Origin of the sequence: Frankia sp. ACN1ag (genome assembly GCF_001414035.1) — a bacterium.
GTDB classification, from domain to species: domain Bacteria; phylum Actinomycetota; class Actinomycetes; order Frankiales; family Frankiaceae; genus Frankia; species Frankia torreyi.
In genome coordinates, this window is record NZ_LJPA01000003.1 from 261,216 (window position 1) to 318,886 (window position 57,671).

Here is a 57,671-nt window from a genome sequence, read left to right on the forward strand (position 1 = left end):
TCGGCGTGCGTCGTGATGCCGGAGAGCACGAGCACGGTGTCCATCCCGGCCTCCAGGCCGGCGACCACGTCGGTGTCCATCCGGTCGCCGATCACCACCGTCGTCTCGCTGTGCGCGGACAGGGTGTTCAGGGCGCTGCGCATCATCAACGGGTTCGGCTTGCCGACGAAGTACGGGGTGACCCCGGTCGCCTTTGTGATCATGGCGGCGACGGCGCCGGTCGCCGGAAGGAGCCCCTCGACCGACGGTCCGGTCGGATCGGGGTTCGTCGCGATGAAGCGGGCGCCGTCGCGCACCAGCCGGATCGCCCGCGTGATCGCCTCGAAGCTGTAGGTCCGGGTTTCCCCGAGCACCACATAATCCGGCGAGCTGTCGCTGAGCACATATCCGATGTCGTGCAGCGCCGTGGTGAGCCCCGCCTCGCCGACGACATACGCCGAGCCGCCCGGCCGCTGCGTGTGCAGGAACAGCGCGGTGGCGAGCGCGGAGGTCCAGATTCGCTCAGGCGGGATCTCCAGGCCCGAGCGGGACAGTCGCGCCGACAGATCGCGGGCCGTGTAGATCGAGTTGTTCGTCAGTACCAGAAAGCCGAGGCCCGAGGCGATGACGCCGGCGATAAACGCGTCCGCCCCGGCAATCGGGTGTTCCTCGTGGACGAGAACGCCGTCCATGTCGATGAGATAGTTCTCGATGATCCGTTCCGACATGGCCACTGATTCTGCCCGCCGGCCGGCCCGACGGCGGGCAGGGGCGGTTACTGGGAGGGGCGTCTCACAGCACCGCGACGCCGGCGGCCTGCTGGCTGGCCGGCAGCGTCAGACACAGGGCGGGGACGACGAGCCACTCCCGCAATCCCTCGTCGTGCGCGTACTTGTGCGCGTAGCCCGGGCTGCGGAACGGGCCGACCACCCCGCGCACCCGCCCGCCCGGGCCCCCGAGCACGACCACGGCCCAGGCGGCGGCGTCGTCGTCGTCGTCCGCCGCCCGGTCCGGCAAGGATGTGGATTCCCACCAGTACGGCCCACCCTCGACCATTCACGCCCCCTTATGCATGTTTTCCAGCGGCCACCCGTGATGGCGACACATGGTTCGGCAGGTCATCGCGCCGGGCGCGCACATTCGCGTCGCTGGATGTCGTTGCCGAAATGATCGTCGCCTGGTCCCTCCGGCCGGGCCGGCGATGCGCCACGATGCACGCCGACGCCGTGGATGGCCCCTCCGATATCGTGCGCCTTCCCGTCGTCTTGTCCATCGAAACAGCCGAATTTTTTCTCGGCGGTGTCCGACGGACAGCTCACGGAACGCGCATCTGCATTGGCTGGTGCACGGCCGTTCTCACTCGGCATACGTTCGCGGCGGTCCGGGCACGGCCGAATCGAAAATGTGACAAACATCGTCGAGTGCTCCGGCGACCCACCGCGGGGTGGCGCGAGGGTGGCGCCCGGCGTGGGCTCGGCGGGGTGCGATCGCGGTCCGGCGGGGATGCGATCGCGGTCCGGCGAGGGGTGGATCTGGCCGGGAGCGGCGGGCGGTCGGAGAGGTCTCGGGGCCGGCCGGCGGCGACCCGGGCGCAACGTCCGGGTTGATTCGGGCGTCTGTTCTGTCGGTTACTTCTCGCGATGTGGGGGATCCGTGCGCCGGCGCCGTAACGATTACCGCAACTGGGAGGAACTGTCCCGCCAGGAGCGCCGCCGGGGCCTCGCGATCCTGGGCGTGGCCGGCGCCGGTGCGGTGACCGCGGTGTACCTGATTGTCGGCGGCGGCGGAACACAGGCCGAGGCCGGCGCGGTGGTCCCGCCGACCATCGACGTGAAGACCCAGCTCGCCACCTGGTACGCCACCACTGCCGGGATCCGCGACGAGATCGTGGCGTCCGTCAACGTGGTGCGCACGGACATCCAGGCGTCCGACGGCACGGCGCTGAGGCCGGCGTGCGTCCAGCTCGGCCAGGCCGTGGACCGGATCGGTGCGCTCGGCGTGCCGCCCGTCGCCACCGCCAGCCAGACCTGGACCGACGGCGCCACCGCCTACGCCCAGGCCGTCACCGCCTGCGGGAACCTCTTCGACGGCACCGCCCTGCCCCCGCCGGTCCTGCTCCAGCGCACGACCGATGCCCTGAACACCGCCGACGGCCACTGGACGAGGCTGGCCGCCCAGATCGGCGCGCCGGCGCAGATCGTTGCGACGAACTAGCACGTCGCCCGTGGGCGTCTGCCCTGCCAGACTCGGGCAGGTGGACCATCTCGCGCTCATCGAGGCCGAGGGCGTCGCGTTGCTGGCGACGACCAGCGAGCATCTCGACAGTCCCGTGCCGACCTGCCCGGGTTGGAGTTCGCGCCGCCTTCTGCGGCACGTCGGACGCCTGCTGCACAGCGTCAGCGCCGTCGTGGCGCGGGGCACGACCGAGCCGCCGCCGCCGAATCCGCCCGCGCCCACCGACGACGAGGGACTGATCGCCTACTACCGGCGCTCCCTCGACGACCTGCTGCGCGTGCTGCGCGAGACCGATCCCGCCCGGCCGGCGTGGAACCACACCGGGGTGGCGCCGCCGGTCGCCGGGTTCTGGCACCGCCGCCTCGCCCAGGAGCTCACCGTGCATCGCTGGGACGCCGACAACGCCGTCGGCGCCGCTCGCCCACCCGCGGCGGAGGTGGCCGCGGACGGCGTGGACGAGCTGCTGACCATCCTGCTGCCCGGCGAGCGCGCCCGCGCGACGACCACCGGACTGGCTCACGGTGGCGTGCACGTCCACCTCACCGACGTCGAGGGGGAGTGGCTGGTCGCGCTGGCCGGCAACGACGTCACCGTGACCCGGGAGCATGCCAAGGGGGACGCCGCCCTACGTGGCCCCGCCGCCGCCGTGCTGCTCGCCCTGTGGGGCCGGCTGCCGTTCGACGATCCCGATCTCGCCGCCTTCGGTGACGTCGCTCTGCTCCCGGCGCTGCATCCCGGCGTCTGACCCGCCCGGGCACACCCGAGCGGCGGCCCCCGAGCGGCCGGGGCAGCACCACGGTGGTGCCACCCGGGTGTGCCGCCGGACGGCGCTACCGGGGGTGGCGGCCCGCCAACGGGATGGCATCGCGGTGCCGGCACTCACGTGCGGCCCGCGGGCGTCAGGAACCACCCTGGCGGGTGTCAGGAACCACCCTGCGGGCGTCAGGAACCACCCTGCGGGCGTCAGGAACCACCCTGCGGGCGTCAGGAACCACCCTGCGGGCGCCGGAACAGGGTCGCGGTGGGCGCGGCCTGGCTCAGGGTCGCCTTCGCCGGGGTGAACAGGAACGACTGCTGCGGCACGCCGTCCGGCCCGAGCAGGAACGCCCGCTCGATCGAGTCGACCGTGATGCGGGCCCCGCGGTCGATGCCCGCCCCGACGACGCGGGTGGCCTCGATCGTCGAGATGTCCTCGGCGACCGTGCCGGGGGGAAGCTCGACGGCGGTCGCGGCGGGGGNGTCCTGTTCGATCGCCCAGAGGGGATAGATCTTGTTCGACCGGTAGGTCTCGCTGTTGCCGGACAACCGCACGCCGACCGACAGACCGACCCAGTTGTTCTCCGTGTTCGGCGTCCCCACCGTGTTCTTACGGATGATCAGATAGAGGTAGTTGCGCGGGTCGCTGATCTTCGTGGTGGAGTTCGGCGCCTTGTTCTCGTCGACCTTGCCCTCGCGGGCGACCTCCTGCGCCATCACCCAGTAGGTCCACGGGTTGCGGTCCATCTGCCGCTCGCGGGCGTCGGCGTTCGGGTCGAGGGTGTCGGCGGCGGACAGGGCGAACCGCATCGGGCCGTCCGGGTTCTGGCACATGCCGTTGTTCAGCGTGCACGTCCCGAGCAGCGGGTGACCGCCCTCGGAGCGGCCGGTGAAGGGCTGCGTCGTGTGGTCGGGGCCCTGGATGACCGCGCTGCCGGGGATCGCGTTGCCGGCGGCGTCGATCTCCACCTGGTAGGTCCACTCGATGTCGGTGGTGCGGCCCCACTGCGCCATCAGCGCCGGGGCGGACGTGCCGCCGTCCTCGTTGCTCCAGACCATCGAGTAGGTCAGCAGCCGGTGTCCCGAGATCGCCGTCGGCGCCTCGGAGTGGAAGGCCAGCAGCGGCGTGTCCGTGATCGCGTTCTGGAACGGTCCGCCGGCCAGCGGGTCCGCCGCGGTCGCCGACGACGGCGCGCCCGCGTCGGGAGAACCGGCGGTGGGCAGCGGCACCGTCCGGCCGTACACCACCGGGGCGTGCGCCAATGCCTGGTAGCCGCTGTCCTGGGGCGTGACCGTCCGGAAGGTGAAGCCGGTCAGCCGGGCCGACGCGGCCGCCTGCGGCGAGCGGTCGGCGGCGAACTGCGCCCGCAGGGTGTGGTCCCCGGCGGCGAGGTGGCCCAGCGCCAGGCTCCGCTTGATCGGGAACGAGGCGGGGATGACGACGTCGGTGGCGTAGGTGTTGTCGACGAACAGGGACACCACGGCCGACTCGCTGCCCGGCGAACCCCACGACACGCCGGGCGCGGCGGTGGTGACGTCGAGCAGGACCTCGCCCTCGGCGCCGGTCCGGAACGGCATCGAGGTGTCCTGCCCCCGGTTCAGCACGACCTCCGCCGGCGGTGCCGGCGCCTTGTCACCGGAGCCGCACGCCCCGAGCCCGACCGTCAGTGCGGCTGCGGCCAGAGCCGCACCCACCGCCCGCCGCAGTCCCCTCGACACCCGCGTTCCTCCCCGAAATCGGGGAGGTCGCCACCCGCGCGGCCGTTCCCCACGTCCCCGATTCCCGTACACATCCTGCTCTGTAGTGAATTGTCGTCCTGCACCGGTACGGCCGGCGCCGAGCGGGTGGCCACGCGTCCGGTGGCGGCGATGATGGGCTGATGGCAATCCCGAGGCGGGCGAGTTGCTCAGGGCAGGGAGAGTGGGGACATGGCGCAGGGACGACACGGCGGGCCGGCGGGGGACGGGGCCGGCGAGGGCGGCGGGGTCACGGCCGGCACCGGTGGGTCGCCGCAGGCCGCCGGACCCGCCGGACCCGCGGGGATCGCCGCGGCCGATCCCTCGACCGCGGCGGCCCTCGCGGTGGGAATCACTCCGTGCCGGGTCTCCAGGAAGGAGTATGAGAGGGAACTCGACCGCCTGCAGACCGAGCTGGTTCGGATGCAGGAATGGATCCGGCATACCGGATTCCGGCTGGTGGTGGTCTTCGAGGGGCGGGACACCGCGGGCAAGGGCGGCACCGTCAAACGCATCCTCGAGCGGCTCAACCCCCGCCAGTGCCGGGTCGTCGCGCTGGGCACGCCGACCGAGCGGGAACGCACCCAGTGGTACTTCCAGCGCTACCTGGCGCACCTGCCCGCCGCCGGCGAGATCGTGCTGTTCGACCGGAGCTGGTACAACCGGGCGGGGGTCGAGCGGGTGATGGGATTCTGCACCGACGACGAGTACGACGACTTCCTGCGCACCTGCCCGCAGCTCGAGCGGGCGCTGGTCCGCTCCGGGATTGTCCTGGTGAAATACTGGCTGTCGCTCAGCGACGAGGAGCAGGAGCGTCGCTTCCAGGAACGCATCGACAATCCCGGCAAGCGGTGGAAGCTGTCGGCGATGGACCTGCAGGCACGGGCCCGTTGGGTGGATTTCGCGGCGGCCAAGGACGAGATGTTCGCCTACACCGACATTCGTGAGGCGCCCTGGTACGTGGTGGACGCCGAAGACAAGCGCACGGCCCGGCTCAACCTGATCAGCCATCTGCTGTCGGTCGTGCCGTACGGCGACGTGCCGCATGACCGCGTCGTGCTGCCCCCGCGGCAGGAGAAGGCCTACAAGCGACCCCCGATCGACAGCCAGACCTGGGTGCCGCGCCGCTACGCGCGGGGCTGAGCGGGCCGTCCGGCGGGCCAGGCGGCCCGCCGCGGGTGGCGCGCAGGTGCCACCTGATCAGGGTGAGACGGCCCTCGCACAACCGCCCTTTCGGTGCCGGTCGAGGACCTGCGCCGGCCGTCCGTCGGGTGGCGCCACCGGGTCGACGGGCCTGCCGGCGGTGGCCGTAACCTCCCGCTGCCCGCGGTTCTTCGGCACCCACCCGCGGCCCGTCACGCCGTTGACCAGGATCTGTGTCGTTGCCCACGCCGCATTCACGCGGGTGGCTGCCGGGTCGGCCCATTCGTTCAGCGGATACGGTACCCGGCAGGGAATGAACCGGACGACGGTCCGCGGCCGACCACCTGTGCGACCTGCGATTCGAGCGGGAGAGGGATTTCGTGCGCAAGTTCGTCATCATGGGAGTACAGGGCAGTGGCAAGGGAACCCAGGCGACGATGCTGGCACGGGATTTCGACCTCGTCCACATAAGCGTCGGCGACGTCTTCCGCTGGAACGTACAGAATCACACGAAGCTGGGCGCCCAGGTGAAGCGGACGGTTGCCGCCGGCCACCTGGTCGGCGACGACCTCGTCGAATCGGTGGTGCGCACCCGGCTGGCCGACCACGACTGGAACTACGGCTTCATCATCGACGGATTTCCCCGCAACGCGCGGCAGGCGGAGTTCTTTCTGGAGAGCTACGACATCGACGGGGTCATCTATCTGGATCTCCCGGACGACGAGGTCTACCGGCGGGTGCTGGCCCGCCGACTGTGCTCCCGCTGCGGCCTGGACTACAACCTGATAGCGAGCCGGCCGGTCATGCCGGACACCTGCGACGTCTGCGGAGCACGGCTGCGCAGGCGGGCCGACGACAATCCCCAGGCACTGGCCGTGCGGCTGCGTGACTATCACGAGAAGACCCAGCCGGTGATGGAGATCTTCCAGCGCAAGGAGTTCGTGGCCGTCGTCGACGCCCGCCGGGAGCCGCGGGCCGTTCAGACGGAGATCCGCGGGTACTTCAACCTGCCGGACCTGGCCCCCGCGCCGGTGTGATGCCCCGGCGGCGCCGGCCGCCTCGTCAGTTCTTCGTGAACACGATGGCGATCGCGTTGGACTGGCCGAGGCCCGCGGCGCCGAGGCTCCCGGTGACGCCGTGCCCGGTGAAGGCCAGCGCGCGGGCGACGCCGGGAAGGCCGACGTCCGAGGTGATCCGGTAGCCGGCCGGCGGCAGCGCCGTGCGGTAGAAGGCCGCCACCCGGTCGCTGGGCACCCCCGACAGCGTCACCGTCGAGGTCTTCCCGGTGGTCGTGCCGACCTTCACCCCCGCTCCGGGCGGCAGGGGGAAGTCCGCGGGGACGTTGGTGCCGTGCAGCGCGGCCGGTCCGGTCACCGTATCGATCTTCCCCACCCCGGGGATGGACGTCGACAACGAGCTGGGAAGGGCCGTCGGCAGGGCGGTCGGCAGGGCCGTGGGCAGGCCGCTCGGCAGGGCCGTGGGCAGCGCCGTCGGCAGGCTCGCGCTGGCGCTTGGGTCCGGCAGGTCGACGCCGTCCGAGCCGCAACCGGCCGTCAGACCGACGAACCCGGTCAGGGCGAGCCCCGCCATGAGCACCGTGGCCCGACGGGCACGGCGCTCCCCTGGGCGCGTCGCGTCGAGAGCCTGACTGTCGGCCACGGTGGGGTCCTCCCGTTGGTCCCGCGGTTCCCGGGCCCAACCGTCGCATCGCTCCAGGTAGCCGGTGAGGGCGTACGTGATGGCGATGTGCCTTGGTGCCGACGGATGGCGGCCCGGTGTCGGCATTCTGCCGTTGCGTCCTCGCCGACCCTAGTCGCGGCCGGACGCCGGCTGCCCGCGGTGTCGGCTGACCGTCACGATCATCGGTGCCGGGGGTACCGCAACCGCTGCGGGGCCACCCGAACGTGCTGCCTACAGGTGCCGGTTGCCCCCGCGTTCGGCGCCCGCGTGTTCCGCCGCCCCGGGCCGCCCGTATCCGGGCTGACCTGGGGTGAGGTCGACCCTCGACTGAAGATGGAGCAAAATTTCTGATTTGCGGCACGAAGGAGGTTTAGCGATGGTAGGGGCGGGGTACCCGGCAGGCGGGTACTTGCCCTGTTTGTCCGCTTCACCCGATCTCGGGAAGGATGGATCGACGTGCGGGATGCCGTAGGGGTTGCGGCCGGCGTGCCGCGAAGCTCGACCAACTGTCACACTCCGTCGCGATGCCGGGGCGGTCTGGTGAGTTGCCCACGGGGAGGGGTGCGTCGCGCCGAACGTGGCCGAGCGTCGCGCGCATCGTCTCGCGGGCCAGCGCGACTGGACGAGGAAGTCCAGGAACATGCCGAACTGGCATTCCGATTTCTTCCGATATAGCCAGGTTTATCGACACGGTGAGTGAGGGTATGTGTGCAGTACGAACTTCGGAGTGTCCCGCCCCGGTGTTCCGTGTTGAGCACCCGACACCTGTACGTTCTCTGAGCGTGGCGGTCACCAACAACGCGGTGATCGGTGTGGCCCTCGGCTACATCGAGGCGAACCCGGACGAGATGGACCTCATGCGGTCCTTGGTCGTGCTTGCCCTGCACGGGCCTGCCATCGCAGCCCGTAGCACGACGCCGGCTCACGTCACCTGCCGCGCCGCGATCGTTTCCCCCGACTGGCAGGTTCTTGAGATCACGGACTCGGCCACGTCCACCTGGCACCTGCCGGGCGGCCACGTGGACGCGGGCGACTCGTCCCTGCTCGGCGCGGCGCTCGGGCTCGCCGCCCGCCGTGCCGGAGTGGAGACGAACATGGTCATCCCCGACGGGATCATCCCCTTCGACGTCGAGGCGAGGATTGTCGAGGCCGCGCCGACGCGCGGGGAACCCGAACACGTCCACTACGAGATGACCTACCTGTTCCACGTCGAGGACCGCAGCCTCGCCGTGCCCGACTCCGTCAGCACCCGCGTCCGCTGGGTCGAGCCCGGGCAGGTCGCCGGCCAGCTCGGCGAGAAGCTCACGAAGGCGTCCCGCCAATCCCGCCTGGTGCCCTGATCCCGGTAGGCGGGGCCGGGTGCCCCGCCTACCGGGTCGGCTCCGGCCGCGCGGCGGCCGGACCTCGCAGGTACAGCGCGAACGCCGCCGCGAAACAGCAGGCCAGGGCGAGCTCCGACGCCGCGGCCGCCCGCGGGCTGCCGGCCCACAGCTCGCGGGCGAGGAACAGACCGAGCACGCCGCCGGCGACGCCGCCGGCGATGACGGTCACGGAGACGAACCAGGCGGTTATGCCGCCCGGTGGACGTGGGGCCTGCGCGCCCACCGGGGCGACCGGGGTGACCCGGCCGGTCCGGTCGCCGCTCCGGTCGCCGCTCCGGTCGCCGCTCCGGACGAAGGCCAGTACGCCCACCGCGGCGGCCACCAGGCCGGCGCCGCCCGGCCCGGTGACGTCGCCCGCGGGGTAACCCCCCGCCGCGAGCGCGAGGCCGAGCAGGCACAACGCCGCACCGATCACCGCCCCCAGCATTCCGCCGGCGCCGCGGGGACCGATCGGCGCCGGCTCGCCGTGGTTCGGGTGGTTCAGGTGGTTCGAGTGGCCCGGGCTGCTCGGCGTCGTGACCAGGTCCGAGTCCCCGGTCCTCGACTCCTCGATCCCCAAGCCGCCGATCCCCGAGTAGGCGATCCCGCCGCGCGGGCCACTGATCCAGTCGTCCGCGGCGCGGGTGGCCGTGGCGGGGACGGCCCGGCTGATCAGCGGGAGCGCCTGTGCGGGCCAGGGCCGGACGGCTGGCCGGGTCACCGGAACGCCCAGCTCCTGGATCTCGGCGGCCAGCCGGGACGCGGTCGGCCGGTCCGCCGGCCTCTTCGCCAGCGCCCAGCCGACCAGGTCGGCGAGGTCGCCGGGCAGGTTCGTCAGGACTGGTGGGGAGTCCGCGACGGCGGCGTAGGCGTCGTGAGGCGTCGCAGTGGGGAACGGTGGCGTCCCGGCGGCGGCGTAGGCCACGCAGCATCCCCAGGCGAAGACGTCGCAGGCCCGGGTGACGACGCCCGTGAAGCGTTCCGGCGCCATGAACGCCGGGACGCCGATGGGCGGGCCCTGGGTGGTGAGGCTTTCGTCGTCGGCCTGGACGCGAGCCAGGCCGAAGTCGATGACCTTGATGCCGTTCGGCAGACAGATGACGTTCGCGGGGTGCAGATCGCGGTGGACGATGCCGTGCGCGTGGATGTCGGCCACCGCCTCGGCGAGCTCGGCGGCGAGGGCCAGCAGGAAGCGGTCGCGGAAGACGCCGGCCTGGGCCACGACCTGGCCCAGGTTGGCGCCCTGGACGTATTCGAGCGCCACCCAGGGCGGGCGGCCGGTCACGTCGGCGGCGAGGAAGCGGACCACCCGTTCGCTCGTCAGCGTCCGGTGGGTCGCGACCTCCGCGACGAAGCGCTCGTAGGCCTGGGGGATCGGGTGGTCGCGGCCGAGGCTGCCCGGGATCTTCAGCGCGACCCGCCGACCGACGGAGTCGCGTGCCAGGTAGACGACGCCCATGCCGCCGGCACCGATGCGTTCCAGCAGCGTGTACGGCCCGATCTGGCGGGGGTCGTCCTCGCGGAGAGGGTCGTGCTGCGCCATCGAGACCTCCGGGAGCCGCGCCGGTCCAGCCGTCGGGCCAGAAGTCTCGCAGGCGGCGCCGAACCGGCCCACCCCCCTCGCCTGTCCGGAGGCTTCGGCGTCCGATTTGTCCCGCCGGCTGGGCGGGCGTGGGGACAAGCCGGCGCACAGGATGGCGGCTACGGGGTGTCGGTGGCGAAGCGGAGGTAGCGGTCGGCGGAGCGGCGCACGGCGGCCCGGCCGTCGGCGCGGACCACGGTCTGCCAGAACGCGCCGTAGACGGCGTCGAAGTCGAACGGTTCGAGCAGGGCCAGCGCGCGGCGGACGACGCTGGGCCGTTCCGGAATGTAGTTCGGGTAGCTGTACATGAAGCTCACCCACCGGCGGTCGAGGACCACCTGCAGGATGTCGCCGGAGAACAGCGCCCCCCGCCCGCCCTCGCCCTGCGCCCAGTGCAGGACCGTGCCGCCGGCGAAGTGCACCCCGCCGTTGATCAGGGTCAGCCCGGTGCCGATCGTCAGCGCGTCGCCGGACCACAGCTCGACGGCGCCGTCCGGCCGGCCGAGCCAGTCGGCATCCGCGGCGTGGACGTAGATCGGAGCGCCCCCGAACGCCCGGCTCCAGTCGACCATCGCCCCGTAGAAGTGCGGATGGCTGACCGCGATGGCGGTGACGCCGCCGAGCGCGGCGACCCGGCCGGCGAGCTCGTCGTCGAGGAAGGGCACGCAGTCCCACAGGATGTTGCCGGCGTCCGTCTGGACGAGCAGCGCCCGCTGCCCGATGGAGATCTTCGGTTCGACGCCGACGCCGGTCACCCGCTCGCCCTCCGGACGCAGCACGCCGCGGTAGCCCCCGGCGCGCAGCCGGGCCAGCGACGTCCACCGCTGCCCCTCCCACCCGACGTACTGCCGCTCGTCCTCGCAGACCGGGCAGTCGACCCGCACGGCGCCGTACTGCACCCCGCAGGTCAGGCAGATCGGCAGGTCGAGATCGAGGTCGGGAAGACGGAACGGCGGCACGGGCACCCCCGGGGACGGGTCGGCGGCTGGGGTTCGTGGATTCGGATTCGCGGCCTGGTCAGTGGGCCACGAGCTGGCGGAACCGGCTGCGGTGGAACACCAACGGTGTCACGTTCGGGTCCGAGCCGGGCGCCTGGACGCACAGCAGCGCAATGACCGTGATGGGAAAGTTGCTGCGGCGTAGGGAGAAACGTCTGGTTACGACGTTGCGGGAATGCTCGGGCGGCAGTCCGGATGATCCGCACGCGCACGCCCGGCAGGTGCCGTGGCCTGCGTGGGAGGCCGTCTGCGAGCGGAGCGGGGCGCCGGCTGAATCCTTTAGCTTTGCTACATTTTGTGTTTTCGACCGTGCTGATGGCGCTTTGTGGGGGTTGCTGGCCCGGGTACGCGCCGACAATGGAGTGTCGGCTCCGAGTCACGAGGTACCCATGAACCCACCCAGCAGGAACGTCGAACGGGGTGCCGCGACCCGGGAGCACCTGCTCGGCGTCGCCACCCGGCTGTTCGCCGAGCGGGGCTACGAGGGCACCTCGATCGACGCCGTCCTCACCGAGACCGGGGTGAGCCGCGGTTCGCTCTACCACCACTTCAAGGGCAAGGACGCGCTGTTCGACGCGGTGCTGGAGGCGGTCGAGCTGGACGTGGGCCGCCGGCTGGTGGCCGCCGTCGGCACCGACAGCTCGCGCGACCCCGCCACGGCGCTGCGCCTGGGCTGCATGGCCTGGATCGGCATCGCGGGCGACCCCGTCGTCCAGCGCATCCTGCTCATCGACGCACCGGGGGTCCTCGGCTGGGCACGCTGGCGGGAACTCGACGAGCGGCACGCCTTCGGCAAGATCAAGCAGACGGTCGCGGAACTCGCCCGGGACGGCGTGTTCGACGCCTCGATGGCCGACCTGTTCGCGCACGTGCTGCTCGCCTCGATGAACGAGATCGCCCTGCTCGTCGCCCGGGCCGACAACCAGCGCGCCGCGATCCGCCACGCCCGTGCCGCCGTCGACGAACTCCTGCGCCGCCTGCTGCGCCCGACCTGACCCCATCGCCCCCGCCGCGAGCCGGTGACACCATCACCGGGTGGATCCCCGTCCGCCGGCCCGGCCCGGCGCGCTGATCGGTCGGGCGGCCGTGCTGGCGAGGGCGCAGACGCTCCTGGCGGCGGGCGGGCGCGTCCTGCTCGGGATCGCCGGGCCGCCGGGCGCCGGGAAGAGCNCCCTCGCCGACTGGCTCGTCACGCAGCTCGACGCCCGCCACGGCACGAGCCCGAGGCTCGTCGCGCAGGCGCCGATGGACGGCTTCCACCTGCCGAACGGCACGCTCGCCCGGCTCGGCCTCGCCGACCGCAAGGGCGCCCCCGAGACGTTCGACGCCGCCGGTTACGCGTCCCTGCTGGCCCGACTGCGCGCCGGCGGACCGCAGGAGGTGGACGCGCCGTCGTTCAGCCGCCTCCACGACGCGCCGGTCCCGGGAGCGCACCGGATTCCGCCCACCGTGCGGCTGGTGATCTGCGAGGGGAACTATCTGCTGCTGGGTACCGGAGCCTGGGCGCAGGTGCGCGCATGCTGCGACGAGACCTGGTTTCTCCAGGTCGACGAGGAGGTCGCCCGGACCCGTCTGATCGCCCGGCACACCTCCGGCGGGCGCTGCGGACCGGCCGCGCGACAATGGGTCGAACAGAACGATCTTAACAATCTGCACCTGGTGGATGCGACGGCCCCGCGCGCCGATTACCTGGTCCGGCTCCCCCCGGACGAACCGCCGCCCGATCGGATCCGCCTGGCCGCTGACCGCTGAGGACTCACCCGCAACGCGGCGCCTCGCCTCGGGTCAGCCAGGAGCGCGTGCCGAAGCTCGTCACCGACCGGGCCGCGACCCGCGACGCCGCCCCCAGCGCGTCCACCAGCGCGTCGGTGGTGAGCTCGGGCGAACCCGCGATCGACCAGGCGAACGCCCCGTGAAACACGTCGCCGGCGCCGAGCGTGTCCACCGCGTGGACAGCCGGGGGCCGGACCTCCCCGCCGGCCTGGGCGGTCGCCCACCGGACCGGACCGGGACCGCGAGTCACCGCGGCGAACGAAGGCCCGTGCGCCAGCAGGTAACGCAGCACCTCGTCCGGGTCGCCGCCGACGCCCGGCGGCCGGAAGGCGGACCCGCACAGCGCCACGTCGACGTGGGGGAGCAGCCGCTCGGTCCCCGGCTTCCAGGAACCGCCGTCCAGCACCACGGGCGGCCACCCGGCCGGGCTCGCCGTCCCGGCCGGGCTCGTCGAGGCCGTGCGGGCCACCGATGCGGGCGCGGCCGTCGCTGTCGTCGGCCGCGCCCGGCGGGCCGCCAGGACGCCGACGGCGACGTCGGGCTGATGGCCGTCGACGAGGACGACGTCCGCCCCGGTGAGCAGGGCCCGCGTGGCGTCCGCGGCGCCCGGTGCGGCGCCCGGCAGCGCGCCGTGCGCCGACACCACCGCCCGCTCCCCGGCCGCGTTGACCATGATCGCCGAAACCGGCAGGACCTGCTCTCCCGGCCGCAGGTCGTGATGCCGGATTCCGAGCGCGGCGAGATCCGCCCGCGCCGCGGCGGCCAGCGGCCCGGAGCCGACCGCGCTGACGAGCGTGGCCCGACCCCCGAGATGGGCGAAGGCCACGGCCGCGCCCGTCGCCGGGCCGCCCGCGGCGACCACCAGATCGTCGGCGACGATCTTCTCGTCGGGCCCGGGTGGGTGTCGGACCAGGTAGATCGTGTCGAGGGTGGTGAGGCCGACGAACAGCCCCGCCGGCCGTCCGGCCACCTCCCCGACCGGCCGCGCCCCGCCCCCGTCTTCCTGCCTCGCCACGCGCTCTCCCGTCATCGGCCCGGAAACCGGTCTGGTCTGGTCTGCGCCGGGCAGGAATCGGTGCCTCCGTCCGAGTATTCGGGTAACTGCGTTTCGGCGCAAAGATGTCACCCTGCCGAGCTGGGATCTAATATGGTGCTATAACGCCTTAGCGTTCATCAAGTGTGAAACATCATTGTCGCCCTGCGGGTTCTGTTTGTCGTAGCGGTAAAAGATTGATGTCGTTTTCTTCCGTACTCTTCTTAAATTGGTCCGCCTTGGTTAGACAGGCGGCGTGCTTGAACGAGTGGCGCGCCGATGGGGCGCGAGTGTGGTGTTGCTGACTGTCACCGGTGTGGCCGGTGGCGTGATGTACTGGCCGGCGGGCGAGGCGCCCGGGTCGGCGGGGCTCGGCGGTCCGCTGGCTGTCGGTGCACCCGCCGCGGTGTCCGCACCGGCGTCGGCCGCGCGGGCGGGGGGCCTCGGGATCATCAGCCCGGCGCTGGTGCGACGTCGCGTGGAGGCCGTGGGGACGGGCGGTGCGGCCGCGCCGGCGACGGACGGCGCGCTCGCGACCAGGCAGGCCGGCGGTCTCGCCACGGTCGAACCGATCGCGGCGGTGCGCGGTGCCGCGTCGAGCGGCCTGGCGGCGCGGTTCCGCGGCTACCTCGCGGGCCGGCCGGGGCACGTCAGCGTCGCCATGTACGACGCGGTTGCCGGCACCACGGCCGTCTACACCGACCCGGCGGTCGCCGGCTACGAGACGGCGAGTTCGGTCAAGCTCGACATCCTCACGGCGCTCGTGCAGCGGGCGGGCGCATCGGGGCGGCTCACGGCCCGCGAGCAGGCGCTCGCCCGGCGGATGATCTCGGTCAGCGACAACGCGGCGGCGAGCGCCCTGTGGGCCGATGTCGGCGGCGCCCCTGCGATGAACGCCTTCTTCGCCCGGCTCGGCATGCACGCGACGACGGCGGGCCCGGGCGGGAAGTGGGGACTGACCCGGACCACCGGGGCCGACCAGCTCGCGGTGCTGCGCGCGATCGCCTACCCGGGCACCTTGTCGGCCGCCGGGCGCGCCACGGTGAGCAGCCTGCTGCGGACCGTGATCCCGGCGCAGCGGTGGGGCCTGACCGGCGGCGTTGCGGCGGGGGTCGCGGTGGAGCTGAAGAACGGCTGGCTGCCCCGCACCAGCGGCTGGGTGATCACCAGCCTGGCGCATGTCCATGGCGCCGGACGCGACTACATCATGGCCGTCTACACGAAGAACGGGCCGAGCATGCAGTCGGGCATCACCACGGTGCAGGGTCTGTCCACGCTGGCCTGGAAGGCGGCGAGAAGCTCGACGTCCGCCGGGTAGGGCGGCGGCGGGCTCGGGCCCGTCGGGCTCGGGCCGTCGGGCTCGGGGCGCCGGGCTCGGGGCGCCGGACTCGAGCCCGGCGCGGCCGTCGTCCCGCGGGACGGCCGTCGTCCCCCGTCGCGTGCTTTGGACCGGGAGCTGTACCTCGGCCCGCGACGGGGGTGCGTGGGTGCTGCTGATACTGCTGATGCTGGGGTCGCCGTAGCGGAGGGATCAGCCGCTGAAGCGGGCGACGGCTCGCATCTTGTTCATCGCGTCGAGCGCCGCGACCTTGTAGGACTCGGCCAGCGTCGGGTAGTTGAAGACGCTGTCGACAAGGTAGTCGATGGTGCCGTTGCACCCCATCACCGTCTGNCCGATGTGGATCAGTTCGGTGGCGCCGGTGCCGAACACGTGCACCCCGAGCAGGCTCCGGTCCTCGGGGCTGACCAGCAGTTTCAGCATCCCGTACGAGTCGCCCAGGATCGCGCCGCGGGCCAGCTCCCGGTACCGGGCGATGCCCACCTCGAACGGGATCGCGAGCTCGGTGAGCTCGTCCTCGGTCCGCCCGACGTAGGAGATCTCCGGGATCGTGTAGATCCCGATCGGCATGAGCTCCGCCCGCATCGCGTTGACGTTCTCGCCGCACGCGGCATACGCCGCCAACCGGCCCTGCTCCATCGAGGTCGCGGCGAGCGCCGGGAAACCGATGACGTCGCCGACGGCGTAGATGTGCTCGACCTCGGTGCGGAAGTCGGAGCCGACCTTGATCCGGCCGCGGTTGTCCGCGGACAGCCCCGCCGCCGGCAGGTTGAGGATGTCGGTGAGCCCCTGCCGTCCCGCCGAGTACATCACCGTGTCCGCGGGCAGCTTCTTGCCGCTCTCCAGCAGGGTGAGCGTCCCGCCGTTGTGCCGCTCGACCGACACCACCGACTCGCGGAAGCGGAACGTCACCGCCAGGTCCCGCAACTGGTACTTCAGGGCCTCGACGATCTCGACGTCGCAGAAGTCCAGCATGCGGTCCCGCCGCTCGACGACCGTCACCTTGGTGCCGAGCGCGGCGAACATCGAGGCGTACTCGATGCCGATCACTCCGGCGCCGACGACGACCATCGACCGCGGCAGCCGTTCGAGGGCCAGGATCTGGTCGCTGTCGACCACCGTCCGGCCGTCGAAGTCGACCGTGTCCGGCCGCGCGGGCCGGGTGCCGGTGGCGATGATGATTCGTTCGGCCTGGACCCGCCGGTCCTCGATGTCCCCGGCCGCCCGCACGCTCACCGTGTGCGGGTCGATGAAGCTCGCCAGGCCCGTCAGCAGCGTGACGTGGTTGCGGCTGAGCTGGTTGCGGATGACATCGATTTCGCGGCTGATCACATGCCTGGTCCGGGCGGACAGATCACCCACGGTGATGTCGTCCTTGACCCGGTAGCTCGACCCGTACAGCTCGCGCTGCGACATGCCGGTCAGATAGAGAACGGCCTCCCGAAGCGTCTTGGACGGGATCGTGCCAGTGTTGATGCTGACACCGCCGATCATCTCCCGCTTGTCCACGATCGCGACCCGCCGGCCGAGCTTGGCTGCCGCGATCGCAGCCTTCTGCCCGCCGGGTCCGGACCCGATGACGAGGACGTCATAGTCGAACACCGTCACCTCCCCGCATTCTTTCCGGCTCCCGGTGAAGCAGAGGCTATCTGGCCGGAGCGGGCGGATCGGCAAGTTGCACGGGCTTGTTACGTTTATTTCTTCTCCGCGCTTTCCCCCGGGGGTTTCAGCCACGCGATATCACGGAAAGTGTTCTTCTGTAAACCTTCTGTGATGACCGAGACGTGCCGGCGGTGGGTGGCACACCCGAGCCAAGCCGGTCCGCCGGCCGTACGCCGCTGGGGCGGATCGACCGCGCGACGGCGTCGAATGATCTTCGCGGGACCGCTCGAAATTCGTGTCGCCTTCACCCGTAACGAACGCGCCGCCGTCTCGTTAGACCTGGGGCGGGGGTCGTGGAGGCTGTCTGGGGGGTCTTCCACGACCCCCGCCGCGCCGCCGCCGCGTCGCCGTTGTCGGGACGGACGCCCACCCGTTGGCGGGAAGGTGCGCTGGGAGCGGTGACGGGCGAGGGGAACGGCGCCGGACGCCGGCTCCGGAGCGATCCTCCGGAGCCGGCCCGTCCGGCCGCTCGTCGCCGGGTGAGCCACCGACGAGCGGATCATCGGCGGATGGACCGCCTACGGGTGGGTCATCGAGAGCACGTCGAGGGCGGCGTCGAGCTGGTCCTCGGTGAGCTTGCCGGCCTCGATGTAGCCGCGCTCGATCACCACCTCGCGGATCGTCTTCTCCTCGGCGAGGGACAGCTTCGCGACCTTGGCCGCCTCCTCGTAGCCGATGTACTTGTTCAGCGGCGTCACGATGGACGGTGAGGACTCGGCGTAGCGGCGGCAGCGCTCGACGTTGGCGACGATCCCGTCGACGCAGCGGTCCGCGAGCAGCCGGCTGATCGTGGACAGGATGTGGATCGACTCCAGCAGGTTGCGCGCGATCACCGGCAGCATCACGTTGAGCTCGAAGTTCCCGGCCGAGCCGCCGAAGGCGACCGCCGCGTCGTTCCCGACGACCTGCGCGACGACCTGGCAGACCGCCTCCGGGATGACCGGGTTCACCTTGCCGGGCATGATCGACGAGCCGGGCTGCAGGTCCGGCAGGTGGATCTCCCCGAGGCCGGCCCGCGGCCCCGACGAGGCCCAGCGCAGGTCATTGGCGATCTTGTACAGCGAGATGGCGATGACCCGCAGCACCCCGGACGCCTCGACCAGGCCGTCCCGCGACGCCTGTGCCTCGAAATGGTTGCGCGCCTCGGTCAGCGGCAGACTCGTGCTGGCCGCCAGTTCCTCGATCACCGCAGCGGAGAAGCCGGGCGGGGTGTTGATGCCGGTGCCGACGGCCGTGCCGCCCAGCGGCAGCTCGCCCACCCGCGGCAGGGCCACGGTCAGCCGCTCGACGCCGAGGCGGACCGCCGCGGCGTAGCCGCCGAACTCCTGACCGAGCGTCACCGGCGTCGCGTCCATCAGGTGCGTCCGCCCGGACTTCACCACGTCCGCGAACTCGGTCTCCTTACGGCCGAGCGAGGCGGCGAGGTGCTCCAGCGCCGGGATCAGCTCCTGCACGATCCCCTGGGTCGCGGCCACGTGGATCGACGACGGGAAGACGTCGTTCGACGACTGCGACGCGTTCACGTGGTCGTTCGGATGCACCGCCCGGCCGAGCCGCTCGGACGCCAGCGACGCCAGCACCTCGTTGGTGTTCATGTTCGACGAGGTGCCGCTGCCGGTCTGGAACACGTCCAGCGGGAACTGGTCGTCCCAGTCGCCGCGCGCGACCTCGGCCGCCGCGTCCGCGATCGCCTCGGCGATGTCGGCGTCGAGCACCCCGAGCTTGGCGTTCACCGTCGCCGCCGCCGCCTTGATCCGCGCGAGCGCCTGGATGTGCGCGCGGGAGATCCGCTGGCCGGAGACGGGAAAGTTCTCCACCGCCCGCTGCGTCTGGGCTCGCCACCGGGCCGAGGCCGGCACCCGGACGTCGCCCATGCTGTCGTGCTCGATGCGGTATTCCTGCTCGCTCATGCGCCCGTTCTCCCGATGTTCCGTCGCCGTTGACCTGCATCTGACCAGCACCACACGCCGGTGCCCACCACCCGGCGAGAGGCCGTCTGGACAGCGGCCCCATCGCCCGACCCTAGGACATGTCGGGCGACTGGTGCCCGCGCCGCACGGGCGCATGGGAGCTCTCACACCGTCCCCCGCAAAGCGCCTCCGGCGCTTTGCGGGGACCCCTGGTATTGGGCGCCGTGCGGGTTTCGGTCAGATCGCCTTCGGCGAGCTTCCCTGGATGTGGGTGTCGGCGTGATCGGGCGAGTCTGGTGCGCTCATGGTTCGGCGGGTGGCGCGCGCCAGGCCCGGCACCCGCCCGCAACATCTCGGAACGGCCGACGGGATCGCAACCAGCCTGTCCCGCCCCGGCCGCGGCGACCTCCTCGAGGGTCGCTGATCATCCCTAGAGGGATCGCAACCAACACCGCGACGAGGCACGTACGGGTCGCTGATCATCCCGAGTGCAGCCGTTCGCTAGTTCTTCTCCGGTGTTCGGTGACGGGGTGTGATGTCAGCCGACGTCCGCCTCGCCGCCGGGTGGCCCACCGGCACCGCCAGGCCGCCCCGCGAGGTAGGGGTGTGCATGGGAGCGGGGCTACCTGTTCCTTCTGGGGGGACGAATCGGGCGCCGAACCCCCCAGAAGGAACAGGCAGGCGCTTTCCCACGCATCCGCTGCCAACGCACGAGCCGTCGCCCGGTCTGCGACCCGACTTAGCCACACCGCCTGCTGTCACGGAACGTGATAGGAGGACGGGAAGCGGGCTGCTGAGGCGCTGCACTATGTGGGGAACCCGGGGGAGTGGCAGGTCGGGCCGGCTGGCACGGACGGGGAGCGGGGCGCCAATGAGAGACGCCCACTACCCTGCCGCGTGGCGTCGGTGCCACGGGGCGGGGCAGTGGGCGTCGTTGTTTGGGTGGTGCCGCTAGGAGACGGCGGTCTCGCGCTCGCGGGCGCGGATGTCGCGGCGCAGCTCGGGCGGAAGAGCGAACAGGAGGTGCTCGTCGGCGGAGGTGACCTCCTCGACGTCGTTGAACCCACGCTCGGCGAGCCAGGCCATGACGCCGGTGACGAGCTCCTCGGGGACCGAGGCGCCGCTGGTCACGCCGACGGTCTCGACGCCGTCGAGCCAGCTCGCGTCGACTTCGGTGGAGTCGTCGACGAGGTGGGCGGCGGGGGCGCCGGCGTCGAGCGCGACCTCGACCAGGCGCACCGAGTTGGAGGAGTTCGGCGAGCCGACGACGATGACCAGGTCGACCGCGCTGGAGATCTCCTTGACGGCGACCTGACGGTTCTGCGTCGCGTAGCAGATGTCGTCGCTCGGCGGACCCTGCAGGTGCGGGAAGCGCTCGCGCAGAGCCTTGACGGTTGTCTGTGTCTCGTCGACGGAGAGGGTGGTCTGGGAGAGGAAGGCGACGTGCTCCGGGTCGCGTACCTTCACCTTGGCGGCGTCCTCGGGACCGTCCACCAGGTGAATGCGGTCGGGCGCCTGCCCGGTGGTGCCGACGACCTCCTCGTGGCCTTCATGGCCGATGAGCAGGATGTCGTAATCCTCGCGGGCAAACCGACGCGCCTCGGAATGCACCTTGCTGACGAGCGGACAGGTTGCGTCAATGGTGCGCAGTTGACGCGACGCCGCCTCCTCGTGCACGGTCGGCGCTACGCCGTGCGCTGAGAAGACCACAGTGGCGCCTGGTGGTACCTCGTCGGTCTCGTCCACGAAGATCGCGCCCTTGGCCTCCAGCGTCCTGACGACGTGGAGGTTGTGCACGATCTGCTTGCGTACGTAGACCGGCGAGCCGTAGAGCTCCAGCGCCTTCTCCACGGTCACGACAGCTCGATCGACACCGGCGCAGTAGCCGCGCGGCTTGGCAAGAAGGACCCGGCCCATGCTGGGCAGTCNACGCGGTGGGGGGCCTGCTGGAAGAGCCGCGGGCGATGCATCACGTGTCGGCGACATCGTCCGCTCCGCCTCCGGCCACGGTCGCGCGGACTCTTCCCGACCTGTCGGACGCACCGGCTACGGTGCCCGAATGGCCCTGACCTCGACTCCCGAACAGCCCTTGCCGGTTCGCACGGTCTCGCGAGCTGTCGGCGACTGGGTCCACCGGCTCGGCCGGGTGTGGGTTGAGGGACAGGTCACGCAGCTCGTCCGCCGGCCCGGAATGGGCACTGTTTTCCTCACCCTCAGGGACCCCGTTGCGGACGTGTCACTGCGGGTCACGTGTCCGCGGGCGGTCTGTGACGCCGTCGGTCCCGCGCTCGTGGACGGCGCGCGGGTCGTCGTGTGGGGCAAGCCGTCCTTCCACCCCGGGCGCGGCACCCTCGCCCTCGCGGTGGTGGAGATCCGCCCCCTCGGCGCCGGCGCCCTGTTGGCCCGGCTGGAGCAGCTCAAGGCCACGCTGGCCGCGGAGGGCCTGTTCGCGGCGTCCCGCAAGCGGCGCCCGCCGTTCCTGCCGGCGGCCGTCGGGTTGATCACCGGGCGGGCCAGCGCCGCGGAGCGCGATGTCGTCGAGAACGCTCGGCGACGCTGGCCGGCGGTGCGCATCGTGCTGCGGGAGGTGGCCGTCCAGGGCCCACTGGCGGTGTCCCAGGTCATCGACGCGCTGCGCGAGCTCGACGGCCAGCCCGAGGTCGAGGTGATCGTGATCGCCCGCGGCGGCGGGTCGCTGGAGGATCTGCTGCCGTTCTCCGACGAGGCGCTGCTGCGCGCCGTGGTGGCCGCGCGGACGCCGGTCGTGTCGGCGATCGGACACGAGCAGGACGCGCCGCTGCTCGACTTCGTCGCCGACGTGCGCGCCTCGACCCCGACGGACGCCGCCAAGCGGGTGGTGCCCGACGTCGGCGAGCAGACCGCCGCGGTCGCCCAGCTGCGGGGCCGCGCGCGGCGGGTCGTCGAGCACCGCCTCGACCGGGAGGAGCGCCGGCTCGCCGACATGCGCGGCCGCCCGGTCCTCGCGGCGCCCGCCCGCGATCTCGCCCGGCGCTCGGACGACGTCGCCGCCCTGCTGGCCCGTTCCCGCCGCTGCGTGCACCACGCCCTGGACGTCACGGCGCGCGATCTGGTCGCCACCCGCGCCCGGGTGCGGGCGCTGTCCCCGGCGGCGACCCTCGATCGCGGGTACGCCGTCGCGCAGCGCTCGGCCGACGGCGCGGTCGTGCGCGACCCCGCGGAGGTCGGGCCGGGCGAGCTGCTCACCATCCGGGTGGCGGGCGGCGCGTTCCCGGCCGTGGTCACCGAGGACTGAACCGGCCGCCGTCCGGCGGGAGAACGCCGCGCACCGGCATCCGGCGTGTCGGCGTCCGGCCCACCGTTCGGCGCGTGGGTGCTCGGCGGCCCACCGTTCGGCGGCCCACTGTTCGGCGGCCCACCGTTCGGTGGCCCACCGTTCGGCGGGTCGGGGTTCGGCGGGTCGGGGTCAGGCGGGGCGGGTGGGGTCGGCGGCGGCGAGCCGGGCGCGGGCGCCGTCGAGTAGCGCCTGGCAGGTCCGGGCCAGCTCCTCGCCGCGCTCCCACAGCGCCAGCGACTGCTCCAGCGTCACCCCGCCGGCCTCGAGTTGACGGACGACCTCCTCCAGCTCGGCGCGGGCGGTCTCGTAGCTGATCGCCGGCGCCGCCGGGGTGCCGGGAGAGTCGCCGACCGTCGTGGATCCAGGACTTTCGGACATCGCCACCTCCGCGCCCTCGCCTACCCAATTCCCGGCCAATGCGCCGCCATGGCCCGATCGTGACGCCTCGTGCCTCCGCGCGGCTCGGCCGCAATTCGACGTGGCGTGTCACGAGTATTCCTGACCGGCGCGGACGCCACGCCGGGTGCCACTCGAGCCTGAAATGTCGCACTCCGTCGGCGCAACGTGGTATCAATCAGGCGACAATCATGGTCGTAGCGGGTTGGCTCGGCGGAGATCCATAGTACAAGGTCACTGCAGGACGTTTCAGATTGGTGGCGGTCCGCGAATCTGCGGGCCCCACTCGGCTGACCGCCCGTCCGCTTCGGGCGGTCCGGAGGTACACCACATGCCCGGCGCACGTCCGTCGCTCCGACGTCAGGCCGTCGGTGGTCGCTCCCGGGGGCAGGTCCCACCCGCCTCTCCGGGAGGTCCGGTCCTGCTGCGGCACGACCTCGCCGGCACGGCGTCTCGCGACGCCAGTTCCATCGATCAGGGCGGCCGGGGTGCCCGGTCCAACCGGCGCACCCCGGCCGGCGGGCCGCTGCTGCGGCGCGCGGCCGGTCTCATCCTCGGGCTGGCGGTACTCATCCCGGCGGCTACCGCCTGGGACGGCTCACACGGATCCCACGGGAATCCCGCGCCGTCCGGGCGGCCTCCCGTCGCCGCCGGGGCCAGCCAGCACTGAGGTAGTCGAGGCCGGCCTCGCCACCGCAGCGATCATCCGGTGATACTGGATACCCGGGCCCGCAGGTCCGGGTATCCAGCCCGCGGAGCCTTCCCGGCAGCGCCGACTCCGGCGGCGGAGCAGTGTCCGACGATCGGCCTTTTATCGCTGCGCGCCGAACAATTGGTCTGAATGCCCACGAACTAACGATTCGTCATATCGGCCGCAGGACGGCGAGCCGAAATCAGGCCAGATAGCGGCCGGATCGTGCCGAGGCTTCGGTACGGTTCTGCGGCCGAAAACCGCGCCTGCCCCTCGGCACGATTCCGTGCGCAATGAGCCACGGAGAGACACGAAGGTTGCGGCCGCCCGCGGCCCACCGAGCGCCTGAGCGCCTGAGCGCCTGAGCACCTGAGCACCCGAGCGCCTGAGCACCCTAGCGCTGCAGTGGCCCACCGTCGTCGCCCCATCGGTCCCCACGGCGACCGACCTGCGGGGCTCGTCCGAGGCCGCCGTCCGGGCCGGGGCTGGTCAGGTGCCGCTGGGCTGGATCGCCTGGACCGGCTGGAGCGACTCGGCGAGGACGACCAGATCCGCCTGGGACGCGCCGCCCTTCCCATCGCCGTCGTCGACGACCACCGTGAGGCCCCCGTCGGTCCGGCTGATGGCCAGCTGACCGTTGTTGCCCGGGCGCTGCTCCCAGGGGACCCCGTCGACGTCCACCGTCCCGCGCGCCGGGCGGTTGCCGAGCAGCTTCTGCACCGCGTTCGGCGCGTTGCTCTCCCGCAGCCGGGCGTACGTCCGGTGGCCGGAGCGGTCGACGACGTAGCCGACCGTCGCCTCGGCGACGTTGCCGCCGTCGGAGCTGCCGGTGGGGCCGGTCAGCCGCAGCGAGGTCGCCTTCCAGTAGCCGGGCAGCCCGGCGGGAGCGAGCGGGGTATAGGGCGTCTGCCGGGCGAAGGCCGCCAGCGGCTCGGCCGTCTCGACGACCTTGACCGCCGTCTCGTCGCCGCCGCGCGGCATCACGAAGATGACGAAGACCAGGACGCCCGCCATGACCGCGGCGAGGGAGAGGACCATGTCCCTGATCGTTTCCTGGCCGCGTCGCTGTCGTTGTGCCACGCCCCCATCTTCCAGGTCTCGGCGGGTCGATGGTGGCCCGGGACCGGTTTGGGCGGCCCCTTGCGGCGCCGGTGTGGTCGGAATCTCGCCCACGGCCTGCCGCGGACGGGGCGGAACGTCGACGGGCGGCCGTCACGCCCCCTCCGCGTGACGGCCGCCCGATCGAAGCGTTTGACGCCTGCATGCACCGGAAGGTTGCGCGCAGGTTTTCGGCTTCTGGTCTGTCACGCGCACGACAGTCCGGGTCCCCCGGTTCTCCTGACCGCGGTCGATGCTCCGGGTTACGGTGATCGGGGTGTAGATCCTCGTGTGGCTGCGTATCTCGGGCGCCTGCGGGGTGGCGGAACTAGGCTCACGGCCGTGCCTTCCGCTCCCGATGCCTTCGCCGCCAGGTCCTCCGACTCCTCGGCTGTGCCCGACACGCTGGCCGTGCAGGGGCAGGCCCCGGACCGCAACCTCGCCCTCGAACTCGTCCGCGTGACCGAGGCCGCGGCGCTCGCCGCCGCGCGCTGGGTCGGTCGTGGCGACAAGAACGGCGCCGACGGGGCCGCCGTCGACGCGATGCGCCGGCTCGTCGGCACCGTGTCGATGCGCGGCGTCGTCGTCATCGGCGAGGGGGAGAAGGACGAGGCCCCGATGCTGTTCAACGGCGAGCAGGTCGGCTCGGGTGAGGGGCCGGAGTGCGACGTCGCCGTCGACCCGGTCGACGGCACCACGCTCACCGCGAAGGGCATGAACAACGCCGTGTCCGTCATGGCGGTCAGCGAGCGCGGCTCGATGTACGACGCGAGCGCCTGCTTCTACATGGAGAAACTGGTCACCGGGCCGGAGGCGGCGGACGTCGTCGACATCACCGCCTCCGTCGAGGACAACATCCGGGCCGTGGCGAAGGCGAAGGCGATCCACCCGCGCGACGTCACCGTGGTCGTCCTGGACCGCCCGCGGCACGTCGAGCTCGTCGAGCAGATCCGCGCCGCCGGCGCTCGGGTGAAGCTCATCTCCGACGGCGACGTCGCCGGCGCCGTGATGGCCGCCTCCGCCGACACCGGCGTCGACCTGCTTCTCGGCATCGGTGGCACGCCGGAGGGGATCATCACCGCCTGCGCCGTGACGTGTCTCGGCGGGGTGATCCAGGGCCGGCTGTGGCCCAAGGACGAGGCCGAGCGCAGCAAGGTCGTCGCCCTCGGGCACGACCCGGAGCGGGTGTTGTCCACACGGGACCTGGTGGCCAGCGACAACGTCTTCTTCGTCGCGACGGGGATCACGGATGGTGAGCTGCTCGCCGGGGTACGGTACCGCCCGGGCGGCGCGAACACGTCGTCGCTGGTGATGCGCTCCCGCTCGGGCACGATTCGCCGGGTCGACAGCCAGCATCAGCTCACCAAGCTGCAGGCGTACTCCACCGTTCCGTTCTGATCTCACCCCGGGGAGGCGATCGCGTGGCGCGGCTGTCTCCCGCGGAGTTGTTCGTCCGGCTCGACCGGCCGGGGCCGCACGGCAGCGCGGCGGAGGTCCGCACGCTGGCCGCCGCCGCCCGCCGGTTCCTCGCCCACCCCAGGCCGCCCGTCCTGCTCGGCTGCGTGGGGACGCTCGCCGCCGTGCGCGCGGGCCGCGGGCCGTGGCGGGCGCGTGACACCCGCGTCGCCGTGGCCGCCGCCCTCGCCCAGCCGTTCGTGGAGTGGGGCGTGCACCGGCTGCTGCTGCACGCCCGCCCGGCCAGCCGGCTGGGCGCCATCGGCTACCAACTTGCCGGCTACGGCCACGAGCAGCATCATCGCGACCCGACCGACCTCGACACTATGTTCCTGCGCCCCCGCGAGGTCATCACCGGAACGGCCGTGGCGGCCCTGCCGGCGCTGCTCGGACCGCCCTGGGCGGCGACGGGGGCGCTGTGCGCGGGCGTCGGCGTCCTCGCCTACGACTGGACGCACTTCCTCATCCACACCCGGGTCCCGCCGCGCACGGCGTACTACCGGCGGCTCTGGCGCGGCCATCGGCTGCACCACTATCGCAACGAGCGCTACTGGCTCGGCGTGACCAGCCCCCTCGGGGATCTGGCCCTGCGCACGAACCCGCCGCGGGACGCCGTAGAGCTCTCCCCGACCGCTCGCGGCCTCGATTCCGCAGCGAACCCATGAGCGAAACCATGAGCGAACCCACGACCACTGGTCGGGTGTCTGGTGGGCGCGCAAACCGGTCGCCGGTCGTCGGCGGCCGACTCACGGGTTCAACGGGAACGCCGTCTCCGCTGTCCGGGCTGCTGCAGGGCTGACCCGGCCGTCAGTGCCCTGGTGGGCGGTGCGCTCGGTGTCGTGCGCGCAATGCTGGGCGAGGTCGGTCGGCACCTGTCGCCCTCCCGCATCGGGGCCGGCGCCGACGGCGGGACTGGGCACGGCGGGACCGGGCACGGCGGGACCGGGCAGCCGGGGCTCGGAGCGGCCGAGGCGGGGGCGAAACGGGCCGGACGACCGGGCCACGCGCGGAAAGCGAAAGGCCCGGTCCCGCGGCAACACCGGATGCGGCTCCGTCCGGCCGACTCCCTCCAGCCAGGCCAGCAGCCGGCTGTCCGGCGTCGTCGCGTCGACCGTCAGGCGGGCCAGAGCGAAGCGGTCGTCGGCGGGATGGGACAGCACATCGCGCACCGCGCAGGCCGAGCTGTAGCCGGCGGAGATCACCAACTGGCGGACGGACAGGTCATAGCCGCCGCCTGGGTAGGCGAACGTGCGCGGCTCGTCCCCCGTCGCCACGGCGAGGCGGCGCCGGGAAAGGGTCAGCTCCGCGATCACGTCCGCGCGCGCCAGCTCGTTGAGCGGTCGACCGGTGTGTCCGGACCCTCCTATCTCGATTCCCAGTCCGCGGATGCGATGTAGGTCGGCCCGATGGAAATAGCCCGGATCACCGACCCGAGAACTGGTCACGAAGACCGTCGCCGTCAGTCCCCACTCGGCCAGGCGGCGCAGCGCGTTCATTGTTTCCGCGCCGCCGTCGTCAAAGGTGATGACGATCGGATTCTTCGGGGCGGAGGCGACACCGAGGGAGGCGACATACCCGGACACCGTCATCGGCTGGCGGCCGGATGCGGCGATCAGGCCGCAGTGCCGGGCGAAGGTCGAGAGCGGCATGGGCCGACGCGGTGCGCCCCGGGTGGTGTGTGGGTCGAGCGAGCGGTAGCGCAGGACCGGGATCATCTGTCCGCGCCGGGCCGTCCGTAGACCGAGCGTCATCGCGGTCCGAGCGCGGCGCCATGCGCGTCTCGCTTGGCGCGCGGTTCGGGCGGAGCGAACGTCAAGCGGGCCTCCCTGTGAACGCCGCGGGCATGGACGCGGCATCGGGTAATGGCGCCGAAGTGCGTCCGAGGAGTGAGTCCGTGATGCGGCATGAAATGTAGCACGAGTGGCCCCAATAGCCGGTGAACCGGGAAGGCGAGTACCTTGCCGGCCGCCCGTCGGCGCCCACCATCATTGTGCTGATTAAGAAAACAGGACTTTTCCGAGAGGTGTCGCCGCGCAATCAGTGGATCGCCGGGGGCGCGGACGTGGTGCTGGAGTTGCGACTAGGGCATCCGGTGACCACCTGGCGCGGCCCGCTCGAGGCCTGGTGCGCGTCGTCGGCGCGGCCGGCACGCGCTGGGCTCCGACTGGCGCGCCCGGTCGTGCGCTCGTGCACCGTGGGCCCAACTGCCACATTGTGGCTCTCGGTGCCCGCGGGCGTTCCATTCCGGTCGGGGGCCGGGCCGAGGTTGCGGCCCGTCGGCTTCGGCCTGCCGATGTGTCCCGGCGCCGGCCGTGGAGCAGGGAAGGTCAGGGCGTGGGGGCGCCGCCGGAGCGGCGAGGCCGGATCCGGGTGAACGCCTGGCAGGCGCAGCGCGCGCAGTCATTGCCCTTGCGGTAATGCCGGTGCAGATCGCGGCTATGGCCGCAGCGACACCGATCCCACCACGAAGAGATCGCTCCCATGGAGCCCCCCCTCCTCGGCGCTACCACTCGGTGACATTACTCGGGCGCGATTATGTGTGGTCGCCGTGGTCGCCGTGGTCGGGGACCCCTCCGGGGGAGGGTCGGTGCGGCCGCTGGGGGCTCTTCGGCGCGGGTCGATGGTGCGGGGATCCCGCTTGGTGGGCCTGCTGGCTCACAGCGGCCAGGAAGGCCTAGTGGCCGGGGCGCCGGCGGCGTTCGGCGGCTGACTGGGCGGCGAGGGCGCGTTGCCGCTCGCGCCGGGCGATCTGCGCGCGCCGGCCGCGAAAAACCGCGATGAGGGCGACCAGCAGGAAGGCCGCCAGCAGGATCGGCGCGTGCAGGATCATCTCCGAGCCGATGTCGATCGTCTTGTTCCGCAGTCCGGAACTGCCGTCACCGGTGGAAGGATCAAGATAGCCGACGCCGATCGTGATGAGCGCGTACACCAGCGGCGGCATGATCACGACGCCGATCAGATCGTCGGTGTGGACCCGCACCGCGACGAGCACGCAGGCGCCGATGAACAGCGTGCCGAACGCGTACTTCAGCGAGCCGAAGGCGACCGAGTCGATGAGGGCACCGACCCCGCCGACAACGAGCACGATGATCCCGGTGCCGAGCGCGGTCAGCCCCCGCCTGCTGCCGGTGAACAGCGTGGGCGGCGGCGCGCTCGCGCGGCCTCGCGAGCCGCGGACATACGGATCGTCGAACCTGTCGGCGCGCACGGATCTACCCGGCGGCCCGGCTGACTGCCGATGCGGCGGCACACTCACGAACGCAAGGTACCGCCCGGGGATTTCGAATGCGTCAGGACGATGCATCAGACCGCGGCATCGGCCCCGTGTCGGAACCTTCGGTGGTCGAACCACTGCTTTGCGTCGTGTCGTCATTGTCTTTCTGGTTGTTTGACCCCGATGTCCTCCCCGCCGCTTCTGCCCAGGTCCGATATCCGACATCCCCGGTCCCGTCGGCGGTCGGCGCCGCCTGTTCCGGCAGGCCGGGGTCCTGCAGTAGTTCCGCCGCGGACAGCGCGCGCACGCCGGACTCCACGGGCGCGGGGCTCGGCAGCGCCGCCTCGACCACTTCCATGGCGGCGAGCCGGCGGGCGGGGGTGAGCACCCGGCTCTCCAGCGAACCGACGGTCGCGTTGAAGTCCCCGACCGCCCGGCCCAGCGAGCGGCCGAGCCGGTCGACATGTTCGCCGAGCGTGCCCAGACGAGTGTAGAGATCCCGGCCGAGCTCGAAGATCTCCCGGGTCCGCGTGGTCAACGCCTCCTGGGTCCAGGCGTGGGCGATGGTCCGCAGCATCGCGATCAGCGTGGTCGGGGTGGCGATGATGACCCTCTTGGCGGCGGCGTGCTCCAGCAGGCCCGGATCGTGGTCGAGCGCCGGGGCGAGGAACGCCTCGGCGGGCACGAACAGCACCACGAACTCCGGCGAGGCCGGCAGCCGCCGCCAGTACGACTTCGCGGCGAGCCCGTCGACGTGGGCGCGCAGGTGGCGGGCGTGGGCGGCCATCCGCCCGGCGCGGTAGGCCTCGTCGGTGCTCTCGGCGGCGTCGAGGAAGGCCGCCAGCGGGACCTTCGCGTCGACGACGACGTTGCGCCCACCGGCGAGGTGAACCACCATGTCGGGCCGCAGCGGGCCGTCGTCGCCCTGGACGGTCATCTGCTCGGTGAAGTCACAGCGGTTGAGCATGCCGGCCACCTCGGCGACCCGGCGTAGCTGCATCTCCCCCCACGCCCCGCGGGCCTGCGGGCGGCGCAGGACCGTGACCAGCGCCGCCGTCTCGGTTCGCAGGCTCTCCGACGCCTCGCGGGCGAAGCGCACCTGCTCCACGAGCGCCGCATACGCCTCCGTGCGGGCCGTCTCCAGCTCGTGCAGGCGACTCTCCATCCGCCCCAGGGCGTCGCGCAGCGGGGTGACCATGCCCTCCACCGCCGCGCGGCGGGCGTCGAGATCGCCGCGGGCGCGGGCGCCGGCCTCGTCGAGCCGGGCGGCGGCCAGCTCCACGAGCTGGCGGCTCGCCCCCTCCAGCGCCTGCGCGGACAGCGCCCGGAAGCTCTCGGCGAGCCGATCCTGGCTCTGCTCGACCAGGGCGACCCGCTCGACCGCGGCGCGCCGCTCGTACTCCAGCGCCGTGCGCAGGCCGGCGACGTCCGACTCGGCGAGCTGGGCGCGCTCGGCGCTCGCCGCGGCGGCCGCGCGGGCGGAGTCCCGCTCCTGCAGGAGCGTCGCCTGCGCGGCGGCGAGCGCCGCGTAGCGCGGATCGGCCAGCCGGCGGGCGGCGAACAGGCCGCCCACGGCCCCGACGGCCAGCCCGAGGAGGGTCAGCAACGCGCTGGTGGTGTTCACAATGGGAAGGCAATCACGACCCTCCGACAGTTTCGCGGCAAGTCGGTCAGCGGCGTGGCGACCGCCGCCGGGTCGGCCGCGTTCCCGGCGGCACGGGCCCGCGAGAGCCCGCCCGCCTCCCGCCCGCCTCCCGCCCGCCTCCCGCTCGCCGGACCCCGCCGGCGCGCTGTCCGCCGGCCCGTAGACTGATCCGCCATGGGCTTGTCGATCGGTATCGTCGGGCTGCCCAACGTCGGCAAGTCCACGTTGTTCAACGCCCTGACGCGCAATGATGTGCTCGCCGCGAACTACCCGTTCGCGACGATCGAGCCGAACGTCGGCGTCGTCGGCGTCCCCGACCCGCGGCTCGACGAGCTGGCGAAGCTGTACGACAGCGCCCGCGTCGTGCCGGCGACGGTCAGCTTCGTCGACATCGCCGGGCTCGTCCGCGGCGCGTCCGAGGGCCAGGGGCTGGGCAACCGCTTCCTCGCGAACATCCGCGAGTCCGACGCGGTCTGCCAGGTCGTCCGGGTGTTCTCCGACCCCGACGTCGTGCACGTCGAGGGCAAGGTCGACCCGGCCGACGACATCGAGACGATCAACACCGAGCTCATCCTCGCCGACCTGCAGACCCTCGACGCCCGGCTGCCCAAGCTGGAGAAGGAGGCCCGCGCGGACAAGGCGAAGCAGCCGCTGCTCGCCGCCGTGAAGGCCGCCCGCGAGGTCCTCGACGCCGGCCGCACCCTCTCCTCCGATCCGAAGATCGATCGGGACGCGCTGCGCGAGCTGTTCCTGCTCACCGCGAAGCCGTTCCTGTACGTGTTCAACGTCGACGAGGACGTCCTCGCCGACCCCGGCCGCCACAAGGAGCTCGTCGAGTCGGTCGCGCCCGCCGACGCGATCGTGCTGTGCGCCAAGGTCGAGGCCGAGCTCGCCGAGCTGGACGACGCCGACGCCGCCGAGCTGCTCGCCTCCCTCGGCCAGGAGGTCAGTGGCCTGGCCCAGCTCGCCCGGATCGGCTTTCACACCCTCGGCCTGCAGACCTTCCTCACCGCCGGCCCGAAGGAATCGCGCGCCTGGACGATCAAGGCCGGCGCGACCGCCCCCGAGGCTGCCGGCGCCATCCACACCGACTTCCAGCGCGGCTTCATCAAGGCCGAGATCGTCTCCTTCGACGAGCTCATCGCCGCCGGCTCCATGGTCGCCGCCCGCGCCGCCGGCAAGGTCCGCATGGAGGGCAAGGACTACGTCATGGCCGACGGCGACGTCGTCGAGTTCCGCTTCAACGTCTGACCGGTCGGTGCTTCCGCCGGTCCGTGGCGCAACCAGGCCGCCTGGCGCAACTGCCTACCTGCGCCGTCGCGTGGACTGCGGCGGCGTGAGCCTGCGCCGACCCTGATCGCTACGATCTGTCGGTGACCGGTACCACCAGCAGTGACGGGAGGCGGCCGACCGGAGCCGGCACTCCGCCGGGCCCTCGTCGAGCGGACGCCCGAATCCGGCGACAAAGCTCTATGACCTCGACCGGTCCGACATCCAGGAGATCATCGACGGTTCGGACGACGAGTTTCCCTACTGCCGGGGCTTCATCGTCGCCCTCGGCCGCGAGTTCCACGAGGCCGTGAGCGCCAACCCCGCCGCGGCGATACCCGATGCCGAATGCGAACGGATGTGCTACTTCTTCGCCCATCTGCACCGGGNGCGGTTCGGAGGCTGGCCGAATACCGGTTCGGGCATTTCCTGGGAGTCCGCCAGCAATGCGGCCGGCGCACAACTCCGCCCTCCGTCCCGACCCCAGTCGGCGATCGTGGTGTTCCGCGGAACCACGTCGTGTCCGGTCTCCAGCTCTCACGATCGTGGTGTTCCGCGGAACCGCGACAGGCGTCCAACCACGACCTCAACTCGGCGATCTTGGTGTTCCGCGGAACCGGAGACGGGCGGGATCCGCTCCAGTCCGACCCGGCGAATCAAAGATCAGTAGTCCATGATTGCCGGGATGGGGATGGCGTCGCTGCACCCGAGCCGGTGATGAAGGTGGACGAGGCACGCGGGCGGCTCAATGCGGCCGGCTCGGACGGGCGGTTGAGGCGGGCGACCCGTGCGAGGCGGCCGCTCCCGCGGGTACAAAGCTGCCGCGGGATGTCGACCGGGCTGGTCGGTCCGGGCCGAGCGGGCCGGGCCGGGGCGGGGCCGCCGGATTCCGGTTATGGCTGAATGCGGGAAAGGACGGACGGACGTGGCGGGCGACGACGAGCAGGCGCGGGACGACCGGGTGATCTGCCATCTGGTCGGGCGGATCGCGTGGTCGGTCGGGGCGGCCGGGTACCGGCCGGCGAGCCTCGGCACCGAGGGGTTCATCCACTTCTCCACCCCGGCGCAGGTCGTCGCCACCGCCAACCGGTTCTACGCCGGCCGCGACGATCTGCTGCTCGTCGTGGTCGACCCGGAGCGGCTCACCGCCCCGCTGCGCTGGGAGCCCCCCGCCGCTCCCGCCGCTCCCGCCGTTCCCGCCGCTGCGGCCGCTGCGGCCGGGGGTGCCGCGCAGCCACCGGACGGCACGCCGTCGGCGGGGACTCTGCCGTCGTCGGGGGCCGTGCCTGTCGGCGCGAGCGAACCGGCGGCCGGGGAGCTGTTCCCGCATCTGTACGGGCCGATCGATGCCGGGGCGGTCGCGGCGGTCGTGCCGTTCCCGCCGGAGCCGGACGGCACGTTCAACGTCCCGTCCACCCTCTGGTGATCTCCAGCCGGCACACCGTGCCGGCCCAGCGGCCGAAACGGGCGTAGCGGGCGCGGACCTCCCGCTCCCCGGCCGGGCCGGGCAGGCCCGCGAGCTCGCCGACGCGGGCCTTGGCCCAGGCGTCGAGGGCGAGCCCGCGGGGGCGGCCGAGCAGGCCGAGCAGCCCGTCGGCGCTGACCGGGCCGAAGCCGGGCAGGGCGCGGATCTCGGTGGCGACCTCGTCGTCGCTCGGGCCGCGCGGACCGCGGTCCCACCAGCGTTCGACGTCGAGGGTGCCCGCGTCGATCCGCTGGGCGAGGATGGCCAGCGATCCGGCACGGTAGCCCCAGCCCGCCCGATCGCGCAGGAACTGCGGACCGCGGTCGGCAACGGCCCGCGCCACCGCCGCCGCGTCCGGGAACGCTCGTTCCCCGGCCGGGCCGCGCGCGCCGAACAGCTCCACCAGCGCGTCGAGCATCGACCGGGTCCGGGTCAGCGCGGCGTTCGTCGCGGCGAGCGCGCGGACCAGATCCTCCCAGACGCTCGGGCTCCGCAGCAGCCGGCCGTGGCCGCCGGCCGCCACCCAGGCGAGGTCCGGCTCGCCGGCCAGCGTGGCATACAGATCGGCGAGGTCCTCGTCGAGCGCGAGCGCGTGCCGCACCTGGCGGCGGATGGCCTCCCGGTCGGCGTCGCCGCCGGTCGCGCGGCCCCAACTGACGATGAGAGGTGGACCGGCACCGCCGGGGGCGGCGGACTCGCGGACGGTGATCGCCAGTGGGCCGGCCTGCGGGGTGACCAGGACGCGGTGCCACTCGCCGCGGTCGAGGTCGAAACAGGACGGCCCGAGGCCGCTCGCCGCGTGGCTGAGCGCGACCGCGGCCAGCCGGAAGCCGGGCGGCAGTGGGCCCAGGCGCAGCGTCCCGACACGGGGGAGGTCGGCGCCGGGCGGCAGCCGGCCGAACCGGCCGCCGGCCCGGATCTCCGCCGCCGCCTGCGCGCCCACCGCCCGCGATCACCTCCGTCGTACGCCTGAGGTGATCATGCCGCATGCCGGCTCGGCCGGGCGGGCAAGCCGGATCGGTCAGTAGGAAACGCCCGCCGAGTAGAGGATCTGGGAGATCCTGCGGGCCAGGGCGACGTCGAGTTCGGTGACGCCGCCGACGGAGTGCGTCCAGACCGTGAACGTCGTGGTCCCCGGGCCGCGGTCGATCACCGGGTGGTGATCCATCTCGTCGGCGGCGTGAGCCACCTCGGCGGCGATCGCATCGGCCTCGTCGCCGTCGACCATGATCTGCAGTTGGATGCGGTCGGCGTCGCCGAGCCAGCCGGGAAGCGCCGCCAACGCGTCCGCGACCTCGGCGTTGTCCAGTTTGGTCGGCATGCTGCTGCCCTCCGTCTTCGGGCCCGGCGGTCCGGCGACCGCGGGCCGGGTTGACCATGGCTGTGTGCCTAGCCGCTCTCGGGATGGTCGGCGCGGCGGCGCGCCGGACCGGAATCCGATCCGTCGCCGTCGCTGCTCCCGCACCAGGTCTCCTGCCCTTCGGTGGCCTGATCGGGCCATCCGACCCGAACCGCTGGTATCCGATCCTTCGATGGCCGGAGTCTGGGAGAGTCCGGCACCATGAATGCGGATGTGGGCGGCCCGCCTGCCGGCGCTCCTACCCCGCCGGGACGGGGCGCAACGCCCGGAGAGCAACCCGACGGCAGCGCGCCGGCCGTATCGGCTGGGACCGCGGTATCGGCTGGGACTGCGGTGCCGCCTGCGGCGCGGGGTCGACTGGTCGTGGCGGTCGCCCTCCTCGACGATGAGCGCCGGGTGCTGGCCGCTCGGCGCCGGGAGCCGCCGGCCTACGCCGGGATGTGGGAGTTTCCCGGCGGCAAGGTCGAGCCGGGCGAGGATGAGCTCGACGCGCTCGTGCGGGAGTGTCGGGAGGAGCTCGACGTCGAGATCGAGGTCGGGCCGCCGCTGGGCGAGGTGGAGCTGGCGAGCCCGGGGTGGATCCTGCGGGTGTGGTTCGGACGGGTCGTCGGACGCAGTCCCCGCCTGCTCGATCACGACGAGCTGCGCTGGCTGGCCGCCGACGAGCTCGACGACGTCCGCTGGATGCCGGCGGACGGCCCGCTCGTGGAGAAACTCCGCGACGCGCTGACCGGCCCGGATCCGATTCGCTGGCCCCATCGGCCCTGACGCCCGAGCCCCGAGTCCCGGCCGCCTCAGCGGCTGATCGTTTCCAGGGTTCCTTGCTCTTCCACAGGGTTTTGTGTCTGATTTATCCCTGCGAATAGCCTGCGAATAGGCAAGGAAGCGCCGCGGGGCCCGCCGCGCCGAGGCGGCTGGGGCCATCGCCGCCGGGAGGTGGCCGCGCGGGTGCGGGGAGGCGGCGCGGGGGTGTCGGGCAGGGGTGGCCGTGGCGGGGCGGACACGCCGGGGCGAGGTGTCCGTACCATGGGCGGTGGCACGAACGTCGCCAGTGCCCGTCTGGCGGGCGCGTCGGCGTGCCTCGGCGCAGATCGGCGCGGCGGAGTTCCGCTGCGGCGTTCGCGTCACCGGTTCCAGCCGGCACCGTCGTTCGCACGGTGCCGTTGTCGTTGTTGCGGGGTCGAGAGCCCCACGTCCGCCCCGGAGCGCCCCACCGTGTCCCTTCGTGCCGATCTTCGTAACGTGGCCATCATCGCCCACGTCGACCATGGCAAGACCACGCTCGTCGATGCCATGCTGCGCCAGTCCGGCGCCTTCGGCGAGCACGCTGAACTGACCGACCGCGTGATGGACTCGATGGATCTCGAGCGCGAGAAGGGCATCACGATCCTCGCGAAGAACACCGCGGTCCGTCACGGCGACATGACGATCAACATCATCGACACCCCCGGCCACGCCGACTTCGGCGGCGAGGTGGAGCGCGGCCTGTCCATGGTCGACGGCGTGCTGCTGCTGGTGGACGCGAGCGAGGGCCCGCTGCCGCAGACCCGCTTCGTGCTGCGCAAGGCGCTCGCGGCCCGGCTGCCGGTGGTGCTGGTCATCAACAAGGTGGACCGGTCCGACGCTCGGATCGCCGAGGTCGTCGACGAGACCTACGAGCTCTTCCTCGACCTCGACGCGGACGAGGAGCAGATCGACTTCCCGATCATCTACTGCAACGCCAAGGCCGGCCGCGCCTCGACGACCCGCCCGGCCGACGGCGCGAGCCCCGACTCGCCGGACCTCAAGCCGCTGTTCGACCTGCTGCTGGAGACCGTCCCGGCGCCGTCGTTCGACCCGGACGCGCCGCTGCAGGCGCTGGTCACCAACCTCGACGCGTCGCCCTACCTCGGCCGCCTGGCGCTGTGCCGCGTGCACAACGGCACGATCAAGCGCGGCCAGCAGGCCACCCTGTGCCGCGCGGACGGCACTCAGACGCGCGTCAAGATCAGCGAGATGCTGATGACCCAGGCGCTGGAGCGGGTGCCGGCGGAGGAGGCCGGGCCGGGCGACATCATCGCCATCGCCGGCATCCCGGACATCACCATCGGTGAGACCCTCGCCGACCTGGACGACCCCCGTCCGCTGCCGGTGATCACCGTCGACGAGCCGTCGATCAGCATGACGATCGGCATCAACACCTCGCCGCTGGCGGGCAGGTCCGGCAAGAAGCTCACCGCCCGGCTGGTGAAGAACCGCCTGGACGCCGAGCTCGTCGGCAACGTGTCCATCCGCGTGCTGCCGACCGAGCGGCCCGACACGTGGGAGGTGCAGGGCCGCGGTGAGCTCCAGCTCGCCGTCCTCGTCGAGCTGATGCGCCGCGAGGACTTCGAGCTGACCGTCGGCAAGCCGCAGGTGGTCACCCGGATCGTCGACGGCAAGGTGCACGAGCCGGTGGAGCGCCTCACCATCGACGCGCCCGAGGAGTTCCTCGGCACGCTCACCCAGCTCCTCGCGCTGCGCAAGGGCCGGGTCGAGCAGATGGTCAACCACGGCACCGGCTGGATCCGGCTGGAGTACCTGGTCCCCGCCCGCGGGCTGATCGGCTTCCGGACCGAGTTCCTCACCGAGACCCGTGGCACCGGCCTGCTGCACCACGTCTTCGACCGGTACGAGCCCTGGTTCGGCGAGCTGCGGACGCGGGCCACCGGCTCGATGGTCGCCGACCGCAGCGGGGTGGCCACCGCCTACGCGCTGTTCAACCTCCAGGAGCGCGGCACGATGTTCATCGGGCCGACGACCGAGGTCTACGAGGGCATGATCTGCGGCGAGAACTCCCGGGCGGACGACATGGACGTCAACCCGACCAAGGAGAAGAAGCTGACGAACATGCGCTCGTCCACCGGTGACGAGCTGGTCCGGCTCACCCCGCACCGGGTGCTCACCCTCGAGCAGGCGCTGGAGTTCTGCCGCGAGGACGAGTGCGTCGAGGTGACGCCGGGCTTCGTCCGACTCCGCAAGGTGGCGCTCACCGCCGGGGAGCGGGAGAAGCTGCGCTCGCGGCGCCGCTGACCCTGGCGGGNGGTCGTCGGGACGGGCCTGTGGCCGCAACGGGCCGTAGGGTCGGGATGGTGACATCTGCTACCACGCCGTCGGCCCCGTCCACCCCGCCGGCCGCCCGCCGGCTGATGTTCGTCCACGCCCATCCCGACGACGAGGTGATCTCCACGGGGATCGCGCTCGCCTCCTACGCCGCGGCCCCGGACACCTCCGTCACCCTCGTGACCTGCACGTTGGGGGAGGAGGGCGAGGTGCTGGTGCCCGAGCTGATCAATCTGCGGGCGGATCGCGGCGATCAGCTCGGCGGCTACCGGATCGGCGAGCTCGCCGGGTCCTGCGCCGCGCTCGGCATCACCGACCAGCGTTTCCTCGGCGGTCCGGGCCGCTGGCGGGACAGCGGCATGATCGGCACCCCGCCGAACGACCATCCCCGCAGCCTGTGGCGGGCCGACCTGGACGAGGCGACGGCCGAGCTGGTCCGGATCGTCCGCGACGTCCGGCCGCACGTGCTGGTCAGCTACGACTCCCACGGCGGCTACGGGCATCCCGACCACATCCGGGCCCACCAGGTCACCGTGCGGGCCTTCACCGACGCCGCCGACCCGGCGTTCGCCCCGGGCACCGGCGAGCCCTGGCAGGTCGCCAAGCGCTACGAGACGGCGATGCCCCGCTCGCGGGCCGTCGCGGGGTTCGAGCTCTTCCACGACTCCGCCGACCGGAACAACCCCTTCGCCGGCCTGAAGTCCGTCGACGACCTGGCGATGAGGCTCGTCGACGACGCCGACATCACCGCCGAGATCTCCGCGCCGGAGTTCTTCGACGCCAAGATCGCCGCGATGCGGGCGCACCGGACCCAGATGGCCGTCGACGGCTTCTTCTTCGCCCTCGCCGACGGCATCGGCCAGCGGGCGTGGGGTGTGGAGCACTTCGTGCTCGCCGCGGGCACCCGTGGCCCCGGCGACGGGCCCGACGGCCGCGAGCGGGACCTGCTCGCCGGCGTCACCTTCTGACCATCGTGGGAATCCCGCCGGCCTGCCCGCCGTTGGTGCACATGTGCAGCGGTGTAACGCTGTAATCAGTGCACGCACGGGTGCGGGCCCGGGAGGTCGGATGCACGCCAGCAACGAGGGATATCCCCACCGTCCGGATGAGCCGTTGGACGCCTACTCGACGATCGTCACCCAGGTCGCCGCCGCGCTGACCCCGTCGGTGGCCAGCCTGCGGGTGCGGACCCGGCGCGGGGCCGGGGCGGGATCGGCCGTGGTGTTCACCGACGACGGCTTCCTGCTCACCTCGGCCCACGTCGTCGAGGGGCTGCTCGGCGGGGGCGGCGCCCCGGTCGGGCTCGCCCAGTTCGCCGACGGGACCGAGCGCGAGTTCGACGTCGTCGGCGCCGACCCGCTGTCCGATCTCGCCGTGCTGCGGGCCCGTGGCGCGACGCCGCGGGCCGCCGTCCTCGGCGACGCCGCCGGGCTTCGGGTCGGCCAGCTCGTCGTCGCCGTCGGCAACCCGCTCGGGCTGACCGGCAGCGTGACGGCCGGCGTCGTGAGCGCGCTCGGCCGGTCGCTGCCGACCCGCGCCGGCTCCGCGGTGCGGGTGGTGGACGAGGTCATCCAGACCGACGCGGCGCTGAACCCGGGCAACTCGGGCGGCGCGCTCAGCACGGCCGACGCCCGGGTGATCGGGATCAACACGGCCGTCGCCGGGGTGGGGCTGGGGCTCGCCGTCCCCGTCAACGCGGCGACCCGGAAGATCCTCGCCGCGCTCATGCGGTACGGGCGGGTGCGCCGGGCCTACCTTGGCGTGGCCGGGGTTCGGGTCCCGCTGCCGCCGGCCGTCGCGGAGCGCACCCGCCAGAGCCACGGCGTCCGTCTCGCCGAGGTGGTCGTCGACAGCCCGGCGGGCGGCGCGGGCCTGTTCACCGGGGACCTCGTGCTGTCGCTGGACAGGGTTCCCATCGTCACCCCCGCTGACCTTCAGCGGCTGCTGACGGAGGCCACGATCGGCCGCGCGGTGGAGCTGACGGTCTGGCGGCGCGGCGCCATGGTGGACGTCATCGTCGTCCCCCGGGAGCTCGTCACCACCTGACCCTCGTCAGGTGCCCGAGTGGGGCACGCCGGGTGGGGTGAGGTCGTGGCCGGCGTCGCACTCCGCCGCCCGGCGGGGGAGGCGGTCGGACTGGCCGGGCGGTTCCCGCGCATCATGTCCTACTGTCGGAACATGCCCCGCCCCGGTACCGGTCCCCGTCGGACGCCGCCTTCGTCCCGGTCGTCTCAGTCATCCGGGTCAACCCGAAGGTCGGGGACGGGGCCGGCCCAGGGCGCCTCGTCCGGGGGCGGNCCGGGGGGCGGCGGGGCGCGCCCTCGAGCCGCGGGGAAGGGTGCCAGGGGCTCCTCGGGCGCCGAGGGCTCCCCGGTGGCCTCGTCAGCAGGGTCGTCGGGTGGGGCGGCGGTGTCCGGGTCGGTGGGGTCCGGGTCGGCGGCTCCGGGCGGGAAGTCGGAGCCGGGCGGGAAGTCGGAGCCGGGCGGGAAGTCGGGGCCGGCCGGCCGGCCCGGGTTCGCCGCGTCGACGGCCGAACCGGAGCCGGGTCGGGTCTTCCTCGGTTTCTCGTATGCGCTGGGCATCGTCCTCGGCGTCGGGCTGGGCCTCTACGGCGTCTTCCTCGTCCCCGACGGCCCCCGTCCGGGCGGCACGCTGCTGTCCGTCGGCCTGCTGCTGGCGTTGGTGGGCAACGGGGCGGCGGCGCTGCTGGTGCGCTGGCTGACCGGCACCCGGCTGGGCCCGGCGACGGTGCTGATCGGCTGGATGCCGGTGGTGCTGCTGCTCGCCGCCTCCCGCCCCGAGGGTGACCTGCTGCTGCAGTCCAGCGCCACCGCGTACGCGTTCCTGCTGCTCGGCGGACTGAGCCCGATCGTCGTGGCGGTCCTCGGCGGGGCGCGCCGCGGGTTCACCGTGCTCCCGCCCCCGCGCTGACCGGCGCCGGCCCGCTCCCGACCGCGCCGGCCCGCTCCCGACCGCGACGGCGAGCCCCGGCGACGACGGGAGGTGCGCCCCGATGGCGGGAGGCACCCAGACGGGGGGACAGGCCACTGTGCAAGATGTCACCGGCTCCGGCATCCGGGACCGCGGCGGGGGACCGCGGCGGTAGCGTGAGCCGGGTGGGCAGCCTGCCGCAGGAGATCCGCAGCGATCCACCCGCCGTCCGGGCGCCCCTGGATGCGGGTGACTTTCGCCGGGCGGTCGGCAGGTTCGCCACGGGTGTGACGGTTCTCACCACCGTCACCGAGGGGCGCCATCTCGGCATGACGGCGAACTCGTTCGTCTCGGTCTCCCTCGACCCGTTGCTGGTGCTGGCCAGCATCCGCCGCGACGCCCGGTTCCACGCCCCACTGCTGGCCGCGGGGGTCTGGGGCGTCTCGGTGCTCGCCGCCGACATGACCGAGGCCTCGCGCTTCTTCGCCCGGCGGGCGTACGAGCAGCCCGGCGACATGTTCGCCCAGTGGCCGCACACGATCGGCGGGCAGACCGGCGTCGTCCTGCTCGACGGCGCCCTGTCGGTCTTCGAGTGCCGGACGGTGTCGACGCACGCCGGCGGGGATCACACCCTGGTCGTCGGCGAGGTGGTGTCGTTCGCGCAGCCTCGCGATGACGCCGACCCCCTCGTCTTCTTCGAGGGGAAGTACCTCGACCTGGCGCCGTCCCGCGAGGCGGTCCCCGCCCAGGACGGTGGCGCTAAGCGGATCTAGCGGATCCAGCGGATCTAGTTGAGGCGGGCGCGGGCCGCCGCGGCGGCCTGGCGGGCGGCGGCCGCCGCCGCGGGCTCCACCTCGGCCACCGTGTCGGCGAAGGTCGCCAGGTCGGTCGCGCCGCCGAGGAAGTCGCCCAGCCGCACGCGCAGCTCGCCGCGCTCGCGGCGCAGGTTCGCCGGATGGCTGGGGAGCAGCAGCGAGAGCTCGACGGCCCACAGCCGGGTCCGCGGCGTGTCCGAACGGGCGGCGAGGATGCGGATGTTGCCGAGGATGCGGCTCAACACGTCCCCGGCGCTCATCGGGGCCAGGTGCGCCCGGTTGAACGCGACCCCCGCCGCGCGGACCTTCGCCGCGGCGTCGTGGATGGTCAGCAGCCGGCCGGCCGCGAAGGGGTCGACGAGCACGAAGTCCTCGGGCGAGCCGACGGCGACGACGACATGCCCCGGCAGGCCGACCGGGTAGGCGGCGACCCCGAGCCGCTGGGCCACCTCCAGCCAGACGACGGAGAGCAGGATCGGCAGCCCCCGGCGGCGGCGCAGCACGTCGGGCAGCAGCGAGGAGCGCACATCGTCGTAGTCGTCCGCGGAACCGGCGAAGCCGGCGTCGAGACCGAGCGCCTCGTGCAGGGCCTCCGCGGCGGCCCGCGGATCAAGGGCGCCGAAGCGGCGCAGCTCCCCGAGACGGCCGACCGGGGGGTCGACGCCGGGCCCCGGCTGCCCCCCGCCGCCGGCGCCACCGGCCGGCGGCGGCGTGCCGCGCTCCACCCGCGGGAAACCCCGGGTGGCGGTGGCTCGGGCGGCGAGCAGCGGGCGGGCGCGCAGGGCGAGCGCATCCAGGGCCCCGAGGGTGGCCGCGGCGTCGACGGCGTCGGCGGTCGGATCCGCCTCGGCGGCGAGCAGGTGGCAGGCGACGGCCAGGTCGACGGGCTCGCGCCGGACGACCTCGGCGAACCGGCTGCGGCTGCGGGTGCTCATCCGCGCTCCGTCCCGCCTGTGTCGGTGTCCTGTTCCGTCATAGCTGGGATTGTCGCTCGCCGGACCGGCCGGGTTCGGACGATGGTGCCCGGAGGCGGTATGTCCGCATTGGCGTCGAGCGGACCAGCCGCGGTCGTGACCTGCGCGGCCGGATCGGTGGGTGATCGCCGCGCGGGGGGTCTAGGGGGTATGACGCGTGCCGCGACCACGTCATCCTCGGTAATCTGGACGTGCGTGCCCTCCGCCGTTTCGACCGTCAGCACGTGCGATGACCATGACCGTAGTGTCCCGAGAACGTCACTGAGAGGTATCGGACCCGGGATGCGCCTGCGGATCATGACTCGCGCGCCGATGTCGGCCTGAGTGATGCGGACGACATACACCACCAGCGCACGCCCTTGTTGTCGACACGGAACTGTCCATGTCGATACTAAGGACTCAGTCGCCCGCGAGCCCGAGGAGGAACAACCGGTGACCTACGTCATCGCGGAGCCCTGCGTCGATGTCAAGGACAGGGCCTGTATCGAGGAGTGCCCGGTCGACTGCATCTACGAGGGCGGACGGATGCTCTACATCCAGCCCGACGAGTGCGTCGACTGTGGAGCATGTGAGCCGGTCTGCCCCGTAGAGGCGATCTACTACGAGGACGACGTCCCCGATCAGTGGAAGGGGTACACGGACACCAACGCCAACTTCTTCGAGGAGCTCGGTTCGCCGGGCGGCGCCTCGAAGGTCGGCGCGCTGGACTTCGACCCGCCGGCGGTCGCCGCGCTGGCCCCCCAGGGCGAGTCCTGAGCGGCTCTGGGAGGTCGGGCAACACCTCCGGAGTCCTGCGGTCACCGGCCCGTTCCCGCGTGCGGCTGCCCGACTTCCCCTGGGACCAGCTCGTCTCCTACAAGGAGAAGGCCCGCACGCACCCCTACGGGCTCGTCGACCTCTCGGTCGGGACTCCGGTCGACTCCACCCCGGCCGTCGTGCAACAGGCGCTGGCCGGTGCCGCGGATGCTCCGGGCTATCCGCTGACGGTCGGTACCCCGGATCTTCGAGAGGCGGCGGCGGGCTGGTTGGCCCGCCGCCTCGGCGTCCTCGTGGATCCGGGTGCCGTCCTGCCGGTGCTCGGCACCAAGGAGCTGGTCGCCCAGCTCCCGGGGCAGCTCGGTCTCGAACCAGGGGACCGGGTCTGGGTGCCGACGCCGGCGTACCCGACCTATGAGGTCGGCGCCCTGCTCGCGCGCTGCGAGCCGGTCGTCGGCCCCGCGGACGGGGTGACGCTCGTCTGGCTGAACTCGCCCGCGAACCCGACGGGGCGGGTGCTGACCGTCGACGAGATGCGAGCGGTCGTCGCCTGGGCCCGCGAGCGGGGCGTCATCGTCGCCAGCGACGAGTGCTACATCGAACTGGGCTGGGAGGCCCGGCCCGTCTCCGTGCTGCACCCGGACGTCTGCGGCGGATCCCACGAGGGCCTGCTCGCGGTGCACTCCCTGTCGAAGCGGTCCAACCTCGCGGGCTACCGGGCCGGCTTCGTCACCGGCGATCCGCAGCTCGTCGAGGGGCTGATCGGGGTCCGCAAGCACGCCGGGTTCATGATGCCGACCCCGGTGGCGGCGGCGATGGCCGCCGCCTACGCCGACGACATCCACGTCGCCGACCAGCGGGCCCGCTACGCCAACCGGCGGGCGGTCCTGGCGGCGGCGCTCGCGGTCGCCGGGTTCACCATCGACCACAGCGAGGCCGGCCTGTACCTGTGGGCCACCCGTGGCGAGGACGCGTGGGCGACGGTCGACGCCCTCGCCGGGGTCGGCGTGCTCGTCGCGCCCGGGACGTTCTACGGGGAGGGCGGCCGCCACCATGTCCGGGTCGCCCTCACCGCGCCGGACTCCCAGGTGGCGACCGTCCCCGAGCGGATGACCATGCTGGCGCCGGCCGTCGTGGCGGGCGGCGCCGGATCGCATCCGAGCGGGCCGGCCGGCGGGCCGCCGGCGGGCGGTGGCTACCCGCAGTCCGGGCCGCCGGCGGGGTACGGCGCCCAGCAGGGTGGCTACGCCGCCCCGGGCCCCGGCTACCCGGCCGGGCCGGCGCGGGTGCCCTACGAGTCCGCGGCGGGCTACGAGACCCGGCCCGCGTACGAGCCGCGGCCGGGCCGCGAGGGCCAGCCCGGCTATGACGGCCAGCCCGGCTACGAGGGCCAGCCCGGCTACGAGGGACAGCCGACCTACCAGGGCGAGCCGACCTACCAGGGCCAGCCCACCTTTCAGGGCCGGACCGGCTTCGAGGGCGAGACCGGTCAGGGCCGGACCGGCTTCGAGGGCCAGACCGGTTACGAGGGCCAGGCAGGTTACGAGGGTCAGGCCGGCTTCCGGGGCCAGCCGGCCTACGAGGGCCGGGCCGGCTTCGAGGGCCAGCCCGGTTACGAAGGTCAAGCCGGCTACGAGGGGCAGCCCGGCTTCGAGGGCCAGCGCGGTTATGAGGGCCAGCGCGCCTTCGAGGGTCAGCGCGCCTTCGAGGGCCAGCCCGGCTACGAGCGCTCCCCGCGCCACGCGCGGCAGTCCGGCTACGGCGCTCGGTCGGGCGGTCACGACGATCCGGCCCGGCGCGACGGCCAGGCCGGCTACGACCCCGCGAGCGGCTACGACCCCACGAGCGGCTACGAGAATCCCGCGGACTACGAGCGGCCGGCCGGCCACGACGATCCGCCGACCGGCCACGGCCAGCCCTCCAAAGCCGGCCGTCACGCCGCCGGCGGCTCGTGGAACGGCGAGCCGGACATCCGCTGACCCCTGCGGCCGGCCCCCGGGCCGGCCGCAGCCAGCGCCGCCGGGAACCCGTACGCCCCACGACGCGCGGCTTCACGGTCCGCGGCCCCGGGGCGGGCGGGAGCCACGGCGTGGCCGCTACCGCCGCCGACCTCGTAAGGTCGGGCCTGTGAGCGCACCCAACACGAGCTTCGACTCCCCGATCGATCCCATCATCGACGAGCTGTGGGATCGCCGGGCGGACCTGACCCCCGACGACGCCGACGCCCGCAAGACCGTGGTCGCGGCCGTCGACGCCATCGACGCCGGGATCGCCCGCGTCGCGATCGTCGCCGCAGACGGCTCGGTCGTCGTCGACGAGCGGGCCAAGCGGGCGATCCTGCTGTCCTTCAAGGTTCTGCCGATGGCCGAGTCGGCCGCCGGGGACTTCCACTACCACGACCGGATGCCGCTGAAGACCCGGTTCGACGGCGTCCGGGTGGTGCCGGGGGCCATCGTCCGCTGGGGTGCGCACGTCCAGCCCGGCGCGATCCTCATGCCCAGCTACACGAACATCGGCGGGTACGTGGGCGCCGGCACCCTGGTCGACACCTGGGCGACGGTCGGGTCCTGCGCCCAGGTCGGCAGCAACGTGCATCTCTCGGGCGGCGTCGGGCTCGGCGGCGTGCTCGAACCGCCGAACGCGGTCCCCGTCGTCATCGAGGACGACGCCTTCGTCGGCAGCCGGTGCATGGTCGTCGACGGGGCGAGGGTCCGCCGCGGCGCCAAGCTCGGCGCCGGGGCGATCCTGACCGCGTCCACCCACGTCTTCGACGCGAACACCGGCGAGGAATACCCGCGCGGCGAGATCCCCGAGCGAGCGGTCGCCGTCGGTTCCAGCCGGCTGAAGTCGTTCCCCGGCGGCGAGTTCGCGATGCCGTGCATCCTGGTGCTGCGCACCCTCGCCGAGGGTGAGATCCACGACAAGCTGGCGCTGAACGACGTCCTGCGCGAGCACGGCGTCGCCGGCTGACCCCCGTCCCCGCGGAGTCGAGCCGCGCCACCGGCTGAGCCCGTTTCCTCGGGTCGAGCCGCGCCACCGGCTGACCTCCGTCCCCGTGGGTCGAGCCGCGCCACCAGCCCCGTCGGGGTCGCGGCTCGGCACTCGCGGGGGCCGTAGGGTCGACGGCATGGATCTGGATCTCACCGTTCCGGTCGGCGAGCTCACCCGGCGGCTGGTCGACATGCCGTCCGTGAGTGGCGGGGAGGCTGCGCTGGCGGACGCGGTGGAGAAGGCGCTCGCGGCGATCGACGGGCTGCGGGTCGACCGCGACGGCGACGCGGTCGTGGCCCGGACCTTCCTCGGTCGGCCGTCCCGGATCCTGCTCGCCGGGCACCTGGACACCGTCCCGCTGGCGGACAACCTGCCCGCGCGGGTGGTGGACGGGCGGCTCTACGGCTGCGGGACCTCCGACATGAAGGCGGGCGTGGCGATCGCGCTGCGCCTGGCGGCCACCCTGCCGATCACCGACGCGGGCGCGCTGCGCCACGACGTCACCTGGATCTGCTACGACAACGAAGAGGTCACCGCCGACCGCAACGGGCTGCGCCGCCTCGCCGCGCGGCACCGGGACTGGCTGGACGCGGACCTCGCCATCCTCATGGAGCCCACCTCCGGCGAGGTGGAGGCCGGCTGCCAGGGCACGCTGCGCACCGTCGTCACGCTGCCCGGCACCCGGGCGCACTCCGCCCGCTCCTGGCTCGGCGACAACGCCATCCACAAGGCGGCGGGCGTGCTGGGCCGGCTCGCCGGCTACCGGGCTCGGATCGTGACGCTCGACGGATGCACCTACCGCGAGGGGCTGTCCGCGGTCCGCATCGACGGCGGCGTGGCCGGCAACGTGATCCCCGACCTGTGCCGGGTGACGGTGAACTTCCGCTTCGCGCCGGACCGCACGCCCGAGGAGGCGTTCGCCCACGTCCGGGGGGTCTTCGACGGCTATGACCTGGAGCTGACCGACCTGGCGGCCGGCGCGCCGCCCGGGCTCGCGGCGCCCGCCGCCGCGGCGTTCGTCGCCGCCACCGGCCGAGTCCCGGTGGCGAAGTACGGCTGGACGGACGTCGCCCGCTTCGCCGAGCTCGGCATCCCCGCGCTGAACTACGGCCCGGGCGATCCCAACCTCGCCCACACCCGCGACGAGTACGTGGAGCTCGCCGCGATCGACGAGGGCGAGCGGCTGCTGCGCCGCTACCTGACCGTCTGACTACCTGACCGCCTGATCGCCTGGCCGCGACAGGCCATCACCGCGCGTCACTAGAATCGTTGCCCGCGTCTGGGTTGTTTGCCCGTTTATGACATGTTTCGAAGGTGGATCGACTCACGATCCGTCCGGCATGCGCCCAACGGGGAGCAGCGCATCCGGCAAGAATTTGGCGCGAATCGGTCGAGTAGCGATTTATGTCACGCACACGAGCCATCACGCGATGCCGGCATAGAACTGACGATGCTAGGACGTTAGAGTTGGGTGCGCACGTACAGTGCCGGCCGGACGGGGGGTCCGCAGGGCCGGTGATGCGGCGGGCCAGGGGGGCTCGGCCGGTGACCGGGATGCAGCGTCATGCGCCGTGACCAGGGCTGTCGGTGTTGCGAGCCCCTTTCCGTCGTCGTCGGCCAACGAGGGTCGTGACCATGGGGGGTCAGCCAGGTGACGGACACTGTCTTCAGCGATGCCAGGATCGGGTCGGGGGGCGACCCGAAGACCGGACCCAATGGCGATGAATCGGACAAAAGCGACCAGGCCTACGACGAACGCACGCTGACCAACATCGACCGGAGGTCGCTTCCGACGCGTCTCAAACAGGTGGCTGAGGTCGGGGCGCGGCCTGCCCTGCCCATGACGGAGCAGGCGATCCCGGTACAGCGGCCGCGCGCGCAGCGCGGCGCGCTCGGCGGGGTGGAAACGGCGGAAGGGGATGCCCTCGGCGGGGCCGGGGCCGCGGGGGAGAGCTACGTTTTCGGCGGGCTCGGGATCACTACGGAGAGTGACGCCGCCGGCTGGCCCGGGGCCGCCGGCGGCCGCGGTGCCCGTGGGGAGGCCGGCGCCGGCAGCGGCGTCCCGCTCGATCCCGAGGACCGTGCCGACGGCTTCGAGGGCTACCGGGCCAGGGTGCCCTGGGAGCGCAGGCTGGGCTGGTTACTGATGGGTTCGGACGCGGCGGCCTGCGTGATCGCCGCCGGCGTGGCCTACCTCGTGCGGTTCGGCGGTGTGGTCGAGTTCGACCTGAAGCCCGTGTCGGCGAAGCCCTACCTGGTGATGTCGGTCGTGCTGCCCGTCGTCTGGGTGCTGGCGATGTTCCTGGGCCGCGCCTACGAGAGTCGTTTCCTCGGCGGAGGGTCGGAGGAGTTCCGCCGGGTCCTCAACACCGCCGCGCACCTGACCGCGCTCGTGGCCGTGCTGTCGTATGCGACCAAGGCCGAGCTGGCCCGCGCGTACGTCCTGATCGCCTTCCCCGCCGCGCTCCTGCTGACGGTGCTCGGCCGCTGCGCCGCCCGCGGCTACCTGCACCGCATGCGCCGCGGCGGCCGCGGCCTGCACCGGGTGCTCGTGGTCGGCGCCGGCGACTCGGCGGCGTCGCTCGTCCGGCTCGCGCGGCGCGACCCCACCGCGGGCTGGTCGGTCGTCGGCGTCGTGCTGGACCGCTCGCCCGGTCGCCACAGCCACGACTACGCCGACCGCGGCGGCTTCGACCTGCTGGGTGTGCCCATCGTCGGCACGTCCGAGAGCCTGCACACCGCCATCCGGGCGACCCATGCGACCACCGTGGCGATCAGCCCGCAGATGGACGGCGAGACGCTGCGCCGGGTGCTGTGGATGCTGGAGGGCAGCGACGTCGACGTGCTGGTCTCCTCGGCGCTGACGGACGTGACCGGCCCGCGGATCTCGATCCGCCCGGTGGCGGGCCTGCCGCTGCTGCACATCGAGGAACCGGAGCTGACCGGCGCGCGGCGGGCCGTGAAGGGCCTGTTCGACCGCAGCGTGGCCATCGGCGTGCTGCTGCTGTCCTCGCCGCTGTTCGTGGCGCTGGCGCTCGCGGTCCGCCTCACCAGCCCCGGCCCGGCGATCTTCCGCCAGACCCGGGTCGGGTGCGACGGCCGGCCGTTCACCATGTTCAAGTTCCGCTCGATGTACGTCGACGCGGAGGCGCGCAAGGCGGAGCTGGCGGCGCAGAACGAACGCGCCGAGGGCCTGCTGTTCAAGATGCGCGACGACCCCCGGATCACGAAGGTCGGCAAGTTCCTGCGCAAGTGGTCGCTGGACGAGCTCCCTCAGTTGTTCAACATCGCCAATGGCACGATGTCCCTCGTCGGCCCGCGCCCGCCGCTGCCCGCCGAGGTCGCTCAGTACGAGGACGAAGTTCACCGCCGCCTCATGGTCAAACCGGGCCTGACCGGCCTGTGGCAGATCTCCGGCCGATCCGATCTCGAATGGGACGAGTCGGTTCGCCTCGACCTGCGCTACGTCCAGAACTGGTCCCTGCCACTCGACTTCTACATCCTGTGGCGCACCGTCTTCGCCGTCCTCCGCCGCGAAGGCGCTTACTAATCGATATCCGCCGCTCGATCTGCTTTCGCGACCCTTCTTAGCGTGTCGTCTAACCTCTAATTATCACGTTGCGCGATAATTAGAGGTGGCCTGACGTGGTCCGGCGTGTCAGCCTGACGTAGGACGACCTTCTACCGATCGTGGTTTCTCGCCAAAGACACCGTGATCGACGCAGACCGTAGGAGGACAGCCGGTCGCAGCGTGCGCCGGACGTTTTACGGCTGCCTGACCTGTCGGGGTGACGTGCTGTTCGAGCTGATCGACGCGTTACTGTGCGCGGACGGCCCGGTGTGCAGCCTGGTCGGCCAGGCGCTGGCGGCGGAGCACCGTCGCGGGCGCTGCACGCCCTCTACGACGCGTCAGCACGGCGGCATCGAGGCGGACCCGGCCGCGCAGGGCGCTGGCTGGGCTGTCGTTGCCGCGCGGGGCTGAAGGCTGCCTCGTGCTCGAGGTAGACGTCAACCTGTGGCTGAACCTGGACGCGGCGACCAGCCCGGATCGGCTGTTCTGCCTAACCTTGGGCAGCACACTGATTCGTCTAATCATCGACCATCTGCGCGGCCAGCGGAACCCGAAGTCGCTGTGGCAGTAGTGCTCGACCACCGGCGCTACCGCGGCGAAGGTGGACTGCTGGCAGCAGGCGTTCCTGCGCCGATTCGGCCTTGAGTACTCCCTCCGGCCGCTCAAGCAGACCATCGGCTGGACCGCCCCACGGCTGCGCGACCCGGCCGCCGCGGTCCGCTGGACCTGCTTTGTCCTGGCCGTCCACACTCAGCTGCGCCTCGTCCGCCCCCCGGTCATCGACCTACGACGCCTCTGGGAACGACCCGCCCGGACTGGCCGACTCAGACCCGGCCCCGGCCGTCCCGCAGGTCACGCCAACCGACAACACGCATCCACCAGCACGTCGGCAAGATCAGAGGCGGGTAGACGGCCGCACGGTCTGAGAGGCAGACAAGTTGAACGCCAAGCCAAGGCCGCAGCGAAACCACCACAAAAACCAATATGAATTTCACTCGGTGTGCGGCAAGTAGCACCCACTGTCCTTTAGTGGACCCTGTTGCCCGTGTGCGTGCCCTCCTGACCGGAGGGACAAAACTGCTGCGCTGATCATGTCGGTCGTCAAGATCTGAAGACCTAGGGCAGGTCCGAGTGCGCTGCTGCTAGGAGGAGCAACCTTCCGCCTGTGCTCCCCCGCGCGAGGTAAGCACAGATGCCAGCCGGTCTGAGGGTGCCGCGGCAATCGCGGCACATGCGCCAACCTGCGCAGCAATTTTGGAACAACGGAGCCTCATCTATGAGGCAACTTTCACTGCCATTCGGGGACACTCTCGCCCGAGTGCTCCCCGAAGGTGGTACCCTTTCCTCGGAACCTAAAATGGGGGTATTTAATGTTCTCGCTAATTGGCGCCTTTATCTCGTCGGAGAAATGTAAGCGAATAAACGCGCAAATCTAGTCTGCAATTTTTGCGTCGCCTGCATTTATACTCCTTCCAATTTCCCGAAATAAAGACGCCTTGCGGGGGAACTTTGCACATCAAAAACGATATTCCTAGTCTCAGCATTGTAATTCCCACGCTAAACGAAGCGCGCAATATCCGCCACGTTCTTGCGGTACTGCCGGCTGACGCGGAGATCGTAATCGTCGATGGACGTTCCACTGATGGGACAATTGAAGCGGCCCTCTCACTTCGTCCAGATGCCGTAATTGTTAAACAAACCCGTAAGGGCAAGGGGAACGCGCTGGCGTGCGGATTCTCGGCTTCTTCCGGCGATATTATTGTCATGCTCGACGCAGACGGCTCAGCCGATCCGGGCGAGATTGACTCATTCGTCTCCGCGCTGCTCTTGGGCGCTGACTATGCAAAAGGCTCGAGATTCTGCGCAGGCGGCGGTAGTAGCGATATCACAAGGTTCCGCCGTATCGGAAACAGCGCGCTCAATTTTCTCGTGAATGTACTTATCGGGAGCCGCTTTACCGATCTCTGCTATGGCTACAACGCCTTTTGGAGACACTGCTTGCCGGCTCTGGAACTTGATCCAGGCCCGCGCGGTACCGTGAAGCACTGGGGTGATGGTTTCGAAGTCGAGACACTCATCAACATGCGAGTGGCGCTTGCCGGACTCAGAATTGTTGAGGTGCCTAGCTATGAGCATGGCCGAATCCACGGAGTCAGCAATCTAAACGCCTTCTCTGACGGAGCGCGAGTCCTGAGAACCATTTTTGGTGAGGCTCGCCGTCCAGGTAGGAAAAGGCTTATCGCGCAGCCGCGTTCACATCCGCTTCTCGGCCACCAGATAACCCCTCCACCACATCAGCGGAGTCCTGCCGCAGGTAGAGCTGAAGCATCAATTTAACCCGACCCAAGTGCTTCTAAGGAGACCACCCTCGCCTTTGAGACGGCTGGTGGAATCTATATCCCTAAAGGCATTCTCGGGCTAACTGGCATGCATTACAGCCATCAATTTCCGGGCGATCTAGGTGATCTTCTTAGCTGCGGCACCCGGCTCACTATGAGCAGCCTTGCCAGGTGCAGGTAAAGAGAAGGGCGTTTCACTGAAGAGGCGACGTCGCTCGGAAAGGAGAGCGCACCGAGAAGGGATAACAGCACTTCTGACCGTCCTCCTCCTATGCGCATGTACTGCCCCCTCGAAACCTGCCGAGGATCGAGGAGCGTCCAATCCGTCTGAGACTGGAAGTCCGCGACGGCTTGGACAGATGAAGGGCAGCTCGGCAAGTCTTCTCTTCGACGACGACTTTATCGGGGAGACGTTCGATCCACGAAGGTGGAAGGCAAGTATCACAGGTTTGGATCGAGCACGAACCAATGGGGAGGCTCAGGCCTATCTTGCGGAACCCCAAACGATCGCAGTCAAGGACGGACATCTCAGCATTACATCTCGTTACCACGCTGCTCCCGTGGTTCGCGCCGGCGACTCCTACCGAATATCATCTGGATTTCTCTCAACGGAAGATCGTTTCTCCTTTCAATACGGACTGCTAGAAGTCCGTGCACGATTGCCCGCCGGCTTGGGATTCTGGCCGGCCATCTGGCTGGAAGGGGTTGAGTCTGACGGGTTGAAGTGGCCCGACGTTGGAGAGCTCGATTTGATGGAAAATATCGGTGATCCGACTTGGATAAGTGCTGCCGTGCACGGCCCTGGCCTCGGAAAGAGGACGCCATTTATCAAGCGTCACTACTTTTCAGCCGCCGACGACGTAACGGCGTGGCATACATACGGGACATCGGTACAACAGAATGGTATTACGTTCTCCGTAGACGGAAAATCCTACTTGCACGTCTCTCGGCAAGATTTGGAGGCCAGGGATGCGTGGGTTTTTTCGCGACCCAAGTACATTATCCTTAACCTTGCCTTAGGGGGAAGCTATCCCGCCAGCGTGAATCACTACAGCGAACCTTTCTATGGAGTGTCTCCGCACACGCTCTCGGAGATTAAAGCGGGTGAGGGTGTATTCGAAGTTGATTGGGTGCGAGTCAGTGAATAGCCAAGCCTTCACGGGATGGCCCTGGTCAGGGCGTACTCATGCTCGAAGGTGAGCTGAATATTAGCCAAGAACTAGAATTCCCGGACTCAGAGCGCCAAGGGGAAGTTGCGACGTCGAAGCCGAGGGACGACGATTCTCCAACTGTGGCTCTGTCGGTGCGGCGGAGACACGAGTCGCGGAGTCGAAGCTCGAAAGCCGCGATCGTTGCCGCCATGGTTGCTGCCCTGATTGGAATCCTGGCACTTTTCTTGGCATACCATCAGACCCCGGAGCGCCAACCAGCGAAACAATTCGGCCTCTACTGGGCTGGAATGATTCTCGCTTTCTCCGCTTTTTTTATTTATGGCTGGCGTCGGAACTCTGGGCCGCGCGCCATTCTTCTGGCCGTGGCAGGCTTGGCGTTGGTGACCTATCTGCCGAGGACCCTTCGTGAATGGCGAGCGCCAGCGCTGTATGACGAGGTGCTACACACTGGCCAAGCGGGGCACATTGCTGACTCTCATGCCCTATTTGTGAATAACAGCGTCGTGCCCATCATGAAGTTCTACCCGGGGCTCGACGCCACTCTGGCTGCTGTCTCCGAGATCACCAAGATCCCTATCTGGCCAGTCGGCCTGGTTGGCATTGCGATTGCCCACGTATCGCTCCTCCTCGGCGTCTATACCCTGGCTTTCCGCCTCATGGGGAGCCGCAGGGATGCGATCTTGGCCGCAGCAGTGTATGCAGTATCGCCAGGCTTCACTTTCTTCACGACTCAGGTTTCGTACGAAAGTCTAGCGCTCCCGGCTGCACTCTGGTCGATCATCCTGACGATTCAACTGACGGTATTGCCTTCACGACTCTGGCTGGCTACTGCGTGTCTGCTTTCCGCCCTGGTCGCAGTCACCCACCATATTACCAGCATTATTCTCACTGCTTTCCTATGTAGCTTTATACTGGCTCGTTCATGGTCCTCTGAATTCTCTATCAGGAACCCGAAGCTTTGGTCTTCTCCCGCGCTACAGAGCGCCATCTTCGGTGTCGGCATCAACATCTACTGGCTCACCCGCCATCGGGCAATCCTGAATCACTATCTTCGCCCATCAAGCAACTTTGTTTCTGACAGTATTGGCCAGATCTTCGCACCCGGCCGGAGTAAGGGCGGGCGTCAACTCTATGAGGGCAGCACACTGCCTGGCTACGAGCGCCTGGCGGGCGAGCTGGTACCACTCTTGGTCGTCGCTCTCGTCGCCGTGGGAGTAGTCCGCCTCGTTAGAAAAAGACGAACTTCCCGCGCGCTGATTATTATCTCAGTAATCTCAGGCTGCATCTACCTATTCTCGCTCACGCTACTCTTCAGCGCGGCTGGCGCGACTTGGGCTCATCGCCTTTGGCCGTTCCTATACACGGCTCTCTCACTTCCGCTCGCCTATGGGCTACAGACTCTGATCCACGTAGCAGAAGGACTTCGAGCGCCTCGTCGAGCACTCGGAAGCAGCGTCGGCATGGCCATCCTGGTCGTTCTTCTGATAGGCAATACTGCCAACGAGGTAAACCCTGCAGTCCGCTTTCCGGGGCACCAGGCCTTTGGTAGCGGCGCGGATCTGACTGCGTCGGCCAGCGTGGACGCGGCTAAGTGGATGTCGCTACATGCGTCTCCTGGGACGGGATTTCTGGCAGATCCCGATCTAGCTGTCCTCGTGACCGCCAGATCCAGAGCGATGTACGTGGACGACTTTCCGACGTGGCAGTTGACAGCGTCCCCATACAGAATAGCAGACTCGGCACTGAGGAGGCTCGAGGCAGAAAAGATTGACTATCTACTCGTCGACCTCCGGATGTACCAGACATCTCCCCTGCGGGGATATATATACAGTCCATACGAACCCCAAGAAATACTTCGAAGTGGCCGGGTGCCCGGCGTCTACCTATACAATCTCGAGAGCTCGCCATGGGCGGTGAGCGTATACGCCAACGACCAGGTACGAATATTTCAGCTGCTGCCTCAAAAAGCACTGAGTTCCGAGGCGCGGGCGAATGGGTCTAGCGTCGGCGGCCAAGGCACAACTCAGTGATGTATTCACCGGGTAACGACGGTCCGATCACCCAGCCTCTGAAGCCGCGCGGGAAAGCACAGCTGGATACCTCCGGAAGCGTCCCCGGAGTCTCACGGAACCTTGCTGCAATCTGGGCCCGAGTGCGACGGCTAGCGACTGATCCGGTGGTCCTTTCATCTCTTACTATTGTGCTGACTTTGATCACGACCAGTCTACTCGGCTTCATCTTCTGGACTGTTTCATCGCACGTTTGGGAAGCCTCAGCCTTGGGCTCTGCAAACGCTCTGCTCTCGCTGGGTGGAGCGGCGTCACTTCTTGCTTCCCAAGGCCTTGTGCCAACGCTTCTGCAGCAGATTCCAAGTAGTAGGCGTGAGGAAATACCAGCTCTATTCTGGTTGTCCATCGGGCTCGCGTTGATCTTCTCTGTAGTGACATCCATGATTTTCGTAGTCTGCGTGATTCATGTGTCGGATGCATTCAGCAATCTCGGCTCACCGTTCGTGCTTCTCGCGTTTCTTGGATTCGCGAGCTCGCAGAGCTGCGGAATGATAGTGGATGCGTGTGCGATTGGCCTCGGACAGCGGAATGTAATGATGGCACGCAACGCCATTCAGTCGTCTGCAAAGCTCGCTGTGATCATCCTCTTGGCGGTAGCTGACGTGCAGACGAATGCGACCTACGCAATACTCGGGGCGACTTCGGTCAGTGGATTCTCCTCAATCGGTGTGGCCGCCTGGATGCTGTCCATTGGCAAGCCAGGGAGACTGGATCTAGAACACGTCCGAGGGATCATCCGATCAATCGGAGGTGCCTTCGGATGGAATCATGTCGCAGGCGTTGCCGCAGCAGCCCCACAGTACCTTCTGGCCATCGTCATCACCATCCGGAGTGGTCCTGCCATGTCTGCTTATTTCAGTATCGCATGGCTGGTGGGCTCGCTTGCCTTCATGCTGTCTCCGGCGATCGCACAAGCGGTCTTGGCAGAAGGCTTCCGAGAGCGTGACGCGGTCGCGAAGCGCCTAAGGCTCGCCACGCGGCTTAGTTTTGCCGCAATTCCGCTTCCGGTACTTGTTCTTGTCATCGGCGGTGGCCAGATACTACATTGGTTCGGTCCGGATTATGCCGGACACGCCCGTCTATGCCTTGCTGTTCTCGCGCTGTGTGCGTTGCCTGACACATTGGCTAATGTTCTTGTCAGCGCACTCCGGCTATATGGACTCCTTCCTCAGGCCGCATTGGTGAATGTTCTTATCTTAGCCTTGTCTGTGATTTTGGGATGGTTTCTCGCTCCCTCTCTAGGTATTGGCGCGGTTGCGGCCGGATGGGGCTCGGCACAGCTTATAGGTGCGATCTGCGGTGGATGCCTATTGGTCCTGGGAAGGCAGGTGTCGGCTGGACGTCATAGGAGGAACAGTTATATGAAAGGTTACGGCCCGCTCCCGGCTGGCGTAAATTCCAAGAGATACAGTGGGTCGTCCCGGTGAAGAAATCTCTACGAATCCTGCAGGTCGCCGATCTCTATCCGCCGCTGATCGGAGGGACTGAGCGACATGTCGCCATCCTCGCTCGGGAGTTCGCTTCCCGCGGCCATCACTCGGCGGTGGCGACGATGCGATTGGGCGGTATCTCGGACCGGACAGTTGGGGCATTCGGCGAGGTCGTATACCGGATAGGTGAGGGCTGGTCGACCCGCCTTCCAGGCGTACAGGAGGAGGGCCGTCCGCACCATCCCTCCTTTCCCGATCCTGGCGTTTCACGNGCACTGCGGACGATTGTCGAGCGTGAGCGACCGGACATCCTTTACGGTCACAACTGGATGATCTTCAGCTATCTTGCGTCCCGTCGAGCTGGCGACCCTCCCGCATCGCTCATTCTTCACGACTATGGGCTAACCTGTCCTGCCCGTAGCCATAACCGAGCAAGCGGTGTGCC

The 57,671-nt window shown here is 70.8% G+C and carries 45 protein-coding genes and 7 pseudogenes (2 of these 52 cut by a window edge); 33 read left to right on the forward strand and 19 right to left on the reverse strand.

Going from position 1 to position 57,671, the window contains the following annotated elements:
- On the reverse strand, positions 1 to 707 hold the 5' portion of the coding sequence (locus tag UK82_RS03745; protein WP_044883418.1) for an HAD-IIA family hydrolase. The gene continues 169 nt to the left of window position 1, outside the view; only the first 707 of its 876 coding nucleotides appear in the window; its start codon is at positions 705 to 707; the stop codon falls past the left edge of the window.
- A 64-nt stretch (positions 708 to 771) separates the two neighbouring features.
- Entirely contained in the window at positions 772 to 1,035 is a 264-nt protein-coding gene (locus tag UK82_RS03750; protein WP_152989792.1) for a hypothetical protein, read from the reverse strand.
- A gap of 597 nt (positions 1,036 to 1,632) precedes the next feature.
- On the opposite strand from UK82_RS03750, the gene UK82_RS03755 reads away from it, so the two are divergent.
- Together UK82_RS03755 and UK82_RS03760 are read left to right on the forward strand one after the other, a co-directional pair.
- Complete coding sequence (locus UK82_RS03755) at positions 1,633 to 2,193, forward strand: hypothetical protein (protein ID WP_044883420.1); 561 nt, start codon at positions 1,633 to 1,635, stop codon at positions 2,191 to 2,193.
- A 10-nt stretch (positions 2,194 to 2,203) separates the two neighbouring features.
- Complete coding sequence (locus tag UK82_RS03760) at positions 2,204 to 2,959, forward strand: maleylpyruvate isomerase family mycothiol-dependent enzyme (RefSeq protein ID WP_236705471.1); 756 nt, start codon at positions 2,204 to 2,206, stop codon at positions 2,957 to 2,959.
- Between the two features lie 239 nt (positions 2,960 to 3,198).
- On the opposite strand, the pseudogene UK82_RS35485 reads toward UK82_RS03760, so the two are convergent.
- A pseudogene (locus tag UK82_RS35485) lies at positions 3,199 to 3,452 on the reverse strand (hypothetical protein); the annotation flags it as partial.
- Between the two features lie 1,447 nt (positions 3,453 to 4,899).
- Here UK82_RS35485 and ppk2 point away from each other — a divergent pair.
- Positions 4,900 to 5,850 (forward strand): polyphosphate kinase 2, encoded by a 951-nt coding sequence (gene ppk2 / locus UK82_RS03770; RefSeq protein ID WP_236705472.1) that lies wholly within the window; start codon positions 4,900 to 4,902, stop codon positions 5,848 to 5,850.
- 380 nt (positions 5,851 to 6,230) lie between these two features.
- On the forward strand, positions 6,231 to 6,887 hold the full coding sequence (locus tag UK82_RS03775) for a nucleoside monophosphate kinase (protein WP_044883423.1): 657 nt from the start codon (positions 6,231 to 6,233) through the stop codon (positions 6,885 to 6,887).
- Positions 6,888 to 6,912: 25 nt separating this feature from the next.
- Here the strand turns inward: UK82_RS03775 and UK82_RS03780 are convergent, their stop codons facing one another.
- On the reverse strand, positions 6,913 to 7,509 hold the full coding sequence (locus UK82_RS03780) for a hypothetical protein (protein ID WP_044883509.1): 597 nt from the start codon (positions 7,507 to 7,509) through the stop codon (positions 6,913 to 6,915).
- 803 nt (positions 7,510 to 8,312) lie between these two features.
- Between UK82_RS03780 and UK82_RS03785 the strand changes: the two genes are divergently transcribed.
- Positions 8,313 to 8,870 (forward strand): NUDIX domain-containing protein, encoded by a 558-nt coding sequence (locus tag UK82_RS03785; protein ID WP_236705473.1) that lies wholly within the window; start codon positions 8,313 to 8,315, stop codon positions 8,868 to 8,870.
- Between the two features lie 28 nt (positions 8,871 to 8,898).
- Here the strand turns inward: UK82_RS03785 and UK82_RS03790 are convergent, their stop codons facing one another.
- Both UK82_RS03790 and UK82_RS03795 read right to left on the reverse strand, forming a co-directional pair.
- Positions 8,899 to 10,434, reverse strand: coding sequence for a serine/threonine-protein kinase (locus UK82_RS03790; protein WP_055406304.1), 1,536 nt, complete (start codon positions 10,432 to 10,434; stop codon positions 8,899 to 8,901).
- A 158-nt stretch (positions 10,435 to 10,592) separates the two neighbouring features.
- On the reverse strand, positions 10,593 to 11,438 hold the full coding sequence (locus UK82_RS03795) for an MBL fold metallo-hydrolase (protein ID WP_055406305.1): 846 nt from the start codon (positions 11,436 to 11,438) through the stop codon (positions 10,593 to 10,595).
- 422 nt (positions 11,439 to 11,860) lie between these two features.
- Here UK82_RS03795 and UK82_RS03800 point away from each other — a divergent pair, with 422 nt between their 5' ends.
- The 3 genes and pseudogenes from UK82_RS03800 to UK82_RS03805 form a co-directional block, all read left to right on the forward strand.
- A complete protein-coding gene (locus UK82_RS03800; protein ID WP_041939841.1) occupies positions 11,861 to 12,466 on the forward strand; it encodes a TetR/AcrR family transcriptional regulator in 606 nt (201 codons plus the stop codon).
- A 40-nt stretch (positions 12,467 to 12,506) separates the two neighbouring features.
- A pseudogene (locus UK82_RS42270) lies at positions 12,507 to 12,641 on the forward strand (nucleoside/nucleotide kinase family protein); the annotation flags it as partial.
- 1 nt (position 12,642) lies between these two features.
- Positions 12,643 to 13,223, forward strand: a pseudogene (locus tag UK82_RS03805) (nucleoside/nucleotide kinase family protein); the annotation flags it as partial.
- 4 nt (positions 13,224 to 13,227) lie between these two features.
- Here UK82_RS03805 and UK82_RS03810 read toward each other — a convergent pair.
- On the reverse strand, positions 13,228 to 14,259 hold the full coding sequence (locus tag UK82_RS03810; protein ID WP_044883427.1) for a PfkB family carbohydrate kinase: 1,032 nt from the start codon (positions 14,257 to 14,259) through the stop codon (positions 13,228 to 13,230).
- 310 nt (positions 14,260 to 14,569) lie between these two features.
- Between UK82_RS03810 and UK82_RS03815 the strand changes: the two genes are divergently transcribed.
- A complete protein-coding gene (locus tag UK82_RS03815) occupies positions 14,570 to 15,595 on the forward strand; it encodes a serine hydrolase (RefSeq protein WP_236705475.1) in 1,026 nt (341 codons plus the stop codon).
- A 213-nt stretch (positions 15,596 to 15,808) separates the two neighbouring features.
- On the opposite strand, the gene UK82_RS35495 is transcribed toward UK82_RS03815, so the two are convergent.
- From UK82_RS35495 to UK82_RS03830, 4 genes and pseudogenes are all read right to left on the reverse strand, one after another.
- Positions 15,809 to 15,949, reverse strand: a 141-nt coding sequence (locus UK82_RS35495) for a hypothetical protein (RefSeq protein WP_236705490.1), incomplete at its 5' end; no start/stop codon positions are given.
- A 1-nt stretch (position 15,950) separates the two neighbouring features.
- A pseudogene (gene sthA, locus UK82_RS03820) lies at positions 15,951 to 17,218 on the reverse strand (Si-specific NAD(P)(+) transhydrogenase); the annotation flags it as partial.
- Positions 17,219 to 17,796: 578 nt separating this feature from the next.
- Complete coding sequence (locus UK82_RS03825) at positions 17,797 to 19,188, reverse strand: class II fumarate hydratase (protein WP_044883429.1); 1,392 nt, start codon at positions 19,186 to 19,188, stop codon at positions 17,797 to 17,799.
- 951 nt (positions 19,189 to 20,139) lie between these two features.
- Positions 20,140 to 21,105 (reverse strand): 4-hydroxy-3-methylbut-2-enyl diphosphate reductase, encoded by a 966-nt coding sequence (locus UK82_RS03830; protein WP_044883430.1) that lies wholly within the window; start codon positions 21,103 to 21,105, stop codon positions 20,140 to 20,142.
- Positions 21,106 to 21,247: 142 nt separating this feature from the next.
- On the opposite strand from UK82_RS03830, the gene xseA reads away from it, so the two are divergent.
- Positions 21,248 to 22,462: an exodeoxyribonuclease VII large subunit gene (xseA, locus tag UK82_RS03835; protein ID WP_044883431.1), complete on the forward strand. Its 1,215-nt coding sequence runs from the start codon at positions 21,248 to 21,250 to the stop codon at positions 22,460 to 22,462.
- Between the two features lie 171 nt (positions 22,463 to 22,633).
- On the opposite strand, the gene UK82_RS03840 is transcribed toward xseA, so the two are convergent.
- Positions 22,634 to 22,882, reverse strand: coding sequence for an exodeoxyribonuclease VII small subunit (locus UK82_RS03840; RefSeq protein ID WP_044883433.1), 249 nt, complete (start codon positions 22,880 to 22,882; stop codon positions 22,634 to 22,636).
- 349 nt (positions 22,883 to 23,231) lie between these two features.
- On the opposite strand from UK82_RS03840, the gene UK82_RS03845 reads away from it, so the two are divergent.
- On the forward strand, positions 23,232 to 23,570 hold the full coding sequence (locus tag UK82_RS03845; protein WP_044883434.1) for a hypothetical protein: 339 nt from the start codon (positions 23,232 to 23,234) through the stop codon (positions 23,568 to 23,570).
- Between the two features lie 510 nt (positions 23,571 to 24,080).
- Here the strand turns inward: UK82_RS03845 and UK82_RS03850 are convergent.
- Positions 24,081 to 24,671, reverse strand: coding sequence for a DUF4245 domain-containing protein (locus UK82_RS03850; RefSeq protein ID WP_082121628.1), 591 nt, complete (start codon positions 24,669 to 24,671; stop codon positions 24,081 to 24,083).
- A gap of 360 nt (positions 24,672 to 25,031) precedes the next feature.
- On the opposite strand from UK82_RS03850, the gene glpX reads away from it, so the two are divergent.
- Positions 25,032 to 26,087 carry a class II fructose-bisphosphatase gene (gene glpX, locus UK82_RS03855; protein WP_236705476.1) on the forward strand — a complete coding sequence of 352 codons (1,056 nt, stop codon included), beginning with the start codon at positions 25,032 to 25,034 and terminating at the stop codon, positions 26,085 to 26,087.
- A gap of 23 nt (positions 26,088 to 26,110) precedes the next feature.
- Positions 26,111 to 26,809, forward strand: coding sequence for a sterol desaturase family protein (locus UK82_RS03860; RefSeq protein WP_044883436.1), 699 nt, complete (start codon positions 26,111 to 26,113; stop codon positions 26,807 to 26,809).
- 81 nt (positions 26,810 to 26,890) lie between these two features.
- On the opposite strand, the gene UK82_RS03865 is transcribed toward UK82_RS03860, so the two are convergent.
- From UK82_RS03865 to UK82_RS03875, 3 genes are all read right to left on the reverse strand, one after another.
- Positions 26,891 to 27,793 (reverse strand): polysaccharide deacetylase family protein, encoded by a 903-nt coding sequence (locus tag UK82_RS03865; RefSeq protein ID WP_236705477.1) that lies wholly within the window; start codon positions 27,791 to 27,793, stop codon positions 26,891 to 26,893.
- Positions 27,794 to 28,818: 1,025 nt separating this feature from the next.
- The gene (locus UK82_RS03870; protein ID WP_173667228.1) at positions 28,819 to 29,448 is read right to left on the reverse strand and encodes a DUF6542 domain-containing protein; all 630 of its coding nucleotides are present in this window, start codon (positions 29,446 to 29,448) and stop codon (positions 28,819 to 28,821) included.
- The gene (locus UK82_RS03875; protein WP_055406307.1) at positions 29,435 to 30,982 is read right to left on the reverse strand and encodes a DNA recombination protein RmuC; all 1,548 of its coding nucleotides are present in this window, start codon (positions 30,980 to 30,982) and stop codon (positions 29,435 to 29,437) included. The genes UK82_RS03870 and UK82_RS03875 overlap by 14 nt, the downstream gene beginning before the upstream one ends.
- 195 nt (positions 30,983 to 31,177) lie before the next feature.
- On the opposite strand from UK82_RS03875, the gene ychF reads away from it, so the two are divergent.
- Positions 31,178 to 32,254 (forward strand): redox-regulated ATPase YchF, encoded by a 1,077-nt coding sequence (gene ychF / locus UK82_RS03880; RefSeq protein WP_044883439.1) that lies wholly within the window; start codon positions 31,178 to 31,180, stop codon positions 32,252 to 32,254.
- Positions 32,255 to 33,233: 979 nt separating this feature from the next.
- Positions 33,234 to 33,698 (forward strand): DUF952 domain-containing protein, encoded by a 465-nt coding sequence (locus UK82_RS03885; RefSeq protein WP_055406360.1) that lies wholly within the window; start codon positions 33,234 to 33,236, stop codon positions 33,696 to 33,698.
- Here the strand turns inward: UK82_RS03885 and UK82_RS03890 are convergent.
- Complete coding sequence (locus tag UK82_RS03890) at positions 33,673 to 34,680, reverse strand: ribosylglycohydrolase (RefSeq protein WP_044883440.1); 1,008 nt, start codon at positions 34,678 to 34,680, stop codon at positions 33,673 to 33,675. The two genes, UK82_RS03885 and UK82_RS03890, sit on opposite strands and share 26 nt — an antisense overlap.
- Positions 34,681 to 34,758: 78 nt before the next feature.
- Positions 34,759 to 35,058, reverse strand: a complete 300-nt coding sequence (locus UK82_RS03895; protein ID WP_044883441.1) for a 4a-hydroxytetrahydrobiopterin dehydratase — start codon at positions 35,056 to 35,058, stop codon at positions 34,759 to 34,761.
- Positions 35,059 to 35,460: 402 nt separating this feature from the next.
- On the opposite strand from UK82_RS03895, the gene UK82_RS03900 reads away from it, so the two are divergent.
- From UK82_RS03900 to UK82_RS03925, 6 genes are all read left to right on the forward strand, one after another.
- Complete coding sequence (locus tag UK82_RS03900; RefSeq protein ID WP_236705479.1) at positions 35,461 to 35,865, forward strand: (deoxy)nucleoside triphosphate pyrophosphohydrolase; 405 nt, start codon at positions 35,461 to 35,463, stop codon at positions 35,863 to 35,865.
- A gap of 447 nt (positions 35,866 to 36,312) precedes the next feature.
- Entirely contained in the window at positions 36,313 to 38,148 is a 1,836-nt protein-coding gene (typA, locus tag UK82_RS03905) for a translational GTPase TypA (protein ID WP_055406308.1), read from the forward strand.
- A gap of 116 nt (positions 38,149 to 38,264) precedes the next feature.
- On the forward strand, positions 38,265 to 39,146 hold the full coding sequence (gene mshB / locus UK82_RS03910) for an N-acetyl-1-D-myo-inositol-2-amino-2-deoxy-alpha-D-glucopyranoside deacetylase (protein ID WP_044883444.1): 882 nt from the start codon (positions 38,265 to 38,267) through the stop codon (positions 39,144 to 39,146).
- Between the two features lie 100 nt (positions 39,147 to 39,246).
- Complete coding sequence (locus tag UK82_RS03915; RefSeq protein WP_055406309.1) at positions 39,247 to 40,224, forward strand: S1C family serine protease; 978 nt, start codon at positions 39,247 to 39,249, stop codon at positions 40,222 to 40,224.
- A 375-nt stretch (positions 40,225 to 40,599) separates the two neighbouring features.
- Positions 40,600 to 41,109 (forward strand): DUF6113 family protein, encoded by a 510-nt coding sequence (locus UK82_RS03920; protein ID WP_055406362.1) that lies wholly within the window; start codon positions 40,600 to 40,602, stop codon positions 41,107 to 41,109.
- A gap of 185 nt (positions 41,110 to 41,294) precedes the next feature.
- Positions 41,295 to 41,882, forward strand: a complete 588-nt coding sequence (locus UK82_RS03925) for a flavin reductase family protein (protein WP_044883448.1) — start codon at positions 41,295 to 41,297, stop codon at positions 41,880 to 41,882.
- A gap of 14 nt (positions 41,883 to 41,896) precedes the next feature.
- Here UK82_RS03925 and UK82_RS03930 read toward each other — a convergent pair whose 3' ends face one another.
- Complete coding sequence (locus tag UK82_RS03930) at positions 41,897 to 42,859, reverse strand: transglutaminase-like domain-containing protein (protein WP_055406310.1); 963 nt, start codon at positions 42,857 to 42,859, stop codon at positions 41,897 to 41,899.
- Positions 42,860 to 43,330: 471 nt separating this feature from the next.
- On the opposite strand from UK82_RS03930, the gene fdxA reads away from it, so the two are divergent.
- The 12 genes and pseudogenes from fdxA to UK82_RS35500 all read left to right on the forward strand — a co-directional run.
- Entirely contained in the window at positions 43,331 to 43,654 is a 324-nt protein-coding gene (fdxA, locus tag UK82_RS03935) for a ferredoxin (protein WP_009742053.1), read from the forward strand.
- 59 nt (positions 43,655 to 43,713) lie between these two features.
- The gene (gene dapC / locus UK82_RS03940; protein ID WP_055406311.1) at positions 43,714 to 45,633 is read left to right on the forward strand and encodes a succinyldiaminopimelate transaminase; all 1,920 of its coding nucleotides are present in this window, start codon (positions 43,714 to 43,716) and stop codon (positions 45,631 to 45,633) included.
- A gap of 148 nt (positions 45,634 to 45,781) precedes the next feature.
- Entirely contained in the window at positions 45,782 to 46,624 is an 843-nt protein-coding gene (locus UK82_RS03945) for a 2,3,4,5-tetrahydropyridine-2,6-dicarboxylate N-succinyltransferase (protein WP_055406312.1), read from the forward strand.
- 157 nt (positions 46,625 to 46,781) lie between these two features.
- Complete coding sequence (gene dapE, locus UK82_RS03950) at positions 46,782 to 47,855, forward strand: succinyl-diaminopimelate desuccinylase (protein WP_055406313.1); 1,074 nt, start codon at positions 46,782 to 46,784, stop codon at positions 47,853 to 47,855.
- A 597-nt stretch (positions 47,856 to 48,452) separates the two neighbouring features.
- Entirely contained in the window at positions 48,453 to 50,195 is a 1,743-nt protein-coding gene (locus UK82_RS03955; RefSeq protein WP_313949781.1) for a sugar transferase, read from the forward strand.
- 162 nt (positions 50,196 to 50,357) lie between these two features.
- Positions 50,358 to 51,204, forward strand: a pseudogene (locus tag UK82_RS42275) (transposase).
- 521 nt (positions 51,205 to 51,725) lie between these two features.
- Positions 51,726 to 52,553 (forward strand): glycosyltransferase family 2 protein, encoded by an 828-nt coding sequence (locus UK82_RS03965; protein ID WP_063897435.1) that lies wholly within the window; start codon positions 51,726 to 51,728, stop codon positions 52,551 to 52,553.
- 361 nt (positions 52,554 to 52,914) lie between these two features.
- A complete protein-coding gene (locus tag UK82_RS30940; RefSeq protein ID WP_083507043.1) occupies positions 52,915 to 53,703 on the forward strand; it encodes a family 16 glycosylhydrolase in 789 nt (262 codons plus the stop codon).
- A 143-nt stretch (positions 53,704 to 53,846) separates the two neighbouring features.
- Positions 53,847 to 55,757 (forward strand): glycosyltransferase family 39 protein, encoded by a 1,911-nt coding sequence (locus UK82_RS30945; protein ID WP_161849087.1) that lies wholly within the window; start codon positions 53,847 to 53,849, stop codon positions 55,755 to 55,757.
- Positions 55,758 to 55,936: 179 nt separating this feature from the next.
- Complete coding sequence (locus UK82_RS32385) at positions 55,937 to 57,223, forward strand: lipopolysaccharide biosynthesis protein (RefSeq protein ID WP_152989794.1); 1,287 nt, start codon at positions 55,937 to 55,939, stop codon at positions 57,221 to 57,223.
- A pseudogene (locus tag UK82_RS42280) lies at positions 57,220 to 57,497 on the forward strand (hypothetical protein); the annotation flags it as partial. The gene UK82_RS32385 and the pseudogene UK82_RS42280, both read left to right, overlap by 4 nt.
- Before the next feature lies 1 nt (position 57,498).
- Positions 57,499 to 57,671: pseudogene (locus tag UK82_RS35500) on the forward strand (glycosyltransferase) (its annotated part continues 583 nt past the right edge of the window); the annotation flags it as partial.

Bases quoted from the DNA above. Each gene is read 5' to 3' on its own strand.
- UK82_RS03750 (WP_152989792.1), bottom strand. From the start codon at position 1,035: ATGGTCGAGGGTGGGCCGTACTGGTGGGAATCCACATCCTTGCCGGAC.
- ppk2 (WP_236705472.1), top strand. From the start codon at position 4,900: ATGGCGCAGGGACGACACGGCGGGCCGGCGGGGGACGGGGCCGGCGAG.
- UK82_RS03790 (WP_055406304.1), bottom strand. From the start codon at position 10,434: ATGGCGCAGCACGACCCTCTCCGCGAGGACGACCCCCGCCAGATCGGG.
- UK82_RS03800 (WP_041939841.1), top strand. From the start codon at position 11,861: ATGAACCCACCCAGCAGGAACGTCGAACGGGGTGCCGCGACCCGGGAG.
- UK82_RS03825 (WP_044883429.1), bottom strand. From the start codon at position 19,188: ATGAGCGAGCAGGAATACCGCATCGAGCACGACAGCATGGGCGACGTC.
- UK82_RS03830 (WP_044883430.1), bottom strand. From the start codon at position 21,105: ATGGGCCGGGTCCTTCTTGCCAAGCCGCGCGGCTACTGCGCCGGTGTC.
- xseA (WP_044883431.1), top strand. From the start codon at position 21,248: ATGGCCCTGACCTCGACTCCCGAACAGCCCTTGCCGGTTCGCACGGTC.
- UK82_RS03840 (WP_044883433.1), bottom strand. From the start codon at position 22,882: ATGTCCGAAAGTCCTGGATCCACGACGGTCGGCGACTCTCCCGGCACC.
- UK82_RS03845 (WP_044883434.1), top strand. From the start codon at position 23,232: ATGCCCGGCGCACGTCCGTCGCTCCGACGTCAGGCCGTCGGTGGTCGC.
- UK82_RS03865 (WP_236705477.1), bottom strand. From the start codon at position 27,793: ATGCCGCTCTCGACCTTCGCCCGGCACTGCGGCCTGATCGCCGCATCC.
- UK82_RS03870 (WP_173667228.1), bottom strand. From the start codon at position 29,448: ATGCATCGTCCTGACGCATTCGAAATCCCCGGGCGGTACCTTGCGTTC.
- ychF (WP_044883439.1), top strand. From the start codon at position 31,178: ATGGGCTTGTCGATCGGTATCGTCGGGCTGCCCAACGTCGGCAAGTCC.
- UK82_RS03895 (WP_044883441.1), bottom strand. From the start codon at position 35,058: ATGCCGACCAAACTGGACAACGCCGAGGTCGCGGACGCGTTGGCGGCG.
- mshB (WP_044883444.1), top strand. From the start codon at position 38,265: ATGTTCGTCCACGCCCATCCCGACGACGAGGTGATCTCCACGGGGATC.
- UK82_RS03915 (WP_055406309.1), top strand. From the start codon at position 39,247: ATGCACGCCAGCAACGAGGGATATCCCCACCGTCCGGATGAGCCGTTG.
- UK82_RS03930 (WP_055406310.1), bottom strand. From the start codon at position 42,859: ATGAGCACCCGCAGCCGCAGCCGGTTCGCCGAGGTCGTCCGGCGCGAG.
- dapE (WP_055406313.1), top strand. From the start codon at position 46,782: ATGGATCTGGATCTCACCGTTCCGGTCGGCGAGCTCACCCGGCGGCTG.
- UK82_RS30940 (WP_083507043.1), top strand. From the start codon at position 52,915: ATGAAGGGCAGCTCGGCAAGTCTTCTCTTCGACGACGACTTTATCGGG.